Origin of the sequence: Pseudomonas sp. N40(2020) (assembly GCF_014472415.1) — a bacterium.
GTDB lineage: Bacteria > Pseudomonadota > Gammaproteobacteria > Pseudomonadales > Pseudomonadaceae > Aquipseudomonas.
This window is the reverse complement of record NZ_JACSZV010000016.1, coordinates 1-56,408: the sequence shown is the minus strand read 5'-3', so window position 1 is coordinate 56,408 and position 56,408 is coordinate 1. Positions and strand designations below refer to the sequence as shown.

The window sequence follows — 56,408 nt, the reverse complement described above, 5'->3', positions numbered from 1 at the left end:
GCCCTCTACGCACGCCAGACTCTGGGCTTGAAACCGGCACCTGAGTTCGAACAATGGCTGGCCAACATGGGCATCTTCACTCAGGCTGACGGCAAGGTCCGCTTCGGCAACAACCTGCCGCCGGCCTTCCGCCAGGCCCTGGCGCAACTGGGATGAGCCTTATGGAAAAACCGCCCGTCGACCCGCAAAACCCATGGCTGGAACTGCGCCGCCTGACCCCGGCACGGATCGCTCTTGGCCGCACCGGCACCAGTTTGCCGACCAGCGCCCAGCTTGATTTTCAGTTTGCCCACGCACAGGCGCGGGATGCGGTGCATCTGCCGTTCGATCATGCAGAACTCAGCGCGCAACTCAGTGAGCGCGGGCGTGAAAGCCTGCTTTTGCACAGCGCAGCGGTGGATCGCAACAGTTACCTGCAACGTCCGGATCTGGGGCGCAAGCTCAGTGACGAGTCAGCGCAGACCTTGCACGATTACGCAGCCGCGCATCCGGGCGGCGTCGATCTGGCGATTGTCGTGGCCGACGGTTTGTCAGCACTGGCGGTGCATCGGCATACGTTGCCGTTTCTCACTCGCATGGAAGATCAGATGAGTGCTGACGGATGGTCCATTGCGCCCGTCGTTCTGGTGGAACAGGGACGGGTAGCCGTCGGTGATGAAATCGGTCAACTGCTCGGCGCAAAAATGGTCGTGATGCTGATTGGTGAGCGCCCTGGCCTGAGTTCGCCAGACAGCCTCGGTTTATATTTCACCTACAATCCAAAAATCGGACTGACCGATGCCTACCGCAATTGCATTTCCAACGTGCGGCTAGAGGGCTTGAGCTACGGCATGGCGGCGCATCGCTTGCTGTATCTGATGCGCGAAGCCTGTCGGCGGCAGCTGTCGGGAGTCAATCTGAAGGACGAAGCACAGGTTCAGACGTTGGAGTCGGACGCAGGGGCGGACATGAAAGGAAACTTCCTACTCGGTCCGCCCCCAACCTGAACCGTTTCCGCATTGCGTTTCTGCGAAGGTTTCAGGCAGGATCGATGCACGGCCGCCAGGGTTTCCCATCGCCGTCAGAGCAGTTGAAGACAGCCACTTGAAGACGAGACCTATCATGCGGATTATTCAAGCGACCCTCGAACATCTGGATTTGTTGACCCCGTTGTTCGTCAAATATCGCGAGTTCTACGGTTCCCTGCCTTACCCGGACTCCTCCCGCGCGTTCCTCGAAAAACGCCTGCGCCGCAAGGAGTCGGTTATCTATCTGGCCCTGGCCGACGATGACGACAAGAAACTCATGGGTTTCTGTCAGCTGTATCCAAGCTTCTCCTCGCTGTCACTCAAACGCGTGTGGATCCTCAACGATATCTATGTCGCCGAAGATGCCCGACGCCAATTGGTCGCCGACAACCTGATCCGCACCGCGAAGAAAATGGCCAAGGAAACCCAGGCCGTGCGCATGCGCGTTTCCACCAGCAGTAACAATGAAGTCGCGCAGAAAACCTATGAGTCCATCGGATTCAAGGAAGACACCGAGTTCAAGAACTACGTGTTGCCGATCAGCGAAGAGCTCTGACGGCGTTGGCAGCCTGTGATGAGGGAGCAAGCTCCCTCGCCACAAAGAATGCCTACCTGACAATTGTTCACACCCCGACATTCCTCGCTACAAAACCAACGCGCGTTTCATCCTTCAGACCGTATAATCCCGAGCTTTCCGGCTTGTAAGAAAAACTACACCTGCTTGTAGGCTTACACGAAGTCATTCGCACGGGCCTGCAGAGTTGGGCCATCACCACAGGTGCCTCCATGGATTTCAACCCGCTCGACCTTATCCTGCATCTCGACGTCTACCTCGATTTGCTGGTGAACAACTATGGGCCATGGATCTACGCCATCCTGTTTCTGGTGATTTTCTGTGAAACCGGTCTGGTGGTGATGCCGTTCCTGCCGGGCGACTCGCTGCTGTTCATCGCTGGCGCCGTTGCGGCTGGCGGTGGCATGGACCCGGTGTTGTTGGCCGGTCTGCTGATGCTCGCGGCGATCCTGGGTGACAGCACCAACTACGTGATCGGACGAACGGCCGGGGAAAAATTGTTCAGCAACCCGAACTCGAAAATCTTCCGCCGCGACTATCTGCAGAAAACTCACGATTTCTATGACAAGCACGGCGGTAAAACCGTAACCCTCGCGCGCTTCCTGCCGATCATCCGCACCTTTGCTCCATTCGTCGCCGGCGTTGCGAGGATGCCCTACCCGCGCTTTTTCGGTTTCAGCGTCCTGGGCACCATTCTCTGGGTTGGCGGCCTGGTAACGCTGGGGTATTTCTTCGGCAATGTACCGTTCATCAAGAAGAACCTTTCATTGCTGGTGGTCGCGATCATTCTGCTGTCGCTGGTGCCGATGATCATCGGCGTGGTTCGCAGCCGTTTCGGCGGCACCAAAGCCCAATCGCACTAAGCCTGTGTGGTCGCTCAGCGCCTGGCGACGCCGGCGCATTCTGGCGAAGCACCCGATTGCCGACGACCTGTGGCAACGGGTGCGCCATCACCTGAGTTTTCTTGACGGCATCACGGCCGCCGAAGACCAGTGGCTGCGCGAGGCCTGCGTCTTGTTCCTCGACGACAAACACCTGAGCGCCCTGCCCGGCGTCGAACTGCATCAGGAACAACGCCTGCTGCTCGCCGCACAAGCGCAATTACCCCTTCTGCACTTGGGCGACTTGAATTGGTATCAGGGCTTTCACGAGATCGTCCTCTATCCCGACGACTTCCTCAGCCCGCAGCGCCATCGCGATGCCAGCGGCGTCGAGCATGAATGGGATGGCGAACACAGCGGCGAAGCCTGGCAGCAGGGGCCGATCATTCTGGCCTGGCCAGGCGTGATGGCCAGTGGTGGCTGGGAAGGCTACAACCTGGTGATCCACGAACTGGCGCACAAACTCGACATGCTCAATGGCGATGCCAACGGCCTGCCGCCGCTGCACACAGACATGCGCGTCAGCGACTGGGCCGAGGTGATGCAAAAGGCCTACGACGACCTCAATCTGCAACTCGATGACAACCCTGACGCCGAAACCGCCATCGATCCCTACGCCGCGGAAAACCCGGCCGAGTTCTTTGCCGTCACCAGCGAGTATTTCTTCAGCGCACCGGATCTGCTGTACGAGGCTTATCCACAGGTCTACTTGCAACTGAAGCGTTTCTACCGGCAGGATCCGTTGGGCAGGTTGCAGCAACTTCAGGCCACAGACCCGGTCTATCAGGCGCAAGACTGAGCGCCGAACGACGCTCAGTACATGGCGTAGGCTGCAGAATATGCCTATAATCGCCGCCACTTTTTGGTCAATCCGGCCAAGTGTTTTTGGTCAACTACGGGGGCAACGCCCAATGAGCTACAGCAAGATTCCGGCTGGCAAAGACCTGCCGAACGACATCTACGTCGCGATCGAGATCCCGGCCAACCACGCGCCGATCAAATACGAAATCGACAAAGACAGCGATTGCCTGTTCGTTGACCGTTTCATGGCCACCCCAATGTTCTACCCGGCCAACTACGGTTTCATCCCGAACACCCTGGCTGACGATGGTGATCCCCTCGACGTGCTGGTTGTGACCCCTTACCCGGTTGCACCAGGCTCGGTGATCCGCGCGCGTCCAGTCGGCGTCCTGAACATGACCGACGACGGCGGCGGCGATGCCAAAGTCATCGCAGTGCCACACGACAAGCTGTCCCAGCTGTACGTCGACGTGAAGGAATACACTGACCTGCCTCCTCTGCTGATCCAGCAGATCGAGCACTTCTTCGCGAACTACAAAGATCTCGAAAAAGGCAAGTGGGTCAAGATCGAAGGCTGGGCCGGTGCAGACGCCGCCCGCGAAGCGATCACCAAGTCGGTTGCTGCCTACAAAGGCTAAGCGCTTGCGACCTGCGTGATGCTTGCAGAAAACCCCGGTTGATCCGGGGTTTTTTATGCGCGAGATCAGCTTCCTTAAACAGGACGTTTAAAATCCGCGCGACGCGGTTTTAACTTGTTTAATTTCCCACAAGAACGTCTTACATCCCGTCGCAAAATTCAGCCCGTTTTTGAACGCCCGGTTTATTCAAACCGCTCTGGCACGGCCGTAGACTCCGTGTTTATGAGAAAGAACACTAGCGGTCCAAGATTCAAGGCACTCCTGGAAAAAGCGAACATCTCTACCACGGGTTTCGCAAAGTTCTGGGGCACGGAAGCCCAAAATGTCCACAACTGGTACACCCGGGGCGTCCCGGCGTATCGCATGGAAGAAGTCTCACGCCTGCTGTCCGTCAACAGCGAATGGCTGAAAACCGGCGAGGGCACCAAAGAGGCGCCGAGCCTGACGCCGCCTGCCAGCAATGGTGACACCTTTGACGCCCACGCCATCCGCGGCGCGTACACCGTCATCGACCCCAACGACATCGACCTGGCGTTCTTCAAGGAAATGCCGCTCACCAAAGACTCCGGCAAAACCCACGTCATCCTCGATCCGGATCAAACCATCCGCCTGCCCCGCGCCCACCTCGACCAACTGGAAGTGCGCCACAGCGATGCCATCTGCGCCCACATGATCGGCAACAGCATGGCCGAGCGCATCGAAGACGGCTCGATACTCGCCATCGACCGCGGCCTGACCCAGGTCGTCGACGGCGAAATCTACGCCATCGAACACGACGGCATGCTGCGCATCAAATACCTGCACCGCATGCCCGGCAACGGCCTGCGCCTGCGCAGCCACAACAGCGCCGAATACCCGGACGAAGTCTTTCGCCCAGCGCAGATCGAAGAGCAAAGGATTCATATATTGGGCTGGGTGTTCTGGTGGTCGACACTGAGCAAGAGACGGCCGGTGGTACCGTTTCTCTAATCCGAAGGCTTGCTCCTCCCCTGTAGGAGTGAGCCTGCTCGCGATGAGGCCCGGATAGACAGTACAAATCTCGGATTTTGGCCAGTGAGATCGCTCTAACCCGCACTTCCCACTGGGAATCCCGAGCAAAACTCAGTATCCTGCGCCCCACATTCGCGCATTGACCCGCTCCCGCGGCTCAGATGACGCCCGACGCGGCAGACCAACGTCTGCCAAGTCCCACAGCCGGACGCAGATCCGGGTGTACATTTTGAAGGCTGGCGCGGTTTACCAAAAATGAACCAAGCCCGTCCCCGAGAAGCCGGCCACAAGCCGGCTTTTTAATGCCTACTGGAAAGTGCTCAGGTCACAGCCGCTCGACACATGATAGAGCCATGAAACAGCGGCTTACGCTTTCACGGCATCAGCGCTAACGCTCGAAGGCATCCTCAGCGAGCGTTAATTTATACTCGCCCGCCGGTCAGTTCAAAAACACCCATCAGCACAGGGATGCGCCCATGTCCGTTCCAACCTACGATCAGTTCATCGAACCGATCCTACGTTTTCTCGCCTCCAAATCTGAAGGTGTACCCGCGCGGGAGGCTCACGAAGCCGCAGCAAAAACGATGCAACTGACCGAGGCACAGCGTGAAGAACAGCTCGCGAGTGGGCAGTTCACCTACAAGAACCGATCAGGCTGGGCGCACGATCGACTCAAGCGTGCCGGTCTTTCCAGCAGTGCCAAACGCGGTTATTGGAAGTTGACTGATGCGGGCGTGCAGTACGCCAAGGAGCATGCATTTCCACTGTCGGCCAAGGATGTGGAGCATTTAGCGATCGGCTACATGAATGTGAAGCTGAAAGTCGCGCCTGATGCCGAGCCACTGGATGACCAACCAAATGTGGAGCCAGATCTGGCCTCCGCTACCGAAAGCCCTGACGACCGACTGGAGCGAGCGCTAAAAGAATTGCGCGATGCCACGGCGGCCGACCTGTTGGATAACTTGCTGCAAGTCAGCCCCAACCGCTTCGAAGTAATCGTGCTGGATGTGCTTCATCGCCTAGGTTACGGCGCCAGTCGCAATGATCTGCAACGTGTCGGCGGTTCCGGTGATGCAGGCATCGACGGCATTATTTCGCTCGACAAGTTGGGGCTGGAGAAGGTTTATGTTCAGGCCAAACGCTGGCAGAACACGGTTGGCCGGCCTGAACTGCAGGCGTTCTACGGGGCGCTCGCTGGGCAAAAAGCCAAGCGCGGCGTGTTCATCACCACCTCCGGCTTTACGGCGCACGCTGTTGACTTCGCCAAATCGGTGGACGGAATTGTGTTGGTAGATGGCACGCGGCTGGTGCATCTAATGATGGATCATGAGGTGGGCGTGACATCTCGTTTGTTGCGGTTGCCGACGCTGGATCGCGATTACTTTGATGAGGAATAACGTTGAAGTTGCTGCTGTTCGAACCTTCTAGCTAAATCTCCACATTGGGCTTGTGGTCAAAAGTGATGGCACACTAGAATTACGGCGACTGTTCTACCAACCCCCACGGATCGAGGGTTACATCAGCGCGGGGTAAGGCCGGGACTGAATTCAGTTTAGGTTGATGTGCAGGTCAAGGAGACCACTATGTCGGACGCAAACATCAGGGAAAAATACTTCGTTTACCACCTCACCTCCGTTGAGAATCTGGATGGAATCTTTAAGGAAGGCCTAAAGCCTCGAGCCAGTCTGGAAAATTTCACCGACGTCGCAGACAGCGAAATCCTCAAGAAGCGCTAAGCGCTCAATCTTGATCGCTATGTGCCATTCCACTGGTTCGCTGCGAATCCGTTTGATGGGCGGGTACAGCTCAGCCGGCCCAAAGAGAAGTTCGTCCTCATCTCCGTCTTTCGATCATTTGCCAAACAAAACGATTGGAAAATTATTCCCCGGCACCCACTCGCTGATGATGCGATCCAACTGCTCGATTACAACGCAGGTTTTGAAGCAATTAATTGGGAGCTGATGAGTACTCGGGATTATCAGAACCCGGAATGCAAAAGCGTTTGCATGGCCGAATGCCTATCTCCGGAAGTGGTAAACCCCAAAAACTTTTCCAGGATTTATACACCCAACGATGAAGTCAGCTCGCTTTGTGAGGCTAAAATGCGCGTGGCAAAGCTTGCGACTCCCATCAGCGTGAATCCCGGAATGTTCTTATAAATGAACTACACCAGCCTGAATCCAGAGAAAGCTCTGATTTGGCGTATCGTCCATCGCGATAACCTGCCCTGGATTCTGGACAACGGTCTGCATTGCGCAAACTCGGAAGCACAGGCACCTCAGTACGTGAATATCGGTAGCGTCGACTTGATCGACAAGCGCCGTTCCCGTCAGGTGCCTATCGCACCGGATGGCGTTTTGGCCGATTACGTGCCCTTCTACTTCACGCCCTTCTCGGTGATGATGCAGAACATTCATTCTGGGTGGAGTGTTCAGCAACGCAGCAATGACGAGATCGTGATTCTGGTCTCAAGCCTGTATCGCGTTGAAGAGCTCGGCCTACCGTTTGTCTTCACAAACGCGCACGCCTATCCGAGTTGGACAAACTATTACAGCGATCTGGCGAATCTCGACCAGATCGATTGGTCTATCCTTCAACGGCGCGACTTCAAACGCGATCCTGATGATCCTCGCAAAATGGAGCGTTATCAGGCTGAGGCGCTGATTCACCATCACTTACCGATTACGGGACTACTGGGCATCATGTGCCACACCGATGCAATGAAAGTACGCATAGAAGCAGACGTTGCCGCTAGAGGCCTGACGTTGCCGGTTCATGCGCGCCCCAAATGGTATTTCCAATGATCAGATTTACCCAAGGCAACCTGCTGGAAGCCAAAACCGAAGCCCTCGTCAACACGGTGAATACCGTTGGCGTGATGGGCAAGGGCATCGCATTGATGTTCAAAGAACGCTTTGCGCAGAATTACCGTCTCTATGCTGCAGCGTGCAAGGCGAAGGAAGTAGAAACCGGCAAGATGCATGTGACGGCCACCAATGAGCTCGATGGCCCTCGCTGGATCGTGAACTTCCCAACCAAACGCCATTGGCGTTCTCCGTCTCAAATGGTGTGGATCACTGAAGGCTTGCATGATCTGCGTCGGTTTCTGCTTGAGAACGACGTGAAATCCGTCGCCGTCCCGCCTCTGGGTGCTGGTAACGGCGGTTTGAAGTGGCCTGAAGTCCGTGAGCAGATTGTCGAAGTGTTGGGGGACCTGGACGCTGATGTGTTGGTATTCGAGCCCTCGAACCAGTATCTGAACGTCGCCAAACGTTCGGGCGTAGAAAAGCTCACGCCAGCGCGCGCGCTTATCGCCGAACTGGTTCGTCGCTACTGGGTGTTAGGCATGGAGTGCAGTCTGCTGGAGATCCAGAAGCTGGCCTGGTTTCTTGAGCGCGCTATCGAGCAGTTGCCGGATACCGAGAACCCGCTGAATCTGAAGTTTGTCGCGCACAAATATGGGCCGTACGCCAACCGGCTGGAACATCTGCTCGATAACCTCGATGGCAGTTATCTGCACTGTGACAAACGCATCAGTGACGCTGGCATTAGCGATGTGATCTGGTTTGATCAAGAGCGCAAAGCCTTTTTGCAGACGTATCTGAAGACTGAGGCCAAGGAATACTCCCAGGCTTTAGAACGCACTGCCGAGTTGATTGACGGTTTTGAATCGCCATTCGGTATGGAGTTGTTGGCGACAGTCGATTGGTTGCTAAGCCAGGAAGGCGTGTCTGCGACCGTTCCTGCAGTGCGTGAGGCGTTGAAGCATTGGGACGGTGGCGCTGGTGCTGCTGCTCGCAAGAGCAAACTGTTTGATGATCAGGCACTTGATATTGCGCTCAAGCGCCTGACCTCCAGCAGTTTCCGACCTGAATTAGCGGCCTGAGTGATTCCCTGTTAGCCGGGGAGTTGTTCAGCAGGCCCCGCTGCACAATTCCCATCTCCCGCGGAAAGAGCAGTCCTCAGGAACGGCGAATTATGACGGGTTGAGAAAGGTGAAGTTGTCGGGGGGCAGTACGATTCTGCTGACCCTTCAGAAATTATTCCGGACACTTGGACGCATTTTATTTTTGCGGCCCTGTACCTAGTTTTTATCGGGACCTGCACCCTGGCGTATATTGCTTTCTGAAGCATTTGGTTTTCGATTGCTCCATTGCCCGGAGTTAGCCGAAGTCCACAGTTAGCCAAGCTATAAGTCCGAGAATGACTCCACAAGGAAGTTGAAATTTGATCCCCCGCATTCTGAGTTCACACCTGAAATCTGCCACCGCAACAACTCTATGCCTCTGCCTATCCGCATGCGTCGGGGTAGGCATCTCCCTCCCAGAAAAAGTCACCCTGAAAACTGACGCCTACAAAGCGCAGAGCTACCGTTCAATCACACCGCAAATAACCAGAACAGCAACATCAACACCCACCCGTGAATGGTGCGGAATCACTGTATGGGCGCTGGTTATCCCGGTGCCGTTGAAGCTGCCGGTCTGCCATTCGTACTCCGAGCAATCCTTCGGCAGTGACGAATTCGGGAGAGAGACCGTTCTGCTCAACACGAAGCAAACAGTGTCATCCCCGCTCTACGCCTGTGGCCCACTCATGGTGCTGGGGCCGATCGTTCACGGTTACCAAGGCAATGCACTGTGCGGTGTTTTTCCTAAATGATCAGGTATTTCAGGGATAACTAAACGACTTCACCAACGTCAACTCCCCCACCGCCCGCATCGGGATCAGAAAAGTCTCCATCTTCTCGCTAGGCGTCCCTTCCTCGGTAATCACTGTCACCTGCGCCGTGGTCAGCGCCTGCACCGCATCGGCTTCGCCATCTTCATCACTGCGATAACCACCACCGAAGTAATTCACATACACCAGATACTGCCCCTTGATCGGCGCCGGCATGGCGAAGATTTCCGGGCCGTAGCCGGTGGTCACGTCGACGTCCAGGCCGGCGCCGTTGTCCGCGACGCGGTTGCCGTACCAGATGTGGCCGCCGTCGGGGGTGATGAGGTGCAGGTCGAGGTCGGTGCCGTCGCTGTCCCAGGCCAGCAATACGCGCAGTTTTGGCGGGGTGGCGCCGCCGCTGGTGTTAAGGAATTGGGTGCGGTGGCGTTGCTTGCCGTCGGGGCTGCGGACTTCGACGCTGTTGCTGCCGTTGGGGAAGGAGAACGGGCGGTCGAAGTGGCCGGCGGGGTCGATTTTCAGCGGCATGCTGACGCCGTTGACGATCAGTCGGCCGGGCTCATTGTTCTTCGGCGTGGTGTTGATCTGGCCGCTGATGCGTGCGGTGTCGGCCTGGCCGATCGGGGTGTTTACCGATGAGGCCGGGTAGTTGACGGTCTGGCGGAAGCTTTCGCCCTCGCCGCCCGGCGAGCCGCTGCGCCAACCGCTGACCGGGGTGTCGATTTTGACGCTGTCGGCGGCCATTGCCGGCGATAGCGCGGTCAACGTGCAGAGCAACAGCAAGACCTGTGGATAACGGAGTGTCATGGTCTATTCCAGCAAGAGGTGACGGGCGAGCCCTTCGATGTAGGTTTCATCCTGACCGTTGGGATGTGCTTCAAAGGCCAGGTGCAAATATTCGTGAGTCAGGTCGAGGCGATCCTGCAGGGTCAGCACGCCGCGCACGTAAATGCGCTGGCGTTCGCGGTCGACGAAGGGTCGGCCAAAAGCGAGTTTGCACACCGCGAACGTGCTGACTTCGTTGTAGCCGGTTTCGCTTTCGAGCTTCGGGCGCCAGCCGCGACGCTGCTTCTGCAGCCAGTCTTGCGCGGCGGGCAGCGCTTCGCAGGAGGCGACCGGGTTGTCCCAGCGGCTGAGGCTGGCGCGTGGATAGGCGTGCAGCAGGATTGCGTCGTAGCGTTGGCCGGCGTTGGCTTGTTCGACAGCTTGTTGCCACGCCAGTTTGTCCGGGCCGGGTTGATCGGAGTGATAGGTGACGGTGCTGCCGGCAAGGACCAGATCCGCGGTCCATGCGGCGATGTTGCGTGATTCGCTGGACGCCGGACGCGGGGCGACCCGCTGGCGATTGCTGCTGTCGTCGATGCTCAGGCAGTCGCCGTTGCGTGTGGCGTTTTGCAGCAGGTAGGTGCGGATCGCCACGGCGAGGGCCTTCGCGGCTTCAGCAGGTTCGGGTTTGGCTTCGCGCTCAAGGACACGGGCGACGTATTCTTCGCGATCAAGCCTTGCGACGAGTTTGTCGTTGAGCAGAAACAGTTCGCCGTCGCTGTGGATATCCAGCGCATTGCCGTTGGCGAATTCGACGCGGTAGCCGCCCTGCAGCGGGCCGGAAGTCACCGCACGGTCACCAGCCAAAACCCGCACGACCGGATAGCGCGAGAACAGGCCGACCTCAACGCAACGCCCCGTATCTGCCGGCCACGCCGCTGGCAGCACCGTCGCCAGTGCAGTTCCGTAATGCCGTAAAACCATCTGACTGGTGCCACGCCCACCCGCCCACACAGGCGAACCGTCCGCCGTCCAACCGGCAAACCCGCCCTGCCGCGATTGCGGGTCCTGATCGCCGAGCCAGCTCCAGGTTTTCACCCGCAGGCGACCGCCGAGCTCACCGACGACATTACCGTCGGCGGCGTTCAACACCACGTCGAGTAACACACGGCGCATCTGATCTTGAGCGGGAAGCGCAGACAAAACCCTCAGCAAGTCAGCCACAGAAACCCGCGTGGCCGGTTGCACCGAAGGCAATTCCAGCAACCACGCCGGCGCCTTTCGCGCCTGCCAGTAAGTGCGCCAATCGCTGGCAGAAATCCCCAGTCGCGCAGGCTCGAAATACAACCCGCACGACTTCACCAGCGCCTGATCCCGCTCGATCTTGCCGCCCGCCGAGCAGCAATAGACTTCCTCTTTCGACTGCCCGCGACATTCATAAGCCGGTTCCCGCGCGCCGGTATCCACCAGCCACGCATAGACAAACAGCTTCCACAGACTGCCCAGTGGCGTATCCAGCGACGACGGCAACGGTTCGCGAGCGATCAACTGCGTCTGACTCAACGACAACAACTCACCCTTGTAAGCCACGCGCAACGGCTCATCCTGCGCCGTCGCCAGCGCAGGAATCACACACATCAGCAGCCACAGCAGCGGCCGGGGCATATCAGTTGACCGTGACCTGACCGAGAGCGGCTTTCGCTTCCTGGGCCTGATGCTGCGGCGCGTACACCTGAGTGAAACGCACTGGCGGCAGATTGAATTGGCCTTTCTGCGAGAAACGCACCAGATGGCGCAGGCGCAATTCGCCGCTCAGCGCATCCACCGGCACAGCGTAAGCCAGTTGCCCCGGCTCGAAACACGCCTTCTCCAGCGCGGTCGGCTCGGTGCCGTCCTTGCCCTGCAACTTGATGCCCCACGTGGTGCGTTCGACATCGGCGCCCGGTGGCAGCGGCACTTCGAGCATGCCGTAGCGCAGCGGCTTCGGCGCTTTGCTGGTGAGGATCACTTCGTCCAGATACAGGCTGTCGCTGGACAGCGGTTTAGTGCCGACGGGCTCCAGTTTGAAGGTGAACGCTTCGTCGCCCGGCACCAGACGCGACAGACGACGGGTGATGGTCACGGCCATTGGATCGACAGCCGGTTGCTGGGTCTGGAAGCTCAACGCTGCACGCAGCGGACGCTCCTGAGTCCCGAACACTGTCAACACGCTCGGCACCGGGGTCGCGCCCTGCCACGTCCAGTACATCTCACCGGTTGCGCCATAGTTTTTCTTCCAACCTTCGCCCGGGGTCAGCGCGATGGTCGGCGACGCCTGGGCGATGCTGCGTTGCAGCCACGTCAGCGCCAGCGCGCGTTCGAGGGGCGATTGCTGTGGTAGCAGACGTTGCAACAACGCCGTCGCACGCGCCTGATCAAACGGTTGCAGGGACAGGTTCAGCGCCTCGGCAAACGGCTGCGAGCTCACTGCCAGACGCTGTTGCGCAGCGCCGACCTGACGATTGAAGGCATCCGGCAACGCGACTTTTGCCTGAGTGGCCAGCGAAGCGGTCAAGACCCTCGCCGCCGCCAGACCGAGCGCCGAATCCGGCTCGCTCATCACCAAGCTGTCTGCGCCATCGTCCATCATCGTTTCAGCATTGCCTTCACCGGCCTTGGCCAGATCGTCCATCAAACCGCTGAGCAGTGTGTTGACCGGCAAATGCATCTGTTTGGCGAACGACAGAATCAGCGCACGTTGTAGCAATGGCGTGTTCGGCGCCTGCTTGGCGTACACCTCCAGCACGCGCTGCCAGTGCTCCGGCGGCAGAGTCAGCTCCAGCACCTGGCTGGCGTTCCAGTCGGCGTAATAGGCGTAAGCGGTGAGGAACGCATCCGGCTCACCGTCGTAACCCCACCAGGTGAAGCTCGCGGACGGCCCGGCCATTTGCACCAGACGCAGACGGCTGTTCTGCATGATCAGACGCAAGCGATCGCGGATCTGCGGGCTCGATGCCAGCGACGGATAAGCAATGCTCAGCGGCAGCAAACGGCTGGCTGTCTGTTCGACGCCGCCATATGGATAGCTGAGCAGATCATCAAGAGCGGAACGGAACAGCGCTTGCGGGCTGTCATCCAGACGCAGACGAATGTTGGTGGCGTCTGCCGGCAGGCTCAGCGCCGTATCGCCGCTGGCCACATCGAGATTCTGAGTCTGCGTCACTTGCCAGCCATCACCGGTCGCGCTCAAGCGCACCGCCAAGGCATCAGCGGTTTTGCCGTCCTGCACCAGTTCCGCCGTCCACTCGCCCGAAGCTAGCGCAAATGCTGGCAGCGGCAGATAGTTGATGCCGTTGTTCAGGGTCACCGGCAGGCGTTGTTCGGCGCCAGCGTAGTGAGTGACCAGTTCAGCCTTGACCGGTTTCTCGGCCTGACTGAAAGCGAACACGCCGAGTTGCGGCTGATCGCCCTTGCGGAATTTGCTCGGCCCGCTCCACTTCAGGTAAAGCGGTTTTTCCGAACGGACGAATTGCTTCTTCTGCCCGACCTGACCGTCATCGGCTATCGCCCGCGCGGTGATGCGCCAGCGGGTCAGCGAGTCCGGCATCTTGAAGGTGAAACGGGTTTTGCCATCGGCACCGGTCAGCAATTCCGGCTGCCATGCGGCGGTGTCGACATCTTCACGACGCGGACGCTCCAGCACTTTCACCCCGCGTTCGCTGCGATTGGCTTTGCCCGGTGCACCGGGGCTGCCCGGCAACGCTACGTCGTAACTGATGAACGACAAACTGGCGCTGGTGCGCACATTGTTGCGGCGCGGGTGGTAGAAGAACTGGTCGATGGTCGGCGCGACTTCCGGTTGCAGCGCGTAGACCATTTCGTCGACGACACTGACGGTCAGGTGCGCCGGTACGGCTTTGCCGGCGAACTGCGTGGTCAGATCAACGGTGACGGTATCGCCCGGCAGATACACCGCTTTGTCAGTGCTGATCGCCACGTCGATCTGCGGCGCAATCACCTTGATCCCGGCGTTCTGGAAGCTGTACTGCCCGCCCTTGGTGTAGAGCACGGAAAAGGTCAGGTTCGGCGCGAAGTTGTCCTTCACCGGAATGCGCGCGCGGTATTGGGTGTCGCTGAGTTTTTCCAGTTTCAACCAGTCGCCGCCCTTGGCCAGCAGCGCGGTGGCTTCGACCTTGTCGCGTTCCAGTGACAGCAAGGCATCGCTCACCGGTTCGGGGAACGTGATCAGCGCCAGCGCTTCATCACCGGCCTTGTATTCAGGCTTGTCGAGGACGATTTCCACGGTGCCCGGCACGGCTTTGACGCCGTCGCCAGTGACCGAATGACCGGTGGCACCGAGGACACGGCCGTGTTGATCCTTCAGAGTCAGGTTGTAGGTGCCTGGACGTTCAAACGCGAGGCTGAAGCCTTTATCCGTCGCCGCGAGTTTGCCTTCGCCCGTGCTCTGATCTTCCAGACGCACCCAGCTGTAGCTGCTCGGCGTGACCGCTTTGCTTTGCTCGGTGCCGCCCTCGTTGGCATAGCTGAACGCGACCTTGTCGTTGACCGCACTGAAGCGTTGCGGCGCGCTCAAGCGGAAGCTCGCAGCGCCACGGTCGATGAGGATTTCCTTGGTGGTCTTGACCCGATACGCCGCACCATCGCTGGCGAACACGGTGAGCATGTATCGGCTCGGTTTGTCGGCGGCCGGCAGATCGAGGGTCGCGTTGCCTTTGCTGTCAGTGGTCAGTTCGGTGCTGGTCAATTCCACCGGGAATTGCCCGAGGTATTGCAGTTCGTTGTCGACCATCGACAATTGCTGGGCACGCAGGCTCAGAGTCAATTTGGCGTTGGCCACCGGTTTGCCGTCCGGGTACAGCAGCACCAGACTGCCTTTGACCGGCTCGCCGGTGCGGTAATCCTGCTTGGCCAGGTTCAGCGAAATCTCGAAGTGCGGCTTGATGTATTCGGCCACACGGAAGGCGCTGCTGTAGGCCTGATCCTTGTAGTTGAAGCGAATCTCGTACCCACCCGCCACGGCGTTGTCCGGCAACTGGAAACGGCCCTGAGTACCGGCCTTCGAATCAAGTTTCAGATCGAGGTGTTGCAGTTCGGTGCCGGTGGCATCGAGCACGCTGACGCTGACATCCGCCGCCCCCGGCAGCACCGAATCCCGCGCATTCTTGAACTCGCGACCGACAATTTTCAGCGATACCCAATCCCCCGGGCGATACAGCGGCCGGTCGGTGAAAGCGTAGAGTTTGGTGTCGTAGATTTCGCTGTCGTAGTAGAAGTTCTCGGAGACGAATACACCGCCCTCCTCGTCCTCGCCGATCACGAACGAACGCTCGGGGCTGACGTGTTTCAGACGCAGCAAACCGTCCGCATCGGTGGCACCGCTGCTCATTACGCCGAGGCCGTCAGTCCACAGCACATTGACCTTCGGCACCGAACTGCCTTCGTGTTTGCGCGCGGCCCAGACCAGCAATTCATCACCGGCAATCTTGCTCACCGCCACGGTGTTGGAGACGAAGACCATGGTGGTGGCGCGGTACTTGCCGATCAGCGCTTCGACCAGATACAGACCCGGTTTCAGGTTGCCCAACGGAATGTAGACGTTGCCCGGCGCGACGCTGACGAAGTCACTGGAAGACCCGGCCAGATTGACCCCGGCCGGTGGTTGAATCGGTTTGGCCTGCCACAATGGATAACGGAACTGGCTGACCACCGGCAGACCCGGAATCAGTGCGAATTGAGGCTGTGCGTCATACGGTGTCGGTGCGGCGATGGCGTCGCCCATCTTCAGTTCCGGCACTTCTTCGGTGACCTGTTTGCGCGATTCATAGGAGAACGCACGCTGCATCACCCGACGGGATTTGCGGTACCAGTTGTCCCACAGATACGCGAGGGTGTTGGACAGGCCTTCGCCCTTGAACTGACCGTCGCTGACCACGCGGTGCAGGTTCTTCTGGCGCTTGAGGAAGTCCAATGGCTTGTCGATGCGGTACACGCGAATATCGGCGCCGCCGTAAGGCTCCATGCGGAAACGGCGATAGTCGCGGCCAGGTGCTTCAAGGCGCACCATCGCCTGTTCGTCGGCCGCAAAGCTGCTGTCCGCCAGCAGGAAAAAGCTTTCACCGGACACTGGCGTGTAGCCGCTCGGCTCCACCGAATCTTCGGCATTAACAGTCGCCAGCGGCAGCAGAAGTGCCAGCAACAGGGGAATTTTTGCGCAGAGTCGCAACATGCGGGCACCGGTCATTGGGAGAGAAAGTTCAGTCGATAGACGCCGATGAAGTTGGGGTTGGCTGCGTCGGGTATCCATCGGGTGTCCTTCCATGTCATGAGTTGCTGCAGGCTTGCCGAACGCATGCCGTTGTCAGTGGGGGTGGTGGTGCCGGTGTGATAGGCGATGTAACGGCCCATCCAGATCATCAGGTGCTGGTCGTCGCCCTGATCGAAGAACATCAGGTCACCGGGCCGCGCCTGCGACACGTCGCGGCTGACCAGATGACTGTTGAACTGAATCAGTTTGATCGCGTTGACGTACGGCCCGACCTTGCCGCCGCCCTGCTGCCATTGCTGGGCGAGCTTGCGCTGATCGTCGCTCAGCGACAGCTCCGGCGGCAGATAGCGATTGGACAGGCCATTGCTGCGCAGCCATTTGTCGTCATGGACTTTCAGCGCTTCATTGGCGGCGAAACGCACCAGCCCGGCGCAATCCTGCTGATACCAGCGCGGGCTCGGGCCTTGGCTCAGTTGCTCCTGGGCGATACGCACGAACCAGGCGCGGAAAACCTGTGACTGCGCCGGATCGAGCGCCGGGGCTTCCATGGCGCGAGCACCCGCGCCAAGCAACAGCGCAAGCAGGCCGAGGCTGCGAATCAGTGCCGTCACAGCGCTTTCCATTCCAGCGGCAGCCATTGCCAGTGGCCGTCCGGCTCGCTGCCCTCAGGCAGGGTCAGGGCATATTTGCCGTAGCCGCCGAGGGTGCGCAGTTTCGGGATCAGGTAGGTTTGCGCGGCGTTGTAAAACACCGGTTCCATGTCCTGAGGCAGGCTGTCGAGGGTTTCCTGCTGCATCAGTTGCGCCATGGAATCCGGGCCGAAGTAGATCGGCATCAGCACATCTTTGGGCAGTACGTCGGCCATCGGCGGGAAGCGCTTGTCGAGGGTGCCGAGGGCTTTGTCGACCAGTTTGTCGTCGAGGGAAAACAGCAACGTCGAACCGTGACGCGCGAGGCTGACTTTCATGAAAGCCTTGCCGCTGATGGCGTCCGGATTATCGGCAGTCTTGGCGGCGTACGGGCCGAAATTGGAGCTGACCTGGCGCTGCCATAGGTGGCTCTGGCCTTCCTGCTTCTCAACCACCGGAAAGACGTTTTCTTCGACGTTGGATTCGAAGGCACCGACCATCGAACCGAACAGTTTGCCGAGATCGCCATCGAGTTTACTGCTGTCCTCGTCTTTCAGACTGGCGACCAGCAACGGCGTGTAGAGCCGCGAATCGGCGTACCAGCACAGGCCCGCCGCGCCGGCCACGTGTTCGGTGAGTTTTTGCGCCACGGCGTCTTCGGCACCGAGTTTCACCAGCAACGGTTTCTGCGGCTCGGCTGCTACCGGCAGGGTCACGCAGGCACTCGCGCCCAGCGGCATGGCTTGCCAGACCGGTTTGAAATCGAAGTCCGGCTGGTTTTCCAGCTCATCCATGGCGAGGTAGCTGTGCCAGCCCTTGTCGTCCATGTCGAAACGCAGGCCGGCGAAGTTCGGAATGAAGCGTTGGTAGCCCATGGCAAGAACGCTGGAGTTGACCGACAGACGTTGTTTGGTTTCCGGGGTTTTCGCCGGCAGGCCGAAAGCCTCAGGGAACAGTTTTTCGCCGTTGAGCAGCGCGGCCAGCGCTTGCGAAGAGACGTGGCCCGGCTCCTCTTGGGTGCCGCTGTCAGAGTCGTAGTACTTGTTCGGATTGGAGAGCACCACCAGTTTGTCGCCGCGCGAAGCGAACAGCAGCGATTTGCTGGCGTTGTAGCTGAGCTGGTACAGCGGCACCTCGTCGCTACCGATTTTGAGGTTGCCCAACACGCTTAGCTGCGAATCATCCAGCGCGACCTTTGCCAACGGCTCCAGCAGCTTGGCCAGACCGCCGCGATCCATCACCAGCAGGAAATCCTTGAGCCGGCCATCGGCACCACGCCACAACGCGACGTCTGCCGGTTGATCGAAAAGCTGTTCGATCAGGCTGTCCTGCAACTTAAGGTCATGCTCGTAGATGATCCGGCGCAGACTGCCGATCAAGCCCAGGCGATCGGCGTGGGTTTCGTAATAGAAGACGAAATCTTCGGTGAGCGTGGCCTTGAGAAATGGCACCGTCAGCAAGTCCTTGGGCAACTGACTCAGGGAGTGCGTTTCCAGCAAGGCGTCGGGGCGGCTCAGACCGAGTTTGTCACTGGCAAGCTCTGCCGGCGGCGCCTTGGGCTTGAGCAGCAGCCAGCCAAAACCTCCCGCCACGCCGGCCACCAGGACCAATCCGATCAGCAGTGCCGGCCAGCGCCGGGAAGGTTTGCCGGCAGGTGTCGGGACGGCCGGAGAAGCAGCGTTATCACTCATGTTCACAAAACCCGAAGTTCATCCGTGGAGCGGGATGCTTAATAGTTGAAAGTCTTGACCAGCAGCAGATCACCGATCGCCCGCAGGGGCACGATGAATGTTTCGCGTTTTTCGTCGACGGTGTTTTCGTTGAGCACCAGCGTGATTTGCGAGGTGATCACCTCGTTCTGGTTGCTGGTCTCCTCGAAGTTATAGCCGCCGTTGCCAAAGTTGCCCCAATAGTTGACGTAAACCAGATAGGTGCCATGCAGCGGCGCGGTCATGGTGAACATTTCCGGGCCGGGCCCATCGACGCCATCCGGGTCGAGCCCGCCGCCATTGCTCAGCGCCGGCCGCGCCCAAAAGGCATGCTGGCCATCGGGCGTGACAATGTGCAGATCGAGCTCGGCTTTCGGATCGTCCCATCCCAAGACAAGACGAATTTTCGCCGGCGTGCGCAGGTTATTTGCTTCATAAAATTGCACGCGCTTGAGCGACTGGCCCTCGGCGCTGATCACCTCGACGCTGTTGGAACCGGCGCCGAACGCATAGGGCCGGGCGAAACGGCCCTGGTCGTCGGTGTACAGATTCAGTGGATTGCCATTCACGGCGAGACTGTGCGGCGGGCGCATATGCCCGATGGCCTTGAGCTGGCCCTGGATCATCGTGCGATTGCGCTGGATGCCGCGATCGATTGGCGGCGTGGGATAGGCGACTTGCGGGTTTTCCGTGCGATCGAGCAACCCGTGATAACGCCAGCCGCCCACCGGCTCGGACATTTCCGCTGTCGGCGCGGCCAGCAGCGCAGGCGCGCAGGCCAGGCCGATCAGCAGCAAAAGAAATGAACGCATGTATTGCCTCCTGCCATGCCTGAACGAAACCTTGCACCCGATCCTCGGTACTTCACAGCGGTGAACACTGCGTTTCGTCTGAAAGACCCGTGACTGTCGGGTCGTAGAAGGCGCGAAGATTAGCCATTCGGCAGTTTTTTAACAATCGGATACATCGGCTTTTGCGGTAGGAATCACGGCGCCGGGTGGACGATGAGCCGAATAGGCGTCATATTCGGCTCACAAAATGAGCCGAATAGCGCTTCTATTCGGCTCACGCACTCAGGAATGGCATCCAATGGCTACGAACTGGATCTGGCAACAACCCGATTGGTCCGATTTCAAATGGCAGGCGGAGCGTCTGACGCCGTTGCTGCGTGAGTGCGTGCAGGCACAAGGTCAATTGATGGGCATGGCCGGATCAGTGGGTAACTCTTTGAGCGCTCAGACTGAACTGGATGCGTTGCTGCAAAACATCGTGACGTCCTCAGCCATCGAGGGTGAGCAGTTGAATGTCGGTTCAGTTCGCTCGTCATTGGCGCGGCGCCTGGGCCTGGAAGTAGTCGATGGCGATAAAGTCAGTGAGCGCAGTGAAGGTCTGGCGCAATTGATGCTGGATGCAACCCGGCGTTTCAATGAGCCGTTGACGCTGGATCGGTTGCTGGAATGGCATGAGTGGCTGTTTCCGGAACCGGAAACAGGCTTTTCTTCGCGCGCAATCAATGTCGGTGCGCTACGTGGCGAGGAGCCAATGCAAGTGGTTTCCGGGCGAATTGATCGTCCGACCGTGCACTTCGAAGCCCCGCCCAGACAAGGCCTTGAGCAGCAACTCGACAATTTTCTAAAGTGGTTTGAGGCCAGCCAGCGTCAGGTTGGTCTCGACCCTTTGCTGCGAGCGGGCATCGCGCACTTCTGGTTTGTCACGCTGCACCCGTTCGACGATGGCAACGGGCGCCTTACCCGTACCATCACCGATCTGACGCTGGCTCAGGGTGAAGCACGGGCGATCCGTTTTTATGCCATGTCGGCCAGCATCCTCGATGATCGCGGCGGCTATTACCGAGCGTTGGAATCCAGCCAGAAAGCTACGCTGGACATCACTGAATGGCTGACATGGTTCTTGCAAACCTTGCTGCGCAGCCTGCAACAAGCCATCGCGCGGATCGAGGGGATGTTGGGCAAGTCGCGTTTCTGGCAGGCGCACCGTGAATCCGAACTGTCGATGGAGCAGATTAAAGTGCTCAATCGCTTGCTCGACGGCGGGGAGCGCGGTTTCGAACACGGCATCAGTGCGGCGCAATATCAAAGTGTGGCGAAAGTCTCCAAGGCAACGGCTACCCGACATCTGGCGGAGTTGCTGGACAAAGGCTGCCTGCAACGACTTCCGGGCGGCGGGAGGAGCACTCGCTATCAGATCCGCTATCCAGGCGAATCCACCCATTGATCCATCTGCGGTCACCCCCCGCTCATTTGCCCATAAACCCCCTATCTGCTAGTGTCGCGCCGGTTTAACGTCAACCGGAAACTGCCGCCATGGCCCGCAAAAAAGCTGCACTGGATTTCGAACAGTCCCTCGCCGACCTGCAAACATTGGTCGAACGTCTGGAGAACGGTGAATTGTCGCTGGAAGACTCGCTGACCGCTTTCGAGCAGGGCATCGGGCTGACCCGTGATTGCCAGGCAGCGCTGGCCCAGGCCGAGCAGAAAGTGCAAGTGCTGCTGGAGCGCGATGGCGAACTCGCCGAGGAACCCTTCGACGCGGAACAGCCAGAATGATTGCAGCGTATTCGGCGACCAGCCAGGCCCGAGTCAACGCGGCGCTGGAAAGCCTGTTCAACGCCCCGCTGCCGGAGCTGGCGCGTCTCTACGAGGCCATGCGCTATAGCGTGATGAACGGCGGTAAACGCGTGCGTCCGCTGCTGGCCTACGCCGCGTGCGAAGCGCTCGGTGGCAAGGCTGAGCAGGCCAACGGCGCAGCGTGCGCGGTTGAACTGATCCACGCGTATTCGCTGGTTCACGACGATTTGCCGGCGATGGACGACGATGATCTGCGTCGCGGCCAGCCGACCACCCACAAAAAATTCGACGAAGCCTGCGCGATCCTCGCTGGTGACGGCTTGCAGAGCCTGGCGTTCAGCGCCTTGCTCGATCCGCATCTGAGCAATCTCGACGCCGACATCCGACTGCAAATGGTCACGGCTCTGGCTCAAGCCGCAGGCCCGGCGGGTATGGTCGGTGGTCAGGCCATCGATCTCGGTTCGGTCGGCCTCAAACTCGATCAGAAAGCCCTCGAACAGATGCACCGGCACAAGACCGGCGCGTTGATCGAAGTCAGCGTCAAACTCGGCGCCCTGGCCAGCGGCCGTGCCGAAAAGGATGAACTGAAAGCCCTGCAAACTTATGCACAGGCCATTGGCCTGGCCTTTCAGGTGCAGGACGACATTCTCGACGTCGAAAGCGATACCGCGACCCTCGGCAAACGCCAGGGTGCCGACATCGCCCGCGACAAGCCAACCTACCCGGCCCTGCTGGGTCTGGACGCCGCCAAGGCCTACGCCCTGGAATTGCGCGATCAGGCGCTGCACGCCCTGCGACCGTTTGACGCGGCGGCCGAGCCTTTGCGCGAGTTGGCCCGGTATATCGTCGATCGGCGCAACTGACGGCGATTCAGCCAAAAAAGACCAACGCGTGGGCAGGGGGCGATGCATCAGGTAAACTGCCGCATCTTTTATACCTATAACGATTCGCCTGATGCCCACGACGTTTCATGAGATTCCCCGCAAGCGCCCGACCACGCCCCTGCTCGACCGCGCGAACACGCCGGACGGCCTGCGCCGGTTAGGCGAAGCCGAGCTGGAAACCCTGGCTGATGAGTTGCGCCTGGAATTGCTCTACACGGTCGGCCAGACCGGTGGGCATTTCGGTGCCGGCCTGGGCGTCATCGAGCTGACCATCGCGTTGCATTACGTCTTCGACACCCCGGACGACCGGCTGGTGTGGGACGTCGGTCATCAGGCGTATCCGCACAAGATCCTCACCGGACGCCGCGAGCGCATGGAATCCCTGCGCCAGAAGGACGGCATCGCCGCCTTCCCGCGTCGTGCCGAGAGCGAGTACGACACCTTTGGCGTCGGCCACTCCAGCACGTCGATCAGCGCAGCGCTGGGCATGGCGATTGCCGCCCGCCTGCAAAACAGTGATCGCAAGGCGATTGCCGTGATCGGCGATGGCGCGTTGACCGCAGGCATGGCCTTCGAGGCGCTGAACCACGCGCCGGAAGTCAACGCCAACATGCTGGTGATCCTCAACGACAACGACATGTCGATCTCGCGCAACGTCGGCGGTCTGTCGAATTATCTGGCGAAGATCCTTTCCAGCCGCACTTACGCGAGCATGCGTGAAGGCAGCAAAAAAGTGCTGTCGCGCCTGCCCGGCGCCTGGGAAATCGCCCGCCGCACCGAAGAATACGCAAAAGGCATGCTGGTTCCCGGCACGCTGTTCGAAGAATTGGGCTGGAACTACATCGGCCCGATCGACGGCCACGACCTGCCGACCCTGATCGCCACACTGCGCAACATGCGCGATCTGAAAGGCCCGCAGTTCCTGCACATCGTCACCAAAAAAGGCAAAGGCTTCGCCCCGGCGGAAGTCGACCCTATCGGTTACCACGCGATTACCAAGCTCGAACCTGTCGACGCTCCGGCCGCTGCACCGAAAAAAGCTGGCGGGCCGAAGTATTCGGCGGTGTTTGGCGAATGGCTGTGCGACATGGCTGCATCTGATCCGCGCCTGGTCGGGATCACCCCGGCAATGAAGGAAGGCTCGGATCTGGTGGAGTTCAGCGAACGTTTCCCGCTGCGCTACTTCGATGTGGCAATTGCCGAGCAACACGCGGTGACGTTCGCTGCCGGCATGGCCTGCGAAGGCGCGAAACCGGTGGTGGCGATCTACTCGACGTTCCTCCAGCGCGGTTACGACCAGCTCGTTCATGATGTAGCGGTACAGAACCTCGACGTGCTGTTCGCCATCGACCGCGCAGGTTTAGTGGGCGAAGACGGCCCGACCCACGCCGGCAGCTTCGATCTGTCGTACCTGCGCTGCATCCCGGGCATGGTCATCATGACCCCGAGCGATGAAAACGAACTGCGCAAAATGCTCACCACCGGCCACCTGTACAACGGCCCGGCGGCGGTGCGTTACCCGCGTGGCAGCGGCCCGAATGCAACCATCGAGAAAGACCTCGAGCCGATTGAAATCGGCAAAGGCATCGTCCGTCGCCAGGGCAGCAAAGTCGCCCTGCTGGTGTTCGGTGTGCAACTGGCCGAAGCGCTGAAAGTCGCCGAGAAGCTGGATGCTACCGTGGTCGACATGCGCTTCGTCAAACCGCTCGATGAAGAGCTGGTACGCGAGATTGCCGGCAGCCACGAGTTGCTGGTCACCATCGAAGAGAACGCGATCATGGGCGGCGCCGGTGGCGCGGTCAGCGAATTTCTCGCACGCGAGAACATCCTCAAGTCGATGCTGCACCTGGGCTTGCCGGATGTTTATGTCGAGCACGCCAAGCCTGCGCAGATGCTGGCGGAATGCGGACTGGATGAGGCCGGGATCGAAGCTTCGATCCGACAACGTCTGGCACTGCTCGCTGGCTGACAGTCCCCCTGTAGGAGCTGCCGAAGGCTGCGATCTTTTGATCCTGATCTTCGGTAGCTTCAAAACCTTTCAAAGCAAAATCAAAAGATCGCAGCCTCCGGCAGCTCCTACAGGGTTTTGCATAAACCATGGATTGCCATGTACCTCCCACGCCCTGCCCTTCCTTCTGCTGCCAACCGCCAGCGCCCTCGCAGATACCTTCGAACGCGATCAGGCCCTGAAACTGCCGGACACGCTGATCTCCGCCAACCGCCAGGTCGAAGCACGCAACGACAGCAGCGCCGCCAACACTGTATTCACCCGCGAAGACATCGACCGCCTGCAACCGAGCGATGTGCCGGACCTGCTGCGTCGAGTGCCGGGCGTACAAGTGGCGCAGGCCGGTGGGCGCGGCAGTCTGCCGGCGATCTACATTCGCGGCACACAGTCGGCGCAGAGCCTGGTGCTGATTGATGGCCAGCGCATCGGCAGCTCCACTTCCGGCGACAGCAACCTGCAACACCTGAACATCGAACAGATCGAGCGCGTGGAAGTGCTGCGCGGCTCGCGCTCGGTGATTTACGGCAGCGATGCGATTGGCGGGGTGATTCAGATCTTCACCCGGCGCGGCAGTGAACAAGGTCTGCAGCCACGCCTGCACGTCGGCTTCGGCAGCAACCAGACTTGGGAACGTAGTCTCGGTTTGTCCGGTGGCGATGACAAAACCCGCTTCAACCTCGGCGCCAGCCTCGATGAAACCGCCGGCCTCGACCGCACCCACGCGTCGTATCCGAGCGACGGCGATCATGACGCCTACCGCAACAAGTCCGTCAGCCTGAGCCTCAGCCATGCGCTGACCGATGACATCGAAGTCGGCGCCAACCTGCTGGATAACCGCGGGAAAAGTGAATACGACAGCCCGTTTGGCCGTTATGACTACGTCACGGATACGTCCTATCAGCAGCAGCCCTACAGCGATTTCAATGTCAGCAGCGTCAGCAGCTACGTCGATGCCCGGGTCAACGACATCTGGAAAACCCGCGTCGAATTCGGCCACAGCGAAAACCGCGAGAAGACCCTCGACAAGCTCAGCGACGAGCGCACGGTGTTCAACACCTACCGCGACTCGGTGAACTGGCAGAACGACCTGACCCTGGACGCGCGCAACAGCCTGATTCTCGGTGGCGACTGGTATGAAGACCGAGTCAACAGCAGCACTGCGTTCGATGAGGACAGTCGCTGGAACCGCGCCGCGTTCATCCAGCATCGTTATCAGGCCGACAGCTTCTCCACCGAACTCGGCCTGCGCCACGACGACAACCAGCAATTCGGCAGCCAGAACACCTGGAGCGGCACGTTCACCCTGCCGCTGAACCCGGACAACGATTTGCTGCTGAGCTACAGCGAGGGCTTCCGCGCGCCGACCTTCAATGACCTGTACTACCCGGACTTCAGCAACCCGAACCTGAAGCCGGAAACCTCCAAGAGCTACGAACTGCAATGGCGCAGCCAGTTGAGTGACAGCGCTCGACTGGAAGCTTCGCTGTACCGCACCGATCTGGAAGACGCGATTATCTTCGGCAGCAACTCGCGGCCGGAAAATGTGGCCTCGGCACGAATCAATGGCTTTGAAGCAGCGCTGAAGCAGGAGCTGTTTGGCTGGCAGAGCAATCTCGGCGTGGCGATTATCGATCCGCGTGATCGTGATACAGGTCACACGCTGGCGCGGCGGGCGCGGCGTACATTGAGTTGGGATATGGACCGTCAGTTCGATCGATTGAGCCTCGGCGGGAGTTGGCAATTAGTCAGCGCCAGTTACGACGACTTGAACAACACTCAGCCACTGGGTGGCTACGGTACGCTCGGGCTGCGTAGCAGCTGGGCGCTGAACCGCGAGATCAAGCTGGATCTGAAGGTCGATAACTTGCTGGACAAGGGTTACAGCCGGGCGAACTACAGTTACGACGGCAGTCAGTATGGCTATCGTGAGGAAGGTCGGGCGTGGGTGTTTGGGGTGACCTGGACGCCTGAGCTGCGCTGAAATTCCCTGTAGGGATTATTTGTCTGGTGCGATCACTTGGCAGAGCTTGGCGGTTGCGTCGATCATTTGGCCGCTCGGGCGTTCGAGGCCTTTATCGGTGACCAACAGCAGTTTCCCCTGCCTCACCGCTGCCACCTGCGGCCAAGCCTTCCACGCCTCAAGCTGCGCCTGATCACCTGCGAGAATCACCTCGGGATCACGCTGCAACACCGCTTCGACACTCACTTGCGGTGCCGGCGGGCTCAGGTCGCCAAAGACATTGCGCGCACCACACACCTCAAGCGCATCACTGATGATCTGCCCACCACCGACGGTATAGAGCGGCTTGTCCCAGACTTGATAAAACACTTTCAGCGGCGTATCCCGGCGATAGCGCTGGCGCAGATCTCCCAACTTATTGCGAAGATCCGCAGCCAGTTTCACCCCGCGCTCGGGCCGGCCTAGTTGAGAAGAAATGGCTTCGATCTGCGCAGAAAGCTCTTCCAGACTGTGCGGCTCGGCGACGTAAGTCGGGATGTTCAACCGCTTGAGCTGGTCACGCTGCGCCGGGCCGACACTGCCGGGCCAGAGCAACAGCAGGTTGGGTTTGAGGCTAAGCAAACGCTCCATGTCGAGTTGGCCATAGCGACCGACTGAGGGTACATTTGCAATCGCAGCAGGCCGCTCGCCCGCATCCAGCACGCCAACCAACAGATCGGCCGAATCCAGCTCAACGACGATTTCAGAAAGAGACGGCGCGAGACTGACCACGCGCAGAGCGGCCAGCGTCGACCCGCTGATGGCCAGCAGCAGAACCGCCAGCCAGAGACGGCGCATCAGCCGAGTTGACGCGGGATACGGTAGAGGTAGAACAGCACCGCCGTGGACAAGGCCAGCAGCATCAGCGGTACCGCCTCCAGACCGACGAACACAGCCAAAGCACCGATCCACGCTGGCAACGCCGCGGCGAGAAAGGCAGTTCGGCGCCGCGCCGCGAGCGCGATCCATGCAGTCGGCTCATCCGGGGTATCGAGGACTTTTTGCGTGGCGATCAGCGCATGTTTGTAGCGGCCGAAAAATTTCAGGCTGACAAACATCGAGGCGACACCGGCGATAAAGAACGGCATCGCCAGTACCGGCAGGATCGCCTCGCTTTGACCGAACACGGCGTTGAGCACGAACAACGGCACCAGCGCCAGCGTCAGGTATTTCCACCAGTCGACGCTGAGGCGACGGCGCACCTGACCGCGAGTCACGCGCGGTCTACCTCGCCCTGATGCTCATTGCCCATCATGTGGTCGAGTTTGCTGGCCTTCGTCGCCAGGTACAGTTTGTTGTGCGGGTTGTGGCCGGTGTGCAACGGCACGCGCTCGGCGACGACGATGCCCATGTCGGTCAAGGCTTTGACCTTGCGCGGGTTATTGGTCATCAGACGCAGGGATTTCACACCCAGATGTTCCAGCATCGGCAGGCACATGGCGTAATCGCGCTGGTCGGCGGCAAAGCCAAGACGCTCGTTGGCTTCAACGGTGTCGGCGCCGCCGTCCTGCAACTCGTAGGCACGGATCTTGTTCAACAGACCGATGCCTCGACCTTCCTGGCGCAGGTACAGCAGGACGCCACGACCTTCGCGAGCGATGGCTTTGAGCGCGCCCTCAAGTTGCGAACCGCAGTCGCAACGCTGGCTGAACAAGGCATCACCCGTCAGGCATTCGGAGTGCAATCGGCCGAGTACCGGGGCTCCGTCGGCAAAATCACCCAGGCTCAGCACGACGTGCTCGCGGCCGGTGGCTTCATCGAGAAAACCGTGCATGGTGAATTGCGCAAAAGGCGTTGGCAGCTTGGAAGCGGCGACAAAAACGACAGGCACCGGTGTGCTCCTGATCTAAAAAAGTCTGAAGATTCGCTGGGCGGCATTGTAACAGCAGGTTCCTACAGACGCTTAGGCTGAATTATCGGGCATAACGATCAAAAAGTTTGATGACTCCCGGACAACATGGACCGCTGTAGGAGCTGTCGAGTGAAACGAGGCTGCGATCTTTTGATCCTGATTTTTAAGATCAAGATCAAAAGATCGCAGCGTGCCGCAGCTCCTACAGGGGTTTCGCGTCAGGGCGAACTAAACGGATACGGCTGCTTCCAGCGCTCAAATACCGGCTTCAGCTCACCGCTTTTCACCAGTTGCTCCATGCGCTGGTCAAACAGCGCCATCAACGTCCGCGCTTGTGGCGTATTGGCGAAACACAGGTACAGCGGCAATTCAGCGATATGAGTGGTGCGGAACTGCGAAGGATCCCTGGCCCGGCTGAGCACATAGTCGATCTCAGTCAGCGCGTCGATGTAATAGTCGGCGCGATTGTGGGTCAGCATCGACAGAATCCCGGTACGCCGGACGACTTCGTTATAGCCGCGCACGTTGGGCAAATAATTCTGATAGTCGTAGCCACGTACCCAAGCCAGTCGGTAACTGCCCAAGGTTTCCGGCGTTGGCGCCGGATTGCTGGCAAGGCCCAGCGCGTAGACGTGGTCGGTGTCGAAATTCCAGCGCGGATAAAGCAGTTCGCTGAATTCTTGATCATAAGAGCCGACACAGGCATCGACCTCGCCGCGCTGGGCCAGCCCCACTGAACGGGTGTACGGCTCGGTGCGAATATTCAGCTTCACCCCGGCCGGCTCGAACACCTTTCGCAAGATATCCCAGCCCAGCCCATGGCCGTCGGCGGCGGTGTAGTCTTCCCAGTCTTCGCTGGCCAGGTGGATGACCGAGGGCGCTGGCACTGATTCCTGCGCACTGGCCACTGTGCCCAGCAGGGCAAAAACCAATAGCACCAACCAGCGTCCAGCCATCCCTAGTTACCTCACTTGACGCCTGGGCCCCGCAAGGTCAGGCGAAAATCCACACCAGTCCCTGCATCGCCAGCCAGGCAAACACCCCGGCCAGCACGTCGTCGAGCATGATGCCGACGCCGCCATGGACATGCCGGTCGATCCAGCGAATCGGCCACGGCTTGAGAATATCGAAGAAGCGGAATACCAGAAAACCCGCGAGCAACCAGTACCAGCCTTCCGGCACCAGCCACAGGGTGATCCACATCCCGACCATTTCGTCCCAGACGATGCCTTCGTGGTCGTGCACCCGCAGATCGTCGGCCACTTTGCCGCACAGCCAGAAGCCGAACAGCATGGTGATCCCGAGCATCAGCCAGTAACCCCAGTCGGGCAGCATCTGCCACAACGGGATAAAGGGTAGCGCAACTAACGAGCCCCACGTGCCCGGCGCCTTGGGCAAGGTGCCCGAACCGAAGCCGAACGCGAGGAAATGCCAGGGATTGCGCCAGACAGACGGCGGAACGAATTCGGCCGGAACCTGTTTCGGGTGATCTGTCACGGTGTCTCCTGAAAATGTTGATAACCCCGGATTTGCGGGGTGATGTCGTGGCCGTCTCGATCCAGCAGCACCACGCCCTGCCCCTCTGCCACGCGACCGATCACATGGATCGGCCAACCGGCAGCCAGCAGCGCCGGCAACTCGACAGACGGCAACGTGAAGGCCAGCACGTAATCATCGCCACCACTGAGCGCCGCGCGTTCGGCGCCGCGCTGGCCGAGAAACGCCACTAAAGCATCCGACAACGGTACGCGCTCGCGTTCAATCTCGAGCCGCATCTTCGACGCCAGGGCGATGTGGCCGCAATCGGCGAGCAGGCCATCGGAGATATCCAGTGCGGAAGTAGCCTTGCCGCGCAGCGCCTGACCGAGGGCCAGTTGCGGTTGCGGCGACCAATAGTGATCGAGCAGCGGCTGGGCGATGTCCGACGCGGCGTCGCGCTGGCCCAATACCAGCGGTAACGCACCGGCGGCATTGCCCAGTTCACCGCCGACACACAGCAAGTCACCCGGCTGCGCGCCGCTACGGGTCAAGGCCTGACCGGCCGGGACGCGGCCGAACACGGTGACGGTCAAGCTCAACGGCCCGCGCGTGGTATCACCACCGACCAATGCCACGCCGCAGCTCTGCGCCATGCGGTTCAAACCACGGGCATAGGCTTGCAGCCAATCGGCGGTCACCGTCGGCACAGTCAGGGCAAGGGTAAAGGCAACGGGCGTGGCGCCCATGGCGGCCAGATCGCTGACCGCGACGGCCAGCGAGCGCTGACCGAGCAGAAACGGATCGCAGGGGTCGGCGAAATGCACGCCGGCCACCAGCGTATCGGTGGAAATCGCCAGCTGTTCCCCGGAAGGAACCGCCAGCAAGGCGCAGTCGTCGCCGATCCCCAGTGCAACGCCCTCGCCGCCCTGCGCACAGGGCGCGGCGGCGAAGAAATTGCGGATCAGCTCAAACTCGCCCATTGGGAACTCAAGCGCAGATCAGCGCTTGTGTTCCTTCACTTCGGCTTCACGCAGGCGCGGGGCCAGCTTGTCGAGCACGCCGTTGACGAACTTGTGGCCGTCGGTCGAACCGTAGACTTTCGCCAGTTCGATCCCTTCGTTGATTACCACACGGTACGGCACATCGACACGTTTGAGCAGCTCCCATGCGGACAGGCGCAGCACGCAGAGTTCAACCGGGTCGAGCTCTTCGATGGTCAGGTCCAGGCACGGCGCCAACGCAGCGTCGATCTCGGTCAGGCTCGCTGGAACACCGTGCAGGATGTCGTGGAAGTAGCTGGCATCGGCAAAGGTAAAATCGTTATCGACGCGGAACTGCGCTTCGATTTCGTTCAGCGAAGTGCCGGCCATGTGACGCTGATACAGTGCTTGAGTCGCCAACTGACGGGCAGCCCGGCGCTTCTCGCTTTTCGAAGGCTTGCCGGCGTCCGCTGGACGTGGCTCGCGCGGGTTGAAACGATCGCTTTCGTCGCTAATCACTTGGCCTCCAACTGCGCCAGCAGGCTGACCATTTCCAGAGCGGACAGGGCAGCTTCAGAACCTTTGTTACCGGCCTTGGTGCCGGAACGTTCGATGGCTTGCTCGATGGAATCAACGGTCAGGACACCGAAAGCGACCGGCACGCCGAACTCCATGGACACCTGGGCCAGGCCCTTGGTGCATTCGCCCGCCACGTATTCGAAGTGCGGAGTACCGCCACGAATGACCGCGCCGAGAGCGATGATGGCTGCGAACTCGCCTTTCTGGGCGACTTTCTGCGCAACCAGCGGAATTTCGAAGGCGCCAGGTGCGCGGATGATGGTGATGTCGCTTTCGCTCACGCCGTGGCGAACCAGGGCATCAACTGCACCGCTGACCAGGCTTTCAACGACGAAGCTGTTGAAACGGCCCACTACCAAAGCGTAGCGGCCTTTAGGGGCGATGAAGGTACCTTCGATGGTCTTCAGGGTCATTCGTCAGATCTCTTAAAGAGCCGGGACGCGTTTGCTACGCATCCCTCAGTGATTTATTTGCCGCGAAATCAGGGCCGGAAACAACCGGTCATTATTCGGAGGGCACGTATTCTACAACTTCCAGATCGAAACCGGATATCGCATTAAATTTCATTGGCGCCGACATCAGGCGCATTTTGCGTACGCCAAGGTCGCGCAGGATCTGCGAACCGGCACCAACGATGCTGTAAGTGGTCGGTTTTTTCACCACAGCCTGATCGGCGGTTTCGCGGATGTGCGCCAGCAACACGTCGCCATCGAGCGGGTGACCGAGCAACAGCACCACACCGCTGCCAGCCTCGGCAACCGCCGTCATGGCGGCGCGCAGACTCCAGCGGCCCGGTTGTTTGACCATCAACAGGTCGCGCAGCGGGTCCATGTTGTGTACGCGAACCAGTGTTGGCTCTTCGGCGCAAACGGTGCCCAGCGTCAGGGCCATGTGCACGTCGCCTTCCACCGAATCACGATAGGTCACCAGGTTGAAATGGCCCAGTTCGCTGTCCAGTGGCTGCTCGGCAATCCGCTGAACGGTACGTTCGTGGATCATCCGGTAGTGAATCAGGTCGGCAATGGTGCCGATCTTGATGTTGTGTTCGGCGGCGAAGGCTTCCAGTTCGGTGCGACGGGACATGGTGCCGTCGTCGTTCATCACTTCGCAGATCACGCCGCTCGGCTCGAAACCGGCCATGCGTGCGAGGTCGCAAGCGGCCTCGGTGTGGCCTGCGCGCGCCAGGGTGCCACCGGCCTGCGCCATCAGCGGGAAGATGTGGCCGGGGCTGACGATGTCTTCAGCCTTGGCGTCTTTGGCGGCAGCCGCTTGCACGGTGCGCGCACGGTCGGCGGCGGAAATGCCGGTGGTCACGCCTTCGGCGGCTTCGATCGACACGGTGAACTTGGTACCAAAACCGGAACCATTGCGTGGCGCCATCAGCGGCAGCTTCAGCAGTTCGCAGCGCTCGCGGCTCATCGGCATGCAGATCAGGCCACGGGCGTGCTTGGCCATGAAGTTGATGTGCTCGGCCTTGCAGCATTCGGCGGCCATGATCAGGTCGCCTTCGTTCTCGCGGTCTTCGTCATCCATGAGGATGACCATCTTGCCTTGGCGGATGTCTTCAACCAGTTCTTCGATGCTATTGAGCGCCACAAGGCACCCCCTTGGGTCAGGATTTGAGATAGCCGTTGGCGGCCAGAAAGCTTTCAGTGATGCCACCAGCGCTTGGCTCTGCGGCCTTGTCGCCGAGGAGCAGACGCTCCAGATAACGCGCCAGCAAGTCGACTTCCAGGTTCACTCGGCGACCTGGCTTGTAGGAAGCCATGATGGTTTCGCTCAGGGTGTGCGGGATGATCGTCAGCATGAACTCGGCGCCATCGACCGCGTTCACGGTCAGGCTCGTGCCGTCGACGGTGATCGAGCCTTTATGAGCGATGTACTTGGCCAGCTCTTTCGGTGCGCGGATGCGAAATTCCACGGCGCGGGCATTATCAGCGCGGGAGACGATTTCACCGACACCGTCGACGTGACCGCTGACCAAGTGCCCGCCGAGACGGGTGGTCGGGGTCAGGGCTTTTTCCAGATTGACCGGGCTGCCGCTTTTCAGGTCGTTCATGGCGGTGCAGTCGAGGGTTTCGCGGCTGACGTCGGCAGCGAAGCCGTCGCCCGGCAGCTCAACGGCCGTCAGGCAGACGCCGTTGACCGCGATGCTGTCGCCGAGTTTGACGTCGCTCAGGTCGAGCTTGCCGGTTTCAACATGCACCCGCACATCGCCGCCCTTTGGGGTCAATGCACGGATGCTGCCGATGGATTCGATGATGCCGGTAAACATGGGGTTCTCCTTGAGAACGAAGCCAGCGCTAACGCGATGGCCGGGAATTATACGCTCGCCGAAAGGACAGGGATGGCAGTGACTCGCCAGTCATCGCCAACCGCGCGGATTTCAGTGATTTTCAGCTCGGGAGCGTCCTTCATATAGCTCAGCGGCCAATCCAAAAGCGGACGCGCCGTGGAGCCGAGGAACTTGCCGGCGATGAAGATCACGAACTCATCGACCAGACCGAGCTGGGCAAAGGCACCGGCCAGACGAGGGCCGGCCTCGACCAGCACTTCGTTGACGCCACGGTTGGCCAGTTCGATCAGTAATTGATGCAAATCGACCTGACCGTCATCACCCGGCACGATCAAACATTCCGGGCCATTGGCGTATTGCTCTTCGACCGCCATGCAGGTGGCGACCAGCGCCGGGCCAGCCTTGAAGAACGGCGCGTCCAGCGGCACCCGCAGGCGTCCGTCGATCAGCACTCGCAGCGGCGGACGGCTCATGGCCAGTGCGGTTTGCCCGGCATCCAGACCCAGCTCATCAGCGCGCACGGTCAAGCGTGCGCCGTCAGCCAGCACCGTGTCGGCGCCGGTCAGCACCACCGCCGCTTGCGCGCGCAAACGCTGCACCGCCGAACGTGCGGCCGGGCCGGTGATCCATTGACTCTCGCCGCTTTCCATCGCCGTGCGGCCGTCGAGACTCATGGCCAGTTTGACCCGCACGAACGGCAAGCCGTGTTCCATGCGTTTCAGAAAACCCTGATTGAGCTTGCGCGCCTCAGCTTCCAGTACGCCGCTTTCAGTCGCAATGCCGGCATCGGCCAGACGTTGCAAACCACGACCGGCGACTTGAGGGTTCGGATCGCGCATCGCCGCCACCACCCGAGCCACGCCGGCATTGACCAACGCATCGGCGCACGGCGGGGTGCGGCCATGGTGGCTGCACGGCTCGAGGGTGACGTAAGCGGTCGCACCCCGGGCCAGCTCACCGGCAGCGCGCAAGGCGTGGACTTCAGCGTGAGGCTCGCCGGCGCGTTCGTGCCAGCCTTCGCCGACGATCTGCCCGTCCCGCACCACCACGCAGCCAACCCGGGGATTAGGATGCGTGGTGTAGTGACCTTTGCGCGCCAGTTCCAGCGCGCGGGCCATGAAGTGGGCGTCGAGGATGGCCTGCTCGGCGGCGGTGATCATTCTTTCACCGGTTCGCGGGCGAGGCGGTCGATCTCTTCGCGGAACTCGTTAAGATCCTGGAAGCGCTTGTAGACCGAAGCGAAACGGATGTAGGCGACTTCATCAAGCTTTTGCAGCTCGGCCATCACCAGTTCGCCGACCACGAGGGATTTAACCTCGCGCTCGCCGGTGGCGCGCAGCTTGTGCTTGATGTGAACCAAAGAGGATTCGAGGCGCTCGACGCTCACCGGACGCTTCTCCAGGGCGCGTTGCATGCCCGCGCGGAGTTTTTCTTCGTCGAACGGCTGGCGGCTGCCATCGGTTTTGATCAGGCGCGGCAACACCAGTTCGGCCGTCTCGAATGTCGTGAAACGTTCGCCGCAGGCCAGGCATTCACGCCGGCGGCGCACCTGTTCGCCCTCGGCGACCAGACGCGAGTCGATGACCTTGGTGTCGTTGGCACCGCAGAAGGGACAGTGCATGGTGGCTGGCAACAAAAAAAGGGAGGGCCATGGTAGCGCATCCCGGTGGCAAGACAAGCCATAGGGTTTGCGGTATACAGACTGGCATGATCGTTTGATCCATCGATTTCATTTTGCCGGAGCTGCCAATGTCGTTACGTCCGCTCGTTTTGCTCAGTTTTTTAAGCCTGCTGGTGGCCTGCAGCAGCGATGCGCCCAAGCCTCAGCCGCCCACTCCAGGCCCGGCGCCACAGCAGGCGCAGAAAAAAGCCAAGGAAGCCGCCGACCTCGGCCCGTTGCCGGCGTATCAGCGCGAACTGAGTGGCACCCTGCAAGGTGTGCCGGCCGGTGCCGAAGTCGAACTGGCGCTACTGGTGATCGATGCAAAGGATCGCCCGCAGCAATTGCTCGCCAGTTCCAGCCTGATCGGCAACAACCAGATTCTGCCGTTCCATGTGCGCTTCAACCCCGAGGCCTTCCCGGCCGGGGCGCGGGTTGAACTGCGTGGCCGCGCCAGCCAGTCTGGCCAGTTGATCCTGCATCTGCCGTCGCAAACCATTACCCAGCCGACCACTCAGGCATTGGGCCAACTGCAATTCGTCAAAGCACCATGAATGCACCGCTCGACCTGCAACAGGCGTTGGGTGAACTGCTCGGCGACGCCAGACTGAAAGCCTGTGCGTTGCCGGACACCGATTTGCAGTTGTGGCTGATTGACGGCGACAACATGGCACGCGAATTCAGCCAGGAAGAAACCCAACGAATTCTGCACGAGCCGCCCTACTGGAGCTTTTGCTGGGCCAGTGGTCTGGCGGTGGCGCGTTATCTGGCCGAGTTTCCCGAATGGGTGCGCGGCAAACGCGTCCTGGATTTTGGCGCCGGTTCCGGCATCGCCGGGATTGCAGCGGTGAAGGCCGGGGCGTTGGAAGTGGTGGCCTGCGATCTCGATCCGCTGGCGATCGCGGCGTGTCGGGCGAATGCCGAACTCAACGATGTGCAGATGAGTTATTCGACGGATTTCTTCGCCGAAGCGGATCGCTTTGACCTGATTCTGGTGGCGGATGTGTTGTATGACCGGGCGAATCTGCCGTTGCTCGATGCGTTTCTCAGCCGTGGCCGTGAAGCGCTGGTGGCCGATTCGCGGGTTCGGGATTTTCGCCATCCGTTGTATGAGCGCATTGAAATGCTTGAGGCGATGACCTTGCCGGATCTGGCGGAGCCGGAAGAGTTTCGGCATGTGAGCCTTTACCACGCGCGTCGCGATCTTTTGCGCCACCCCTTATAGTGCGTTCATTGACGCTTAAAAGAGATCCCCCATGAGTCAACAAACGCCGTACATCTTCGACGCCACGACTGCCGATTTCGACCAGTCGGTGATCGAGGCTTCCTTCAATAAACCCGTGCTGGTGGATTTCTGGGCCGAATGGTGTGCGCCGTGCAAGGCGCTGATGCCGATGCTGCAAGGCATTGCCGAGAGCTATCAGGGCGAGTTGCTGCTGGCCAAGGTCAACTGCGACATCGAGCAGGACATCGTGGCCCGCTTCGGCATTCGCAGCCTGCCGACTGTGGTGCTGTTCAAGGACGGTCAACCGGTCGACGGTTTTGCCGGCGCGCAACCGGAATCCGCCGTACGTGCCTTGCTCGAACCCCATGTGCAGATGCCAGCGCCGGCCGCGGCCGATCCATTCGAACAGGCTCAGGCCTTGTTCGATGACGGTCGTTACGCCGATGCCGAAGCCGCGCTGGTGATCATGCTCAACGAAGACAACACCAACGCCAAAGCGCTGATTCTGTACGCCCGTTGCCTGACCGAGCGCGGCGAACTGGACGAAGCGCAAACCGTGCTCGACGCGGTCAAGAGCGATGAGCACAAAGCCACGCTCGCCGGGGCGAAGGCGCAGATCAAATTTCTGGGCCTTGCCCGCGACCTGCCGGACGCTGCCGACCTGAAAACCCGTCTGGCGCAAAACCCGCAGGACGATGAAGCGGTGTATCAACTGGCGATTCAGCAACTGGCTCGTCAGCAATACGAAGCGGCTCTGGATGCCTTGCTCAAGCTGTTCATCCGTAATCGCAGCTACAGCGAAGGTTTGCCGCACAAGACGTTGTTGCAGGTGTTCGAGTTGTTGGGCAACGATCACCCTCTGGTGACCGCCTACCGTCGCAAGTTGTTTGCCGCGCTGTACTAAGCGTTTACTCGATCCAGCTGTAGAGCGGCGTATCCCCGCCGCTCACCACTTTCACATCCGAACTGTGCCGCAGCCGCACCAGCAAGCGTTTGCCTGCCCCTGCGCTGCCGGTCAGGCCTTCCAGTTGTTCGAGCAGATCCGGCCCGCTGAGTTGCCCGGCCTTGCGCAGCAAATCCCGGGCAGCCTGCCACAACGCATCGTCCTGATTCAGCGGTTTCGCCGCTGGCGCCGAAGCGGCCACCGCTTGAGCGATATGCGGCTGATCGCCAAGGGCTGAGCCCAGCTTCGCCCAGTCGCTGTCATCCAGTTCCACCGTCAAATCCACCGGCACGTCGCCGACGGTTCCACGTATCCGCAACATTGAGTTCGCTCCCGCACATTTCTGACCTGCATGCTCCCACGGGACTTGTGTAACGCCAAGCGCACGGGCAAACTCTGCGCACTTTCGTTATAAGATTACATAACAAACTCTTCACTTTACTTTCCGGAGACCGCCATGCGTCGTCTGCTGCTCGTTTTGCCGTTTGCCCTGTTGCCGCTGGCCATCGCCCATGCTGCTGATGAGCATGACCACGATCATGAACACGGCAGCCTTGGCGCACATGAACATGGCGTCGGTCGTTTGAACGCCGCTCTGGATGGCCAGACTCTGGAACTGGAGCTGGAAAGCCCGGCGATGAACCTGGTCGGTTTCGAACACGCCGCCACCACGGATGCCGACAAGGCCAAAGTCGCCGCCGCCCGCGCCCAACTGGAAAAGCCTCTGACGCTGTTCAAGCTGCCAGCCGCTGCCGGTTGCAAAGTGGTGAGTCAGGAACTGGAAAGTCCGTTGTTCGGTGACAAGCCGGATGCCGATGATCACGACGACGGGGAAGCGGGCAAGGACGGCCACGAGCATCATCACGACCACAGCGAAATCCACGCGCACTATCAGTTCAAGTGCGCAGCTCCGGGCGCCTTGAAGACGCTGGATCTGGCGAACATTTTCAGCACCTTCCCGGCGACGCAGAAAATTCAGGTACAACTGATCAGTGCCAGCGGTCAGCAAGGCACCGAAGTGACGGCCAAGGCTGCTGCGCTGAAGTTCTGATTCCAACGCTGCTCCTACAGGGGCTATGAAAACTTTTGAAACTGGCGCCATGACCCAAGCACTCATCGAACTGTCCGACCTGGGCTTCAGTTGGCCCGGCCACCCGCCGCTGCTGGACATCCCGGCGTTTCGTCTGGAGCCGGGTGAAACCCTGTTCCTCAAAGGCCCCAGCGGCAGCGGCAAGACCACCCTGCTCGGCCTGCTCGGCGGTGTGCAGAAACCCGATCGCGGCAGCATTCGCCTGCTCGGCCAGGAACTGACCGCACTGTCCGCCGGCGCCCGCGACACCTTCCGCGTCGATCACACCGGCTATATCTTCCAGCAGTTCAACCTGCTGCCGTTTCTCTCGGTGCGTGAGAACGTCGAACTGCCCTGCCACTTCTCCAGGCTGCGTGCCGAACGGGCGAAGCAGCGTCATGGCAGCGTCGATCAAGCCGCCGCCACCCTGCTTGCTCACTTGGGTTTGAAGGACGAAAGCATCCTCAGTCGCCGCGCCGACTCGTTGTCGATCGGCCAGCAACAAAGGGTCGCCGCCGCCCGTGCCTTGATCGGACAGCCGGAACTGGTGATCGCCGACGAACCCACCTCGGCGCTGGATTACGACGCTCGGGAAAACTTCATTCGCCTGTTGTTCGCCGAATGCCGCGAGGCCGGTTCGAGTCTGTTGTTCGTCAGCCACGACCAAAGTCTGGCGCCGCTGTTCGACCGTCACCTGTCACTGGCCGAACTCAATCGCGCCGCCACGTCTGCCGAGGTCTGAGATGTATCTGTTTCGTCTGGCCATGGCCAGCCTGGCCAACCGCCGCTTCACCGCGTTGCTCACCGCATTCGCCATCGCCCTGTCGGTCTGCTTGCTGCTCGCCGTCGAGCGCGTGCGCACCGAGGCCAAAGCCAGTTTCGCCAGCACCATCAGCGGAACTGATCTGATCGTCGGCGCCCGCTCGGGTTCGGTGAATCTGTTGCTGTACTCGGTGTTCCGCATCGGCAACGCCACCAACAACATCCGCTGGGACAGCTTCGAACACTTCGCCAATAACCCGAAAGTGAAGTGGGCGATCCCGATGTCCCTCGGCGATTCCCATCGTGGCTACCGGGTGATGGGCACCACCGAAGCGTATTTCGAGCATTACCAGTACGGCCGCCAGCAGCACCTGCAACTGGCCGATGGCCGCGCGTTTGCCACCGATCCGTTTGAAGTAGTGCTCGGCGCCGAAGTCGCCGACGCGCTGCATTACAAGCTCGGCGACAAACTGGTCCTGGCCCATGGCGTGGCGGCGATCAGTCTGGTCAAACACGATGACAAACCGTTCACCGTGGTCGGCATTCTGAAGCGCACCGGCACCCCGGTGGATCGCACGTTGCACATCAGCCTCGGCGGCATGGAGGCGATTCACATTGACTGGCACAACGGCGTGCCCGCGCGGGGCAACGGGCGGATCACGGCCGATCAGGCGCGCAACATGGACCTGACGCCGCAAGCGATCACCGCGTTCATGCTTGGCCTCAACAGCAAGATTTCCACTTTCTCGCTGCAACGCGAGATCAATGAATTCCGTGGTGAGCCAATGTTGGCGATCCTGCCGGGTGTGGCCTTGCAGGAATTGTGGAGCCTGATGAGCACCGCCGAGAAAGCGCTGTTTGTAGTCTCGCTGTTCGTGGTGCTGACCGGTTTGATCGGCATGCTCACGGCGATTCTCACCAGCCTTAACGAGCGTCGCCGCGAGATGGCGATTCTGCGTTCGGCCGGTGCGCGGCCGTGGCACATCGCGAGCCTGCTGGTGCTGGAAGCCTTTGCCTTGGCGTTGACCGGGGTGATCGCCGGGCTGGCGTTGCTGTATATCGGCATCGCTGCTGCGCAGGGTTATGTGCAGGCCAATTACGGATTGTTCCTGCCGCTGGCGTGGCCGAGCGAGTATGAATGGACGCTGCTCGGTGGCATTCTGGCGGCCGCGCTGCTGATGGGCAGCGTGCCGGCCTGGCGCGCGTATCGCCAATCCTTGGCCGATGGCCTGTCGATTCGTTTATGAGGATGTTTTCCATGCCCCGCGCCGTGCTCGCGCTGTTGTTGCTGGTCGCCCTGCCCGTGTGGGCGGCGGCGCCGAAAGATTTGACCTGGTCGGAAATGATCCCGCCGGACGCGGCGCCGGAAGTGCCGAACATGACCCCGCTGCACGATCTGTCGAAGATGAGCGATGCGCTGTCTGCCGAAGCCGCGCCAGCGGCGAAACAGGACATGCCGAATGCTCCGGTTGTGCAATCACTCGATGGTCAGAACATTCGTCTGCCGGGCTACATCGTGCCGCTGGAGGTCAATGAAGAAGGACGCACCACGGACTTCTTGCTGGTGCCGTATTTCGGCGCCTGCATCCATGTGCCGCCACCGCCGTCGAACCAGATCGTGCATGTGAAAAGCGAGTTGGGCGTGAAGCTCGATGAGTTGTATCAGCCGTATTGGGTCGAAGGGCCGATGCAGGTTAAAGCGTCGAGCAGCGAACTGGCGGATGCCGGGTATCAGATGGAGGCGGACAAGATTTATGTGTATGAGCTGCCGGAGTGAATCCGACAGTTCTGTGTTGTTTGTAAGGGCCTCATTGCTGACAAAGGTTCCACAAAAGCCTGCCCCTTCACTGTTTCATTGAGCTGAGTCAAAAGACCGTATCAGTTGGCTTCGTACCATAGGACATCAGAAACTTTTAACGTCCTTTTGGAGCCCCCATGAACAAGTCCTTGCTCAGCGCCTCGCTGTTTGCCCTCGCGCTCGCAGCCCCGCTCGCCCACGCTCACGAAGCCGGCGACATCCTGATTCGTGCCGGTGCAATCACCGTCAACCCGAAGGCCGACAGCTCCAGCGTCAAGGTCGATCAGGGTCCGCTGAGCGGCACCAATCTGGGCGGCAAGGCGACCATGAGCAGCGACACTCAACTGGGCCTGAACTTCGCTTACATGCTCACCAACCACGTCGGTATCGAGCTGCTCGCCGCCACGCCGTTCGAACATGATGTGAAGATCAAAGGCACTGCCCTGCCAGCAGCAAACGGCAAACTCGGCACCCTGAAACACCTGCCACCGACCCTCAGCGTCGTCTACTACCCGCTGGATTCGAAGTCGCCGTTTCAACCGTATGTCGGCGGCGGCATCAACTACACCTGGATTTATGACGAGCACGTCGGCAGCGAAGCCAGCGCCAATGGTTTCAGCAATTTCAAGGCGAAGAATTCCTGGGGTCTGGCGTGGCAAGTGGGTGCGGACTACATGCTGACCGACAACATCATGCTCAACGCTCAAGTGCGCTACATCGATATCGATACTCGCGCGACTGTGGAGAACAACGCTGTGGCGCCGGGTACTCGCGCACGGGTGAACGTGGATGTGGATCCGTTCATCTACATGGTGGGTTTGGGCTATAAGTTCTAAGCCCGGTTTACAGAACGTTCACGTGGTGGTGAATGAGGCTTGGTGGTGAGCAGCTTGAACTGAAGGCGACTGCTGCACAGTCGATCGGGGATAAATCCCCTCGCCACAGGGATTGAGATAAATTCCGGCCGTGAAAAAGGCGCCTGTCAAAAGGCGCCTTTTTCATGTCTGCGGTAATGCTATTTTCCGAGCAACCGCGCCAGCCCCACGCTCATCGGCGTCTGCTGTGGCAGTTTGAACCGCTCCAGCAACCGCCGGTTGTTCGCCCGCGAGTGGCGGATGTCGCCGGAGCGTGCCGGGCCGTAGCTGACCGGTGGCAACTCGCCGACCACTGACTGCAGGGCTACAAGCATCTGCTTGAGGCTCATCGCCTCGTTCCAGCCAACATTCACAGGTCCCACGTCCACATCAGGCTTTTCGATCGCCTGCACCAGAATATCGACCAGATCCTCGACATACAGGAAATCACGCGTCTGTTCGCCATCGCCGAACACGGTGATCGGTAAGCCATTCTGCGCGCGTTCGCTGAAAATGCTGATCACACCGGAATACGGCGAGGACGGATCCTGACGCGGCCCGAAGATGTTGAAGAAGCGGAAGATCGCCGGTTCCAGACCATGCTGGCGGCGATAGAAATCGAAGTAATGCTCGCCGGCCAGTTTGTCCGACGCGTAGGGCGTCAGCGGAGCCTTTGGCGTGTCTTCATCGATCGACTCGCCCTCGCCATTGTTGCCGTACACCGCTGCGCTGGAGGCGTACAACACACGCTTGACCCCGGCCAGACGCATGGCTTCGCAGACATTCAAGGTGCCGATGAAGTTGCTCTGGTGAGTCTTCACCGGATCATCCACCGACGCCTGCACCGAAGCCACCGCCGCCAGGTGGGCGACTGCGCTGCAGCCTTGCATCGCCTGGGCAACGAGCGCAGCGTCGGCGACATCGCCAACGATCAATTCAACCTTGGGATTGTGCAGCGGCAGGTTGCTGCGCTTGCCGGTCGACAGATCGTCCAGTACCCGAACCGAATGCCCTTTGGCGAGCAAGGCGTCGGTCAGATGCGAGCCGATGAAACCGGCTCCGCCGGTGATTAAAACAGTACCTTCAGCCATGACGGTAGAACCTATCCAGTAAGCTCGGGAGCGCGGCACGCCAGGCGCGCGGTTTGATCCCGAAAGTGTGCAGAATTTTCTTGCAGGCGAGCACCGCGTGTTGCGGTTCTTCGGCGGCGTCCGGTCGCGCGGCGTGGGCCTGGGCGGTCGGCGCTTCGATGGCCAGTGCGTGCAGGCTACGGGCCTCGGTCAGAATCGCCTGACCCAGCGCCAGCGGTGTGGTCGCCTCGTGGCCGGCGTAGTGATAAGTGCCCCACAGCGGCGCTGCGCAATCGAGTTGCTTGAGCACCGAAATGATCACCCGGGCGGCGTCGTCGACCGGTGTTGGATTACCCCGGCGATCATCCGCCATGAGCAATTCTTCCGGTTGCTCGGCGCGGGCAAGGAAACGTCCGAGGGTGCCGTCGGGGCTGTCATCAAGCAGCCAGCCGAAACGCAGCAACACGTGTTGCGGGCACGTCGCGCGAACACTTTGTTCGATGCGCCACAACGCTTGACCGCGCAGGCCCAGCGGCACCGGTTCGTCTTTTTCGCTGTAGGCGGTGGCACGCGAGCCGTCGAACACCCGATAACTGGAGGGTTGCACAAGGACGATGTTGTGATGCTGGCACAGTTCGGCCAGCCGCTCGATCGCGCGTTCCTGCCCGGCCATGCGGCTTTCGCTGACAGTCTCGGCCTGGAACCAGTCGAAATAGTAGGCAAGGTTGATCAACGCATCGGGACGGGTGTCGTCGAGCAGTTGCGTCAGGCTCGCGGCATCCCAGCCGTCTTCGGGGGGGCGGGGGGCGAGGAAACCGATGTCTTCTTCCGCACCGAGGCGAATCAGCGCCTGCCCAAGGGCATTTCCGCCGCCCAGTAACATAAGGCGCATTCGCATAGAGTCAGCAGGCCCAGTCTGATTGGAACGATGGCTTTGGCGACGATGCTTGTGGCGCCGTCGTCGATAATTGCCGGAATCGTTGCATTTTGCGGGTTTAGTGCGCAACCGTCACCCGTAAAGTGTCGATGGCCGGGATTTGCTCGCGAAGGGGCCAGCACTCCCACCACACCATCTTGCAGTCAGGTGAGCGATTGCTGTGGCAACACCACTGAGGGATGCTCCGGCACCACATCATCCGCCGGCTCGCGTTTGGGCAACAAAACCTGCTGTGGATAAGTCTGCGCGAAATGCACCCACGGGCTGTTATCCACAAGCTTTTTCAAACGCTGGTTGAACGCCCGGCTCACCGCGTATTGCCCGCCCGACACCGTGCGGAACTGCGCCGTCAGCACCACGCCGTTGAGATCCATCTTGTCCACGCCAAACACATCCAGCGGCCCTTGCAGGTTGTACTTGAGGAACGGGTCTTCGCGGATCGAATCGCCAGTCTCGCGGATCAGCTCGATCGCCTTTTCCACATCCGTGTCGTAGGTGAATTGCACCGAGAAGAACGCATAGGCGAACTGCCGCGATTGGTTGGTGACAGCCTTGATCTGGCCAAACGGCACCGAGTGGACAAAGCCCTTGCCGTCACGCAGGCGCAGGGTGCGAATGGTCAGCCCTTCGACCGTGCCGGCATGCCCGGAATCGAGCACCACCCAATCGCCGATCGACAGGGTGTCTTCGATGATGATGAACAAACCGGTGATCACATCCTGAACCAGCTGTTGCGAACCGAAACCGATGGCCAGACCGACCACCCCGGCACCTGCCAGCAGCGGCGCCACATTGATTCCCAGGTTGGCCATGGTGGTGATCGCGCAGATCACCACGAGGATGATTTTGATCGCGTTGCGCAGCAGCGGCAGAATGGTTTTCACCCGGGTGCTGGGCTGGCGCGCCGCGCGTTTGCTGACCGGTGGTTTCAGCGCTTCCTGAATCGCCGTGTCGAGCACCACCCACAGCAGCCACGTCACCAGGAAGATCAGGCCAATGCTGCTCAGTGCGTTACTGATCGCCCGGCCAACGGTGCTGCTCTGGGCGAAATCGAGCAGCGACACGCCCCAGATCCGCCCGAGGATATCGATGAAGGCAATCGCGATGACGATCCGCAGCAAGGCATGCAACAGACTGAGAAACCGCTCCTTGTAGGCACTACTGCGCTGGATCGCTGCGGCTTTATGCGACTTGAACAGGTGCTGGAGGATGGTGCTGAGAAATACCGTGCCGATCAGCAGAACCGTGGTGAACAACGCGCAACGCAGGGCCTTTTGATTATCTTCGCCAATGCCGATCAGACTCACCGCCGACACCAGCACCATCAGCACGATGGGCCAATACCACAGCCCGGAAAAAATCCGCAGTGACTCCTGCAATGACGGCTGTTTCAGACGCTGGCTCAGCGAACGATTGCGGATCAGGTGCGCCACCGGACGGCGTAGGCGAATCACCACCAGGCCAAAGATGACCGAGGCAATCAGCCCGGTGAACACCGCAACGCTGCTGGTGATGTTCCCACCCAATTGCCGGGCGATCTGCGGGCTTGTCAGCGCATCGCTGAGGGCGGCGAGGAAACCGATCAGGAACAGCGGTCGCGGGCAATAACGGCGAATGATCCGCGCGGCCGGGCGTTTGTGGCCGACATTGAACATCACCACCACGCACAGCAGCATCGACGTGGAAAAGATGCCGCTGCTGGTCGCGTAGGCAAAACACAACGCCAGCGCTCGCCCCACCGAGGCTTGCAAAAAGTGGCTGACGTACAACGTCAGTGGCAAACAGATCAGCGCCGGCACGGTATAGGGCAGCAGGTAGCCGAGCAGATCCTGACTGCGCTGGCGCGTACGAAACCAGCGGCCCTCGCGCAGACGTTTGGCCAACAGGCTGCCGAGCACGGTCAGCAGAGCGAAGCTACCGAGCCAGACACCGGACAACATCAGAAAATCCCCGGCAACGCTCCAGCCCGAACGGTTCGACGGTTGATTGACCAGTTTGTCGACTTCATCGGCGGCGCGGTCGGCACGCAGGCGCCAGGCGTCGACCAGATGTTCGTTGAGGTCGAGTTTGTCTTGTACGTCATCGATGCTCGAACTGATGGCACCGAGCAGTCCGCCCTGGACAATCGGCTCGGGTTTGGCCGCCTCCTCTGTGGCGGCAGGAAGACCCGGCAGCGCGGCGGCTTCGAGCTCGTTGGCACCGAGAAACAACAATGCTCCCAGCAGAATGGCGATCCTGAACTTGATCAAAACTCCGATCTCCCGTTGGCTGAACCTGTAAGGAACTGATCGGCATTTGCCTGGCAAGTTCAAGATCGCCCTCACCCCAGCCCTCTCCCGGAGGGAGAGGGAGCCGACCGGGTTGTTCTCACGAGGTACATCGACCTGAGCTTCCAACGTCGAACTCAAGTTCCGAAAACAATGAAGATCAGCTCCCTTCCCCCTCGCCCCCTCTGGGGGAGAGGGTTGGGGTGAGGGGGGAGGCCTTTGATCTTTGCGCCCAAGGCAAATATCAAATGCCCTCCCCGGTATTTTTCCGCCCACCGCAAACTCCGACACTGCGCTCAATCCAAACCTACCGGAGTGCCGTCATGCCCATTGCCTTGCTTGCGCTGACTCTCAGCGCGTTCGCCATCGGGACGACCGAGTTCGTCATCGTTGGCCTGCTGCCTACCATCGGTGCCGATCTCGGCGTCAGTCTTCCCTCCGCTGGCCTGCTGGTCAGCCTCTACGCACTGGGCGTCGCCATTGGCGCGCCGGTGCTGACCGCGCTCACCGGCAAAGTCCCGCGCAAACTGTTGCTGCTGTCGCTGATGGTGCTGTTCACCCTCGGCAACCTGCTGGCCTGGATGGCGCCGAGTTATGAATCGCTGGTGTTGGCGCGGATCGTCACGGGGCTTGCCCACGGCGTGTTCTTCTCCATTGGCTCGACCATCGCCACCAGCCTGGTGCCGAAGGAAAAAGCTGCCAGCGCGATTGCGATCATGTTCACTGGCCTGACCGTGGCGCTGGTCACTGGCGTCCCTCTGGGCACGTTCATCGGCCAGCATTTCGGCTGGCGTGAAACCTTCCTCGCCGTCTCGACGCTGGGTGTGATCGCGTTCATTGGCAGCCTGCTCTACGTGCAGAACAACATTGCCCACAGCAAACCGGCGTCTCTGCTGCAGCAGCTGCAAGTGCTGAAACAACCTCGCCTGCTGCTGGTGTACGCCATGACGGCCATCGGTTACGGCGGCTCGTTCATCGCCTTCACGTTTCTGGCGCCGATCCTTCAGGACATTTCCGGCTTCAGCGCCAGCACCGTCAGTCTGGTGCTGCTGGTCTACGGCGTGTCAGTGGCGGTCGGCAACATCTGGGGCGGCAAACTGGCTGACAAACGTGGGCCGATCAGTGCGCTGAAAATCATCTTCGCCCTGCTCGCGGCGGTGTTGTTCGTGCTGACCTTCACTGCCGGCAATCCTTGGTTGGCGTTGGCGACAGTGCTGGTCTGGGGCGCAGTGGCGTTCGGCAACGTGCCGGGCTTGCAGGTGTATGTGGTGCGTCAGGCTGAACATCACACCCCGAATGCGGTGGATGTGGCGTCGGGGCTGAATATTGCCGCGTTCAATCTGGGGATTGCCGGCGGTGCGTGGGGCGGAGGGTTGATCGTTGAGCACATCGGCCTGATTCACACGGCGTGGATCGGTGGTCTGGTGGTGTTGGTGGCGCTGGCCCTCACCGCGTGGAGCGGTCGCCTCGACCGCCTCGGCCCGACCTATGCCGAAAGCTCCGCGCGCATCGTCACTGGCCACTGATTCAACACCAATCCCCTGTGGGGGCGAGCCTGCTCGCTCCCACTGTGGGTTTTGTGGTGGTTTCTTGAATATGTACCGTCCGTAACACCATCGAAACTTTCCCGAACCGCCCACAGTCATCAACAGACAGAGGCTGTACGGGGACTTTCGACGGGAGGGCGGCATGGCAACGATTCATATCGGTACTTTCGACTGGCGCTACGCCCATGAACACGACAATCCGCACGGCGAATCCGCTGGCGAAAGAGCGCAGGCATGAGCATTTCAGAACCGGTCGGCTTCACCGACGAAGGCTCCGCCGTAGCGCCATCTGTGCGTACTTTCACTGTGCTGACGGTCAACACCCACAAGGGCTTCACCGCGCTCAACCGGCGCTTCATTCTGCCGGAGCTGCGTGAAGCGGTGCGTAGCGTGGCTGCTGACGTGGTGTTCCTTCAGGAAGTCCACGGCACCCACGAACACCATCCCAAGCGCTACACCAATTGGCCGACGATGCCGCAGTACGAGTTTCTTGCCGACAGCCTCTGGCCGCAGTTCGCCTATGGGCGCAACGCCGTTTACCCGGACGGCGATCACGGCAATGCCCTGCTGTCGAAATTCCAGATCATTCGCCACGACAACCTCGACGTTTCGATCAGCGGCCATGAAAACCGTGGCCTGCTCCACTGCGTGCTGCGCCTGCCCGGCGACGGCGTCGAGGTGCATGCGATTTGTGTGCATCTAGGCCTGCGCGAAAGTCACCGCAACGCTCAGTTGAAACTGCTCGGCCAACGCCTCGCCGAGCTGCCCGATGACGCACCGGTGATCGTCGCCGGAGACTTCAACGACTGGCGCCAGCGTGCCGACGCACTGCTCAAGCCTTGCGGTCTGCGTGAAGTATTCGCCGAACATCACGGCAAGCCGGCGCGCAGTTTTCCGGCGCGTCTGCCGACCCTGCGACTGGACCGAATCTACGTGCGCAACCTCAAGGCCAGCCAGCCGAAAGTCCTGGCCAACCGGCCCTGGTCCCACCTTTCCGACCACGCACCGTTATCGGTGGAGATCGAACTATGAGCAGCGCACCGCTGGAGAAGTCCGCCGTAGAACCGATGACCGTCAACCCGCCGATACGCGAGCCCGGCCACGTTGCTGTCGAATATGGCTGGCTGGGCAACAACCGGGTCGAGTTGCTGGAAAACGGCGAGGAGTATTTCCCGCGAGTGTTCGCTGCAATGCGGGCGGCGAAAAGCGAGATTCTGCTGGAGACCTTTATCGTTTTCGAAGACAAGGTCGGCCAGGAGTTGCAGGAGATCCTGATCGACGCCGCCCGTCGCGGCGTGCGCACCACCGTCAGCCTCGATGGCTTCGGTTGTGGCGAGCTGACCACCGGTTATCTCGCCGCCCTGAGCGAAGCCGGCGTACATCTGCAGATGTTTGATCCCGCCCCCAAACATTTGGGCATTCGCACCAACTGGTTCCGCCGCTTGCATCGCAAGATCGTGGTGGTCGACGGCATGATCGCGTTCATTGGCGGGATCAATTTTTCCGGCGACCATTTGTTGGATTTCGGACCGGAAGCCAAACAGGACTACTCGGTGGAAGTTCAAGGCCCGGCGGTGGCCGATATCCACCATTTCGCCCTGCTGCAAAGTGGTCGCCCCGGTCGGGCACGGTTCTGGTGGCAACGCCGGCGCCAGCGTCGCGCCGAAATGGCTGTCACCGATCACGACGGCCAGGTGCGCCTGGTGTTTCGCGACAACGATCAGCACAACACCGATATCGAAGACGTGTACTTGCAGGTGCTGCGCCGCGCCAAACGGCGGGTCGTGATTGCCAACGCTTATTTTTTTCCCGGCTATCGCCTGTTGCGCGAGATCCGCAACGCCGCCCGGCGCGGTGTTGATGTGCGGCTGATCCTGCAAGGCCAGCCGGACATGCTGGTGGCCAAACTCGCCGCGCGCATGACCTATGACTATTTGCTCAAGGCCGGCGTGCAGATCCACGAATACTGCCAGCGCCCACTGCACGGCAAAGTGGCGCTGGTAGACGACGAGTGGAGCACCGTCGGCTCGAGCAATCTCGACCCGCTGAGCCTGTCGCTGAACCTGGAAGCCAACGTGCTGATCCGCGACCGCGCGTTCAATCAGGAACTGTTCCGACGCCTCGAAGACCTCAGCCAAAACCACTGCAAAGCCATGGACGCCGGCAAGTCGCCGCGCGGACGTATCTGGCATATGACGGTGGGTTTTCTGGTGTTTCACTTTCTGCGGCATTTTCCGGCGATGGCCGGTTGGCTGCCTGCGCACAAACCACGGCTCAAGCCATTTCGAGGTGATCACTCATGAGCCATTCCGAAGCCCCAGCAACCCATCATGCCGCGCCAGCGACGCACTCACGCTGGAGCAAATGGAAACGTCCGCTGACGGCGCTGTTTTTCCTCGCACTGATCGTGCTGCTGACGATGTTCGCCCGTCGTATCGAATGGGCGGAAGTGCTGCAAACCCTCGCCGACTTCAAGGTGCGCACGCTGATCATTGCCGCCAGCGTGACCTTGCTGAGTTTTCTGACCTACGCCAGTTTCGACCTGATCGGGCGCACCTACATCCGCCAGGACCTGACCTGGAAACAGATCCTGCCGGTAGGGATTATCAGCTATGCGTTCAACCTCAACCTCAGCGCGTGGGTCGGCGGAATCGCCATGCGTTATCGGCTGTACTCGCGACTGGGCGTGAGCAAAAGCAACATCGCCAAAATTCTCGGCCTGAGCCTGGCGACCAACTGGTTTGGCTACATGACCATCGCCGGCGTGGTATTCAGCAGTGGCCTGGTGAGCATGCCACCGGGCTGGAAAGTCAGCACCACGGCGTTACAAGGCATCGGTGTGTTGTTGCTGTTGATCAGCGCCGGGTATCTCGCCGCGTGCCAATTCTCGAAACGGCGCGAGTGGTCGATTCGCGGTGTGGAGATCAATTTGCCGTCGCTGCGCATGGCGGTGTTGCAACTGTTGCTTGGCGCGTTGAACTGGTCGCTGATGGCGGCCGTGATTTTCACGTTACTGCCGAGCAAACTCGACTATCCGCTGGTGCTCGGAGTGTTGCTGATCAGCGCGATTGCCGGGGTGATCACGCATATTCCGGCGGGGCTTGGCGTGCTCGAAGCGGTGTTCGTCGCGCTGCTGCAACATGAGGCGTCGCGGGGCAGTCTGGTGGCTGGACTGCTGGCGTATCGGGCGATTTATTTTCTGTTGCCGCTGTTGATTACCGTGGTGATGTATCTGCTGGTGGAAGCGAAGGCCAAGTCATTGCGGATAGAGAAGAAGCCTTCCTGATTTTGCTGTGAAGCTGAAAAGGCTATCGCGAGCAGGCTCACTCCTACAGGGGAACGCATTCCAAATTGTAGGAGTGAGCCTGCTCGCGATGGCATCCGACAGAGCAACACAGATCATGAAGACTGGATAATGCTCAACCGCTCACCCACCACCATCTCGGTAATCCAGTCGACCAATATCGACGTATACGCCTGCTGCGAAACCGGCTCGCTCAACGCATGGTCCGCCCCGTCGATGATCCGGTGGGTCAGCGAGTGCGTCTGCTGACACGCCGCGCGGTAACTCATGATCGTCGCGTGGGGCACGAAGTCGTCGGTCTCCGATTCCACCAGCAACACATCTCCAGTGAACTGTGAACACGCATGCAGCGCCCGATTGCTGTCGGCGCGTATCAGCGTGCCGCGATAATCGCGCAGGTCAGCCTTGTCCAGTTCACGCTTGGGCGTGTGCCATTGTTCGTCGCGGTACAGCGCCGGCACCCGCAACGCCAGCCAGCGCACCGGGCGTAAAGACGTGAGGATGGAAGCCAGATAACCGCCATAACTGGTGCCGACCACGGCAATCGCTGACGTGTCGAGCGCCGGGTGTGAGAGCAAGCGATCGTAAGCCGCCAGCAGATCACGCAGATTATCTTCGCGGCTGACCCGAGTCAGCGGAATCCCGGTGCCGCCCGTGTGGCCGCGCAAGTCGAAGGTCAGACACACACAGCCGAGACCGGCGATGCCTTTGGCTCGCTCCAGATCCCGCTCCTGGCTACCGCCCCAACCGTGAACAAACAACACCCCCGGCACTTTCGATTTGGGACTGAGAAATGTCCCGCTCATCTGTTCATCATCAATGTCGATTTGAATGCTTTCGCTTCTAGCCGTCATAGGATTTGACCGTTACGTATTTAAGGAGAAATTCGCTGTTCTCGGCCGGGCCGCGATACACCTCGATGGCGTCCGCCGGCAGCGGCTGATCGATATAGGTTTCCACCGAAGACACGCGAATCGCGCGCATCGTCGGATCGTTGACGAAGCTTTGCAGCGCCGCCACTTCCGCGCTGCTGGCGCCGCCCATGCGCCAGGATTGTTCGAGTACGCCGCTGCGGGTTTTGCCGTTGCTGTCCAGCCCTTGGGCAATGTCGTAGTTGCGGCGCGAGGCATAAAAGCGTGGGTAGGCTTCATTGGCAGCGTTATCGAAAACCTGCGCCTGCTCGATAGCCAAACGCACATCGTCTGGCAGATCCAGCGCCAGCAGAGCTTCATAACCGCCCTGCACCACCAACAGATTCGACCCGCCGTAGACGTCTTCGCCGAGAGCGTCTTCGGTCAAGTATTGATCACCGCAGTAGCTCAGTACTTTGTCGCCGATGAATGACTGGCCGACGCTGCGGGTGATGACTTCGCTTAAATCCTGCTCCAGCACCACGCCTTCGCGGAACAGCTTTTCAGCTTCGGGGCGGGCAAGGATTTCGTCGAAGGCGTCGAGACTCTTGATCACTTCCTGACCACGACCGGCGCAGGCGTGAATCGGCTTCAAGCGGATCGGCCCGCTGTACAACAAATGCTCGGCGGCGGGCCGCGCATCGTCGAAGGCAAACACGCTCAAACCGTCGAGCACCACATTACGCACGCGCTCGGAAAACAGCGGCGACCAGCCCTGTGGCGCGTGAGCCTGATGGCTACGCAAGCCGTGGCTGATGGCTTTGGTGCAGATGAAATCATGCTCGACATAGCCACCCCACAAATCATCCGGGCCTTTAATGCCCAATTCGTGAGCATGAGCGGCGCCGACAATGGTTTGCGTCGGTAACAAATAGAGGTCACGGTCGCGATGTTTCTGGGGGTTATAGCTGCCACCGAACTTGAACCCGAGAATCTGCGCCAGCCAGCGGGCCAGGGCTTTGTTGGTTTGCACTTCGTGCTGCGGCGCGTCGTTGCGCACGGAGTGAGCGACGACGGTTTTCTTGCGGGGTGTCGGGGTCATGCGTCCCCCTTCCAGCGGCGCGGTGAATGTATAAGGGAAAGGTGCAGAGATCAGGCCAACGGCAGGATCGGGAAAATGTTCGGTTAATCAGTCGTTTGCCGAAATCGTGCTGGCATCAAGCCTGTTTCAATCTGCACGACCGGGGGCAAAACCCCGGCAATTTGCACGATCCCCGGCATCACACCGCTCCCACAGGGTTATGCATTGCCGGGACTACCGGGTTAAACCAAACCGCCCCCGATAATCACTCGGCGCCAGGCCGGTGATTTTCTTGAAGATCGCCCGGAACGCCCCCGGGTCCTGATAGCCCACCGTCCACGCAATGTGATCAATTGTGCCATTGGTGAACTCGAGCATTTCCCGCGCCTTACCCACTCGCAGATGCTGACAATATTCGGTCGGTTTCAACCCGGTCGCCGCGCGGAATCGGCGCAGGAACGTGCGCTCCTCCAGCCCCGCGCGCTCAGCCATCGCAGCCAATGAAACGTCCGTAGCGCCGGTGCCTTGCAACCAATGTTGAACCTTGAGAATGGCTGCATCGCCGTGACTGAGGATCGGTGCAAAATTACTCCCGCAGGCACTGGCGCTGTCGCTGTGTTCAACCACCAGAAACCGCGCAGTGCCGGTGGCGATGCTCGGCCCGAGCAGACGATCGACCAGGCGCAACCCCAACTCAGACCAGGCCATCAGTCCGGCGGTGGTGATCAGGTCGCCGTCATCGACAATCGGTGTGTCGGCCTTGAGCTTGATCTTCGGATAACGTTCAGCGAAGTCCTTGGCCGACGTCCAGTGCGTGGTGGCGCTGCGGCCGTCGAGCAGACCGCTTTCGGCCAGCAGCCACGAACCGACACAGACACCGCCCAACGTCGCGCCGCCTGCATGCTGCTCGCGCAGCCATTGCGCCAGGCTGGCTGGTATTTGCGCTGAGGAAAACCCGGCGATGGACGGCGGAATCAGCACCGCCAGCAAACCACTGTCGACACCCGGACAACTCTCGAAAACCCGCGCCGGTGCCTGATCGCCGTCGACGTGCCAATGACTGACCCGCAGCAACGGCAACTGCGCAGCCTGATGCTCCGCAGCAATCCGGTTGGCTACCGCGAACAGGTCGGTCAGGCCATGCACCGCCGCCATTTGCGCACCGGGATAAATCAGCACGCCCAGTTCGGCGATGGCAGCCCTTTCTGCGCCCATTGTCAGTTTTCCCCTGTCTATTGTCGGTGCGGCCAATCCTCGAATCGCTGGTAAGCGCCAATACTGAAGCCACTTCCAGCCAATCCATCGAGGACACACCCATGGCCAAGCAAGCGCTCATCGTAGTCGATATCCAGAACGACTACTTCCCCCAAGGCAAGTGGCCGCTGGCCGGTGCCGACGCCGCCGCCGACAACGCCGCACGACTGATCGCAGCCTTCCGCGAAGCCGGCGATTCGGTGGTGCATATCCGCCACGAATTCACCTCACCCGACGCACCGTTTTTCACTCCAGGTTCCGACGGCGCCAAGCTGCATCCGAAAGTGCTCAACCGCGCCGACGAACCCGTGGTGCTCAAGCATTTCGTCAACTCGTTCCGCGAAACCGAGTTGCAATCAATCCTCGACGAACAAGGCATCAAGGAACTGGTGGTGGTCGGCAGCATGAGCCACATGTGCGTCGACGGCATCACCCGTGCAGGCGCGGATCTGGGTTATGCAGTGACGGTGATTCATGATGCCTGCGCCAGCCGCGATCTGGAGTTCAACGGCCTCACAGTGCCGGCGGCGCACGTCCATGCAGCTTTCATGTCGGCGCTGGGTTTTGCCTACGCCAGCGTGATCTCAACCAACGAGTTCCTTCAACGCTGAGCCACCGCGAAACACTTTGCAAAAACCTGCGCCCGCCCCGTTGCGGGCGTTTTTGCATGCGCCGAAAAAATCTCACGCGTGAGCCATTGATGGCACTTTGAATTGGTTGTAGTGTGGCCCACGCGTGAGATGTTCATAACGGAGTCACTGCCATGAAAAGCCACTCCCCTGCTTCAGCGTCAGCAAGTCCAAAGGGAGAGCGCTCGAAACCGTCCGCGAAAAAACCGTCGAGCTTTTATATGAAGCAGATGCGCGCGGGCCTGGCCGCTGCCGGTTATGTGAAACACGAAACTTGGGTGCTTCCGGAAAACCGAAGCTTGCTCAAGCAAATGGAGCAACAGCTACGCCAACCGATTCTGGCTGGCTCATTCATGTCGGAGAATTACATGAGCGCAGGCAACAACTGGAACATCGATAGCCTCTTCAACGCCCTCAAGGCACTGGACGAGGTGGCTTCGCAGGAGATCACACTGTCTCTGATCCAGAGCTCCGAACCCAGCATCAAGCTGGAAATGAACGAATTCGGCGGTCTGCCGATTCACATCGCCCTGGCCGGTCAGCAGATCATCGTCGACACCGTGCTGGTGGACATCGATTCGATCACCGACGTGCACGCCTTCAACGATGCCGTGCTGCGCAGCCGTGAAATGTTCCCGCTGTCGTCGATCGGTATCGAGTCGATGCCGAACGGGCAGACCGTTTACAACATGTTTGGCGCCCTCAGCGCCGACTCGAGCCTGACCAACGTCGTCACCGAGGTGAAAACCCTGGTCGACAACGTGCAGCGCGCGAGCGAAGCCTTCGAACACTTCTTCAAGTAATCAACAGGGAATATCCAATGACTCAGTCCATCTGGAGCAAGTTGTTCACCGCACTGCGCGGCGGCGCCAATGAAGTCGGCGAAAGCATCGTCGACCAACAGGCCCTGCGCATCCTCGACCAGGAAATCCGCGACGCCGACACCGCCCTGTCGAACGCCCGTCGTGAACTGGTCACCATCATGGCCAAGCACAAACTGGCCGCCGACCGCGTGAGCGAGTACGACGCCAAGATCAAAGACCTGGAAGCCAAAGCTGTTTCGGCCCTGAATGCCGGCCGTGAAGACTTGGCGATGGAAGTGGCCGAAGCGATTTCGACACTGACCAACGACCTGACCGCCGAGAAAAAGCTGAGCGACGAATTCGGCACCTACGCCGACAACATGCGCAAAGACATCAACAAGGCCGAAGCCCGGATCAAGAGCCTGCGCCAGCAAGTGGACATGGCCAAGGCCCGTGACAGCGTGCAGAAAGCCCAGGTCAGCGCGTCCATTGCCAGCGGCGGCGCCAACGGCAAACTGGAAACCGCCGTCGGCACCCTGAACCGTCTGCAAGCCAAACAGCAGCAACGAGCTGCCGAGCTGAGCGCCGCGGACGAACTGGCTGATGCTTCGACCGGCAACGACCTGGACCGCAAACTGCGCGACGCCGGGATCACGCCGAACGAAGGCAGCGCCAATGCGATTCTTGAGCGTCTGAAGCAAAAATCCGCGCAGTAAAATCGTTCCCCATGTAGGAGCTGCCGAAGGCTGCGATCTT

Annotated in this window: 56 protein-coding genes and 1 pseudogene (1 of these 57 running past the window's edge); 32 read left to right on the top strand and 25 right to left on the bottom strand. The window is 60.2% G+C overall.

Translation table 11 applies throughout. The features are described 5' to 3' along the window. From IAI51_RS12675 to IAI51_RS12620, 12 genes and pseudogenes are all read left to right on the top strand, one after another. On the top strand, nt 1–156 hold the end of the coding sequence (locus IAI51_RS12675) for an ethanolamine ammonia-lyase subunit EutB (protein ID WP_064392162.1). The gene continues 1,239 nt to the left of window position 1, outside the view; the window shows 156 of its 1,395 coding nt (coding positions 1,240–1,395); its start codon lies beyond the left edge, outside the window; its stop codon occupies nt 154–156. After that, nucleotides 153–986, top strand: a complete 834-nt coding sequence (gene eutC, locus IAI51_RS12670; protein ID WP_401269057.1) for an ethanolamine ammonia-lyase subunit EutC — start codon at nt 153–155, stop codon at nt 984–986. The genes IAI51_RS12675 and eutC overlap by 4 nt, the downstream gene beginning before the upstream one ends. Nucleotides 987–1,101: 115 nt before the next feature. Further along, the gene (locus IAI51_RS12665; RefSeq protein WP_007910890.1) at nt 1,102–1,563 is read left to right on the top strand and encodes a GNAT family N-acetyltransferase; all 462 of its coding nucleotides are present in this window, start codon (nt 1,102–1,104) and stop codon (nt 1,561–1,563) included. Between the two features lie 230 nt (nt 1,564–1,793). Then, a complete protein-coding gene (locus tag IAI51_RS12660) occupies nt 1,794–2,444 on the top strand; it encodes a DedA family protein (protein WP_187678801.1) in 651 nt (216 codons plus the stop codon). A 4-nt stretch (nt 2,445–2,448) separates the two neighbouring features. Further along, nucleotides 2,449–3,261: a zinc-dependent peptidase gene (locus IAI51_RS12655; RefSeq protein WP_187678800.1), complete on the top strand. Its 813-nt coding sequence runs from the start codon at nt 2,449–2,451 to the stop codon at nt 3,259–3,261. A 112-nt stretch (nt 3,262–3,373) separates the two neighbouring features. Beyond that, entirely contained in the window at nt 3,374–3,901 is a 528-nt protein-coding gene (ppa, locus tag IAI51_RS12650) for an inorganic diphosphatase (RefSeq protein ID WP_045881121.1), read from the top strand. 222 nt (nt 3,902–4,123) lie between these two features. Further along, nucleotides 4,124–4,870, top strand: coding sequence for a helix-turn-helix transcriptional regulator (locus IAI51_RS12645; RefSeq protein ID WP_187678799.1), 747 nt, complete (start codon nt 4,124–4,126; stop codon nt 4,868–4,870). A gap of 497 nt (nt 4,871–5,367) precedes the next feature. Further along, entirely contained in the window at nt 5,368–6,288 is a 921-nt protein-coding gene (locus tag IAI51_RS12640; protein WP_187678798.1) for a restriction endonuclease, read from the top strand. A 186-nt stretch (nt 6,289–6,474) separates the two neighbouring features. Then, a pseudogene (locus tag IAI51_RS12635) lies at nt 6,475–7,050 on the top strand (DarT ssDNA thymidine ADP-ribosyltransferase family protein). Next, entirely contained in the window at nt 7,051–7,695 is a 645-nt protein-coding gene (locus IAI51_RS12630; protein WP_187678797.1) for a DUF4433 domain-containing protein, read from the top strand. It begins immediately after the preceding pseudogene. Beyond that, nucleotides 7,692–8,777 (top strand): macro domain-containing protein, encoded by a 1,086-nt coding sequence (locus IAI51_RS12625; RefSeq protein WP_187678796.1) that lies wholly within the window; start codon nt 7,692–7,694, stop codon nt 8,775–8,777. Before IAI51_RS12630 ends, IAI51_RS12625 begins: the two co-directional genes overlap by 4 nt. Before the next feature lie 341 nt (nt 8,778–9,118). Next, complete coding sequence (locus IAI51_RS12620) at nt 9,119–9,550, top strand: hypothetical protein (RefSeq protein WP_187678795.1); 432 nt, start codon at nt 9,119–9,121, stop codon at nt 9,548–9,550. A gap of 9 nt (nt 9,551–9,559) precedes the next feature. On the opposite strand, the gene IAI51_RS12615 is transcribed toward IAI51_RS12620, so the two are convergent. From IAI51_RS12615 to IAI51_RS12590, 6 genes are read right to left on the bottom strand one after another with little or no spacing between them, the layout of a single operon-like run. Further along, nucleotides 9,560–10,372, bottom strand: a complete 813-nt coding sequence (locus IAI51_RS12615; RefSeq protein ID WP_187678794.1) for a YfaP family protein — start codon at nt 10,370–10,372, stop codon at nt 9,560–9,562. Between the two features lie 3 nt (nt 10,373–10,375). Continuing rightward, on the bottom strand, nt 10,376–11,995 hold the full coding sequence (locus IAI51_RS12610; RefSeq protein ID WP_187678793.1) for a DUF2300 domain-containing protein: 1,620 nt from the start codon (nt 11,993–11,995) through the stop codon (nt 10,376–10,378). Between the two features lies 1 nt (nt 11,996). Then, nucleotides 11,997–16,571, bottom strand: a complete 4,575-nt coding sequence (locus tag IAI51_RS12605; RefSeq protein WP_187678792.1) for an alpha-2-macroglobulin family protein — start codon at nt 16,569–16,571, stop codon at nt 11,997–11,999. Further along, nucleotides 16,568–17,218, bottom strand: a complete 651-nt coding sequence (locus tag IAI51_RS12600) for a DUF1175 domain-containing protein (RefSeq protein ID WP_187678839.1) — start codon at nt 17,216–17,218, stop codon at nt 16,568–16,570. Before IAI51_RS12600 ends, IAI51_RS12605 begins: the two co-directional genes overlap by 4 nt. Continuing rightward, on the bottom strand, nt 17,203–18,915 hold the full coding sequence (locus IAI51_RS12595) for a DUF2138 domain-containing protein (RefSeq protein ID WP_187678791.1): 1,713 nt from the start codon (nt 18,913–18,915) through the stop codon (nt 17,203–17,205). The genes IAI51_RS12600 and IAI51_RS12595 overlap by 16 nt, the downstream gene beginning before the upstream one ends. 38 nt (nt 18,916–18,953) lie before the next feature. Then, complete coding sequence (locus IAI51_RS12590) at nt 18,954–19,745, bottom strand: YfaP family protein (protein WP_187678790.1); 792 nt, start codon at nt 19,743–19,745, stop codon at nt 18,954–18,956. 277 nt (nt 19,746–20,022) lie between these two features. Between IAI51_RS12590 and IAI51_RS12585 the strand changes: the two genes are divergently transcribed. From IAI51_RS12585 to IAI51_RS12565, 5 genes are all read left to right on the top strand, one after another. Beyond that, nucleotides 20,023–21,168: a Fic family protein gene (locus tag IAI51_RS12585; protein ID WP_187678789.1), complete on the top strand. Its 1,146-nt coding sequence runs from the start codon at nt 20,023–20,025 to the stop codon at nt 21,166–21,168. An 89-nt stretch (nt 21,169–21,257) separates the two neighbouring features. Continuing rightward, nucleotides 21,258–21,500 (top strand): exodeoxyribonuclease VII small subunit, encoded by a 243-nt coding sequence (locus IAI51_RS12580; protein WP_003228627.1) that lies wholly within the window; start codon nt 21,258–21,260, stop codon nt 21,498–21,500. After that, complete coding sequence (gene ispA / locus IAI51_RS12575; RefSeq protein WP_187678788.1) at nt 21,497–22,384, top strand: (2E,6E)-farnesyl diphosphate synthase; 888 nt, start codon at nt 21,497–21,499, stop codon at nt 22,382–22,384. Before IAI51_RS12580 ends, ispA begins: the two co-directional genes overlap by 4 nt. A 91-nt stretch (nt 22,385–22,475) precedes the next feature. Continuing rightward, nucleotides 22,476–24,374 (top strand): 1-deoxy-D-xylulose-5-phosphate synthase, encoded by a 1,899-nt coding sequence (gene dxs, locus IAI51_RS12570; RefSeq protein WP_187678787.1) that lies wholly within the window; start codon nt 22,476–22,478, stop codon nt 24,372–24,374. Between the two features lie 133 nt (nt 24,375–24,507). Further along, nucleotides 24,508–26,394: a TonB-dependent receptor domain-containing protein gene (locus IAI51_RS12565; protein ID WP_187678786.1), complete on the top strand. Its 1,887-nt coding sequence runs from the start codon at nt 24,508–24,510 to the stop codon at nt 26,392–26,394. A gap of 15 nt (nt 26,395–26,409) precedes the next feature. On the opposite strand, the gene IAI51_RS12560 is transcribed toward IAI51_RS12565, so the two are convergent. The 12 genes from IAI51_RS12560 to nrdR all read right to left on the bottom strand — a co-directional run bounded on the left by IAI51_RS12560 (nt 26,410) and on the right by nrdR (nt 35,219). After that, the gene (locus tag IAI51_RS12560; protein ID WP_187678785.1) at nt 26,410–27,210 is read right to left on the bottom strand and encodes a cobalamin-binding protein; all 801 of its coding nucleotides are present in this window, start codon (nt 27,208–27,210) and stop codon (nt 26,410–26,412) included. Continuing rightward, nucleotides 27,210–27,629 (bottom strand): MFS transporter, encoded by a 420-nt coding sequence (locus tag IAI51_RS12555; protein ID WP_187678784.1) that lies wholly within the window; start codon nt 27,627–27,629, stop codon nt 27,210–27,212. The genes IAI51_RS12560 and IAI51_RS12555 overlap by 1 nt, the downstream gene beginning before the upstream one ends. Beyond that, on the bottom strand, nt 27,626–28,243 hold the full coding sequence (gene ribA, locus IAI51_RS12550) for a GTP cyclohydrolase II (protein ID WP_095188498.1): 618 nt from the start codon (nt 28,241–28,243) through the stop codon (nt 27,626–27,628). Before ribA ends, IAI51_RS12555 begins: the two co-directional genes overlap by 4 nt. Nucleotides 28,244–28,482: 239 nt before the next feature. After that, entirely contained in the window at nt 28,483–29,220 is a 738-nt protein-coding gene (locus IAI51_RS12545; RefSeq protein WP_187678783.1) for a substrate-binding periplasmic protein, read from the bottom strand. Nucleotides 29,221–29,257: 37 nt separating this feature from the next. Continuing rightward, a complete protein-coding gene (locus IAI51_RS12540) occupies nt 29,258–29,761 on the bottom strand; it encodes a phosphatidylglycerophosphatase A (protein WP_007910933.1) in 504 nt (167 codons plus the stop codon). Continuing rightward, nucleotides 29,758–30,723, bottom strand: coding sequence for a thiamine-phosphate kinase (thiL, locus tag IAI51_RS12535; protein ID WP_187678782.1), 966 nt, complete (start codon nt 30,721–30,723; stop codon nt 29,758–29,760). Before thiL ends, IAI51_RS12540 begins: the two co-directional genes overlap by 4 nt. 18 nt (nt 30,724–30,741) lie before the next feature. Further along, on the bottom strand, nt 30,742–31,242 hold the full coding sequence (gene nusB / locus IAI51_RS12530; protein ID WP_187678781.1) for a transcription antitermination factor NusB: 501 nt from the start codon (nt 31,240–31,242) through the stop codon (nt 30,742–30,744). Then, complete coding sequence (gene ribE, locus IAI51_RS12525) at nt 31,239–31,715, bottom strand: 6,7-dimethyl-8-ribityllumazine synthase (RefSeq protein WP_187678780.1); 477 nt, start codon at nt 31,713–31,715, stop codon at nt 31,239–31,241. Before ribE ends, nusB begins: the two co-directional genes overlap by 4 nt. A gap of 91 nt (nt 31,716–31,806) precedes the next feature. Continuing rightward, nucleotides 31,807–32,898, bottom strand: coding sequence for a bifunctional 3,4-dihydroxy-2-butanone-4-phosphate synthase/GTP cyclohydrolase II (ribBA, locus tag IAI51_RS12520; RefSeq protein ID WP_187678779.1), 1,092 nt, complete (start codon nt 32,896–32,898; stop codon nt 31,807–31,809). Nucleotides 32,899–32,914: 16 nt separating this feature from the next. Beyond that, the gene (locus tag IAI51_RS12515; protein ID WP_187678778.1) at nt 32,915–33,577 is read right to left on the bottom strand and encodes a riboflavin synthase; all 663 of its coding nucleotides are present in this window, start codon (nt 33,575–33,577) and stop codon (nt 32,915–32,917) included. A 47-nt stretch (nt 33,578–33,624) separates the two neighbouring features. After that, a complete protein-coding gene (gene ribD / locus IAI51_RS12510) occupies nt 33,625–34,758 on the bottom strand; it encodes a bifunctional diaminohydroxyphosphoribosylaminopyrimidine deaminase/5-amino-6-(5-phosphoribosylamino)uracil reductase RibD (protein ID WP_187678777.1) in 1,134 nt (377 codons plus the stop codon). After that, entirely contained in the window at nt 34,755–35,219 is a 465-nt protein-coding gene (nrdR, locus tag IAI51_RS12505; RefSeq protein ID WP_007910946.1) for a transcriptional regulator NrdR, read from the bottom strand. The genes ribD and nrdR overlap by 4 nt, the downstream gene beginning before the upstream one ends. A 128-nt stretch (nt 35,220–35,347) precedes the next feature. On the opposite strand from nrdR, the gene IAI51_RS12500 reads away from it, so the two are divergent. The 3 genes from IAI51_RS12500 to trxA are packed head-to-tail and all read left to right on the top strand — an operon-like array spanning nt 35,348 to nt 37,387. Beyond that, nucleotides 35,348–35,812, top strand: a complete 465-nt coding sequence (locus IAI51_RS12500) for a YbaY family lipoprotein (RefSeq protein ID WP_187678776.1) — start codon at nt 35,348–35,350, stop codon at nt 35,810–35,812. Continuing rightward, a complete protein-coding gene (locus IAI51_RS12495; protein WP_187678775.1) occupies nt 35,809–36,483 on the top strand; it encodes a class I SAM-dependent methyltransferase in 675 nt (224 codons plus the stop codon). The genes IAI51_RS12500 and IAI51_RS12495 overlap by 4 nt, the downstream gene beginning before the upstream one ends. A 31-nt stretch (nt 36,484–36,514) precedes the next feature. After that, on the top strand, nt 36,515–37,387 hold the full coding sequence (gene trxA, locus IAI51_RS12490; RefSeq protein WP_187678774.1) for a thioredoxin: 873 nt from the start codon (nt 36,515–36,517) through the stop codon (nt 37,385–37,387). Between the two features lie 4 nt (nt 37,388–37,391). On the opposite strand, the gene IAI51_RS12485 is transcribed toward trxA, so the two are convergent. Next, nucleotides 37,392–37,748, bottom strand: coding sequence for a hypothetical protein (locus IAI51_RS12485; RefSeq protein ID WP_187678773.1), 357 nt, complete (start codon nt 37,746–37,748; stop codon nt 37,392–37,394). Nucleotides 37,749–37,883: 135 nt separating this feature from the next. Between IAI51_RS12485 and IAI51_RS12480 the strand changes: the two genes are divergently transcribed. The 5 genes from IAI51_RS12480 (at nt 37,884) to IAI51_RS12460 (ending at nt 41,891) form a co-directional block, all read left to right on the top strand. Next, nucleotides 37,884–38,477, top strand: a complete 594-nt coding sequence (locus IAI51_RS12480; RefSeq protein ID WP_187678772.1) for a DUF2796 domain-containing protein — start codon at nt 37,884–37,886, stop codon at nt 38,475–38,477. A 49-nt stretch (nt 38,478–38,526) separates the two neighbouring features. After that, complete coding sequence (locus tag IAI51_RS12475) at nt 38,527–39,237, top strand: ABC transporter ATP-binding protein (protein WP_187678771.1); 711 nt, start codon at nt 38,527–38,529, stop codon at nt 39,235–39,237. 1 nt (nt 39,238) lies between these two features. Next, on the top strand, nt 39,239–40,504 hold the full coding sequence (locus IAI51_RS12470) for an ABC transporter permease (protein WP_187678770.1): 1,266 nt from the start codon (nt 39,239–39,241) through the stop codon (nt 40,502–40,504). An 11-nt stretch (nt 40,505–40,515) separates the two neighbouring features. Further along, nucleotides 40,516–41,034, top strand: a complete 519-nt coding sequence (locus IAI51_RS12465; protein ID WP_187678769.1) for a DUF3299 domain-containing protein — start codon at nt 40,516–40,518, stop codon at nt 41,032–41,034. A 158-nt stretch (nt 41,035–41,192) separates the two neighbouring features. Then, on the top strand, nt 41,193–41,891 hold the full coding sequence (locus IAI51_RS12460; RefSeq protein WP_187678768.1) for an OmpW/AlkL family protein: 699 nt from the start codon (nt 41,193–41,195) through the stop codon (nt 41,889–41,891). A gap of 179 nt (nt 41,892–42,070) precedes the next feature. Here the strand turns inward: IAI51_RS12460 and IAI51_RS12455 are convergent, their stop codons facing one another. The 3 genes from IAI51_RS12455 to IAI51_RS12445 form a co-directional block, all read right to left on the bottom strand. Beyond that, entirely contained in the window at nt 42,071–43,000 is a 930-nt protein-coding gene (locus IAI51_RS12455) for an NAD-dependent epimerase/dehydratase family protein (RefSeq protein ID WP_187678767.1), read from the bottom strand. Beyond that, nucleotides 42,993–43,877: a sugar nucleotide-binding protein gene (locus IAI51_RS12450; RefSeq protein ID WP_187678766.1), complete on the bottom strand. Its 885-nt coding sequence runs from the start codon at nt 43,875–43,877 to the stop codon at nt 42,993–42,995. The genes IAI51_RS12455 and IAI51_RS12450 overlap by 8 nt, the downstream gene beginning before the upstream one ends. A gap of 182 nt (nt 43,878–44,059) precedes the next feature. After that, complete coding sequence (locus IAI51_RS12445; RefSeq protein WP_187678765.1) at nt 44,060–46,165, bottom strand: mechanosensitive ion channel family protein; 2,106 nt, start codon at nt 46,163–46,165, stop codon at nt 44,060–44,062. A 341-nt stretch (nt 46,166–46,506) separates the two neighbouring features. On the opposite strand from IAI51_RS12445, the gene IAI51_RS12440 reads away from it, so the two are divergent. The 4 genes from IAI51_RS12440 (at nt 46,507) to IAI51_RS12425 (ending at nt 51,016) form a co-directional block, all read left to right on the top strand. After that, entirely contained in the window at nt 46,507–47,709 is a 1,203-nt protein-coding gene (locus tag IAI51_RS12440; protein ID WP_187678764.1) for an MFS transporter, read from the top strand. Between the two features lie 255 nt (nt 47,710–47,964). Continuing rightward, nucleotides 47,965–48,762, top strand: a complete 798-nt coding sequence (locus IAI51_RS12435; RefSeq protein WP_187678763.1) for an endonuclease/exonuclease/phosphatase family protein — start codon at nt 47,965–47,967, stop codon at nt 48,760–48,762. Further along, entirely contained in the window at nt 48,759–50,033 is a 1,275-nt protein-coding gene (gene clsB / locus IAI51_RS12430) for a cardiolipin synthase ClsB (RefSeq protein ID WP_187678762.1), read from the top strand. The genes IAI51_RS12435 and clsB overlap by 4 nt, the downstream gene beginning before the upstream one ends. Next, nucleotides 50,030–51,016 (top strand): lysylphosphatidylglycerol synthase domain-containing protein, encoded by a 987-nt coding sequence (locus IAI51_RS12425; protein ID WP_187678761.1) that lies wholly within the window; start codon nt 50,030–50,032, stop codon nt 51,014–51,016. The genes clsB and IAI51_RS12425 overlap by 4 nt, the downstream gene beginning before the upstream one ends. A 113-nt stretch (nt 51,017–51,129) precedes the next feature. Here the strand turns inward: IAI51_RS12425 and IAI51_RS12420 are convergent, their stop codons facing one another. The 3 genes from IAI51_RS12420 to IAI51_RS12410 form a co-directional block, all read right to left on the bottom strand. Next, a complete protein-coding gene (locus IAI51_RS12420) occupies nt 51,130–51,888 on the bottom strand; it encodes an alpha/beta hydrolase family protein (RefSeq protein ID WP_187678760.1) in 759 nt (252 codons plus the stop codon). Next, nucleotides 51,878–52,987, bottom strand: a complete 1,110-nt coding sequence (locus tag IAI51_RS12415) for a DUF3182 family protein (RefSeq protein WP_187678759.1) — start codon at nt 52,985–52,987, stop codon at nt 51,878–51,880. The genes IAI51_RS12420 and IAI51_RS12415 overlap by 11 nt, the downstream gene beginning before the upstream one ends. Nucleotides 52,988–53,200: 213 nt before the next feature. After that, complete coding sequence (locus tag IAI51_RS12410; RefSeq protein WP_187678758.1) at nt 53,201–54,181, bottom strand: GlxA family transcriptional regulator; 981 nt, start codon at nt 54,179–54,181, stop codon at nt 53,201–53,203. A 101-nt stretch (nt 54,182–54,282) separates the two neighbouring features. On the opposite strand from IAI51_RS12410, the gene IAI51_RS12405 reads away from it, so the two are divergent. From IAI51_RS12405 to IAI51_RS12395, 3 genes are all read left to right on the top strand, one after another. Further along, nucleotides 54,283–54,831: a cysteine hydrolase family protein gene (locus IAI51_RS12405; RefSeq protein ID WP_187678757.1), complete on the top strand. Its 549-nt coding sequence runs from the start codon at nt 54,283–54,285 to the stop codon at nt 54,829–54,831. A gap of 152 nt (nt 54,832–54,983) precedes the next feature. Continuing rightward, nucleotides 54,984–55,652: a YjfI family protein gene (locus tag IAI51_RS12400; RefSeq protein WP_187678756.1), complete on the top strand. Its 669-nt coding sequence runs from the start codon at nt 54,984–54,986 to the stop codon at nt 55,650–55,652. Between the two features lie 17 nt (nt 55,653–55,669). Next, nucleotides 55,670–56,368, top strand: coding sequence for a PspA/IM30 family protein (locus tag IAI51_RS12395; RefSeq protein WP_187678755.1), 699 nt, complete (start codon nt 55,670–55,672; stop codon nt 56,366–56,368). Nucleotides 56,369–56,408 lie beyond the last annotated feature (40 nt).

Excerpts from the sequence above, each read along its gene's own strand:
- eutC (WP_401269057.1), top strand. The coding sequence starts at position 153 with ATGAGCCTTATGGAAAAACCGCCCGTCGACCCGCAAAACCCATGGCTG.
- IAI51_RS12665 (WP_007910890.1), top strand. The coding sequence starts at position 1,102 with ATGCGGATTATTCAAGCGACCCTCGAACATCTGGATTTGTTGACCCCG.
- IAI51_RS12660 (WP_187678801.1), top strand. The coding sequence starts at position 1,794 with ATGGATTTCAACCCGCTCGACCTTATCCTGCATCTCGACGTCTACCTC.
- ppa (WP_045881121.1), top strand. The coding sequence starts at position 3,374 with ATGAGCTACAGCAAGATTCCGGCTGGCAAAGACCTGCCGAACGACATC.
- IAI51_RS12645 (WP_187678799.1), top strand. The coding sequence starts at position 4,124 with ATGAGAAAGAACACTAGCGGTCCAAGATTCAAGGCACTCCTGGAAAAA.
- IAI51_RS12640 (WP_187678798.1), top strand. The coding sequence starts at position 5,368 with ATGTCCGTTCCAACCTACGATCAGTTCATCGAACCGATCCTACGTTTT.
- IAI51_RS12630 (WP_187678797.1), top strand. The coding sequence starts at position 7,051 with ATGAACTACACCAGCCTGAATCCAGAGAAAGCTCTGATTTGGCGTATC.
- IAI51_RS12625 (WP_187678796.1), top strand. The coding sequence starts at position 7,692 with ATGATCAGATTTACCCAAGGCAACCTGCTGGAAGCCAAAACCGAAGCC.
- IAI51_RS12615 (WP_187678794.1), bottom strand. The coding sequence starts at position 10,372 with ATGACACTCCGTTATCCACAGGTCTTGCTGTTGCTCTGCACGTTGACC.
- IAI51_RS12610 (WP_187678793.1), bottom strand. The coding sequence starts at position 11,995 with ATGCCCCGGCCGCTGCTGTGGCTGCTGATGTGTGTGATTCCTGCGCTG.
- IAI51_RS12605 (WP_187678792.1), bottom strand. The coding sequence starts at position 16,571 with ATGACCGGTGCCCGCATGTTGCGACTCTGCGCAAAAATTCCCCTGTTG.
- IAI51_RS12600 (WP_187678839.1), bottom strand. The coding sequence starts at position 17,218 with ATGGAAAGCGCTGTGACGGCACTGATTCGCAGCCTCGGCCTGCTTGCG.
- IAI51_RS12595 (WP_187678791.1), bottom strand. The coding sequence starts at position 18,915 with ATGAGTGATAACGCTGCTTCTCCGGCCGTCCCGACACCTGCCGGCAAA.
- IAI51_RS12590 (WP_187678790.1), bottom strand. The coding sequence starts at position 19,745 with ATGCGTTCATTTCTTTTGCTGCTGATCGGCCTGGCCTGCGCGCCTGCG.
- IAI51_RS12585 (WP_187678789.1), top strand. The coding sequence starts at position 20,023 with ATGGCTACGAACTGGATCTGGCAACAACCCGATTGGTCCGATTTCAAA.
- IAI51_RS12580 (WP_003228627.1), top strand. The coding sequence starts at position 21,258 with ATGGCCCGCAAAAAAGCTGCACTGGATTTCGAACAGTCCCTCGCCGAC.
- ispA (WP_187678788.1), top strand. The coding sequence starts at position 21,497 with ATGATTGCAGCGTATTCGGCGACCAGCCAGGCCCGAGTCAACGCGGCG.
- dxs (WP_187678787.1), top strand. The coding sequence starts at position 22,476 with ATGCCCACGACGTTTCATGAGATTCCCCGCAAGCGCCCGACCACGCCC.
- IAI51_RS12560 (WP_187678785.1), bottom strand. The coding sequence starts at position 27,210 with ATGCGCCGTCTCTGGCTGGCGGTTCTGCTGCTGGCCATCAGCGGGTCG.
- IAI51_RS12545 (WP_187678783.1), bottom strand. The coding sequence starts at position 29,220 with ATGGCTGGACGCTGGTTGGTGCTATTGGTTTTTGCCCTGCTGGGCACA.
- thiL (WP_187678782.1), bottom strand. The coding sequence starts at position 30,723 with ATGGGCGAGTTTGAGCTGATCCGCAATTTCTTCGCCGCCGCGCCCTGT.
- ribE (WP_187678780.1), bottom strand. The coding sequence starts at position 31,715 with ATGACCCTGAAGACCATCGAAGGTACCTTCATCGCCCCTAAAGGCCGC.
- IAI51_RS12515 (WP_187678778.1), bottom strand. The coding sequence starts at position 33,577 with ATGTTTACCGGCATCATCGAATCCATCGGCAGCATCCGTGCATTGACC.
- ribD (WP_187678777.1), bottom strand. The coding sequence starts at position 34,758 with ATGATCACCGCCGCCGAGCAGGCCATCCTCGACGCCCACTTCATGGCC.
- nrdR (WP_007910946.1), bottom strand. The coding sequence starts at position 35,219 with ATGCACTGTCCCTTCTGCGGTGCCAACGACACCAAGGTCATCGACTCG.
- IAI51_RS12500 (WP_187678776.1), top strand. The coding sequence starts at position 35,348 with ATGTCGTTACGTCCGCTCGTTTTGCTCAGTTTTTTAAGCCTGCTGGTG.
- IAI51_RS12495 (WP_187678775.1), top strand. The coding sequence starts at position 35,809 with ATGAATGCACCGCTCGACCTGCAACAGGCGTTGGGTGAACTGCTCGGC.
- trxA (WP_187678774.1), top strand. The coding sequence starts at position 36,515 with ATGAGTCAACAAACGCCGTACATCTTCGACGCCACGACTGCCGATTTC.
- IAI51_RS12485 (WP_187678773.1), bottom strand. The coding sequence starts at position 37,748 with ATGTTGCGGATACGTGGAACCGTCGGCGACGTGCCGGTGGATTTGACG.
- IAI51_RS12480 (WP_187678772.1), top strand. The coding sequence starts at position 37,884 with ATGCGTCGTCTGCTGCTCGTTTTGCCGTTTGCCCTGTTGCCGCTGGCC.
- IAI51_RS12475 (WP_187678771.1), top strand. The coding sequence starts at position 38,527 with ATGACCCAAGCACTCATCGAACTGTCCGACCTGGGCTTCAGTTGGCCC.
- IAI51_RS12470 (WP_187678770.1), top strand. The coding sequence starts at position 39,239 with ATGTATCTGTTTCGTCTGGCCATGGCCAGCCTGGCCAACCGCCGCTTC.
- IAI51_RS12465 (WP_187678769.1), top strand. The coding sequence starts at position 40,516 with ATGCCCCGCGCCGTGCTCGCGCTGTTGTTGCTGGTCGCCCTGCCCGTG.
- IAI51_RS12460 (WP_187678768.1), top strand. The coding sequence starts at position 41,193 with ATGAACAAGTCCTTGCTCAGCGCCTCGCTGTTTGCCCTCGCGCTCGCA.
- IAI51_RS12455 (WP_187678767.1), bottom strand. The coding sequence starts at position 43,000 with ATGGCTGAAGGTACTGTTTTAATCACCGGCGGAGCCGGTTTCATCGGC.
- IAI51_RS12450 (WP_187678766.1), bottom strand. The coding sequence starts at position 43,877 with ATGCGAATGCGCCTTATGTTACTGGGCGGCGGAAATGCCCTTGGGCAG.
- IAI51_RS12440 (WP_187678764.1), top strand. The coding sequence starts at position 46,507 with ATGCCCATTGCCTTGCTTGCGCTGACTCTCAGCGCGTTCGCCATCGGG.
- IAI51_RS12435 (WP_187678763.1), top strand. The coding sequence starts at position 47,965 with ATGAGCATTTCAGAACCGGTCGGCTTCACCGACGAAGGCTCCGCCGTA.
- clsB (WP_187678762.1), top strand. The coding sequence starts at position 48,759 with ATGAGCAGCGCACCGCTGGAGAAGTCCGCCGTAGAACCGATGACCGTC.
- IAI51_RS12425 (WP_187678761.1), top strand. The coding sequence starts at position 50,030 with ATGAGCCATTCCGAAGCCCCAGCAACCCATCATGCCGCGCCAGCGACG.
- IAI51_RS12420 (WP_187678760.1), bottom strand. The coding sequence starts at position 51,888 with ATGACGGCTAGAAGCGAAAGCATTCAAATCGACATTGATGATGAACAG.
- IAI51_RS12415 (WP_187678759.1), bottom strand. The coding sequence starts at position 52,987 with ATGACCCCGACACCCCGCAAGAAAACCGTCGTCGCTCACTCCGTGCGC.
- IAI51_RS12410 (WP_187678758.1), bottom strand. The coding sequence starts at position 54,181 with ATGGGCGCAGAAAGGGCTGCCATCGCCGAACTGGGCGTGCTGATTTAT.
- IAI51_RS12405 (WP_187678757.1), top strand. The coding sequence starts at position 54,283 with ATGGCCAAGCAAGCGCTCATCGTAGTCGATATCCAGAACGACTACTTC.
- IAI51_RS12400 (WP_187678756.1), top strand. The coding sequence starts at position 54,984 with ATGAAAAGCCACTCCCCTGCTTCAGCGTCAGCAAGTCCAAAGGGAGAG.
- IAI51_RS12395 (WP_187678755.1), top strand. The coding sequence starts at position 55,670 with ATGACTCAGTCCATCTGGAGCAAGTTGTTCACCGCACTGCGCGGCGGC.